The organism is Ruegeria sp. CJ6 (assembly GCF_056536665.1).
The window spans coordinates 56,532-112,877 of the sequence record NZ_JBQFQB010000007.1; the positions used below are offsets into that span (position 1 = coordinate 56,532).

The following is a 56,346-nucleotide window of genomic DNA, read 5'->3' on the forward strand; positions in this document are numbered from 1 at the left end:
ATCGGTGCCGCCTGCCAGAAACCGAGTGATGCCCGTTGCATTTGCGGCCAGAGCCGACGCCTCGGCAAAGCTGGCGGGGCTGTGATAATCCATGAAAGTACCTCGCACCTGTTGATCAGGATAGACTGGGGTTCGCCGGGGACGTTAGTGCAGCAAGTCGGCGGCGTCCATGGCTGGAACGACCAATTTTTGGGATTCAAAATGTCGTTTTATCGAGAGCAATCACAGATCGATCTCGATCACCCCGTCTGGCTGGGCTGCCCGGCTCTGGCACAGAATGATCGCACCTTCGCGCTGTTTGTTGGACAGAACGAAATCGCGATGCTCGATCTCCCCCGATATCACGCCGCATTTGCAGACCCCGCAAATCCCATCAGCGCATTTCACATCCACGTGAAAGCCCGCCTCATTAAGTACCTGCGCCGCATCTTTGTCAGCGGGAACAGTCAACTCCCGACCCGATTTCGCCAATTTCAGAGTGAACGGATGGTTCTCATATTCGGGCTGTTCCGGGACCGAAAAATACTCCAGATGCCGTGCTTCTTCGGGGAAACCCTGCCGTTCGGCGGCCTGTATGACGCCATCCATATAGCGGTCGGGGCCGCAGGTATAAACGTGCCATCCGTCCTGATATCCTTCCAGAACAGCCTCCAGATCGGCCCGCGTGCTCTCGTCCGAGAAATGATAGTGCACGTGATCGGCCCATGGCACAGCCGCCAGATCGTCCAGATATCCGGCACCTGCTCGTGTACTGGCGGAATAGTGTAACTCGAACGGTTTGCCCATCGCATGTAGTCGGTGGGCAAAAGCAATCATCGGCGTGATGCCAATACCACCGCCCATCAGGAAGGTTTTGGTTGCAGTCTCGACCAGCTCAAAATGGTTTATCGGCTTTGAGATGAAGACCTTGCGCCCTTCGTTGAAGATGCGATGCAGCAAGGCCGAGCCGCCGCGCCCCTCATCCTCGCGCAGCACGCCGATCTGATAAGTGTTGCGGTCGGAGGGATCGCCCGACATCGAGTACTGCCGCAGGAATTCGGGCGAAACCAGCACGTCCAGATGCGCGCCCGCCGTCCATTTCGGTAAGGGCGCACCGTCGAGGGTTGAGAACTCGTACTTGGTGACATCCGAGGTCATCTTGTCGACCTTGGTTAGTTCCACCCGCATCACCGGCGCGTCCCCTGCGACCTGATAACGGTGGATCACAGACATATCGCCTGCCGTTTTGCGCGCTTTGTAGTCTTCAGCTGTGACCATCGCCTCATAGGCGGCAATTCCGGCTTCCCGGTCCATGTTGGAGGGATAGGGCCAAGGGTGCGGAGCGAGCGGAGCGGGGTAGACGGCAAGCGTCTGATCCTCGTACTTCAAATCGAGGTCTTTTTGTAGGTCCCGCCGGTTCAATGGATGCTGCGACGGGCGATAGGCTCCGTCGGCTTCCAATTCGATATCCCACCACCATTTCTTGATGTTATTCAGACCACCATTGCCGACCGCATCATCCAGTTTGGCCAATGCAGGCGCGGCCTGCGGAATATTCATCGCGGCCCATCGGAACGGGCGTTCCTTGAATATACCTTCGAGATTCCACGGGCAGGTCTTCATGCATCGTCCGCACATCGCCCCCCCGGGCGTGGTGATACGGTAAGTGGCGCATTTCTGGCTGTCGGATTTCCAGATTTCATAGCCGTTGAACATCAGCTTTGGCCCGGCAGTGATCGCGCCCGAAGGGCATTCCCGAGCGCATTTGTTGCAGCTTTCGCAAAACGTCTGAAGGCCGAAATCGATGGGTTTGTCATGCGTCATCGGCATGTCGGTTGTCACGACACCGGATTTCAGGCGCGGGCCAAGATAGGGGTTCAGGATCACCTCACCGATCCGGCTGACCTCCCCCAACCCCGACAACAGCAGCAGCGGCGGTTGCAGCACCTCGCCATCCATCACCGTATGCGCCTTGGCCTTGTAGCCGAGATTTCGGATTTGCTGCGCGATCACGCCCCCCAGCAGTGAAAACCGCAGGTAGGCGCGCATGGATTGGGCCACGCTGATCCAGTCATCCCCGCTGGCGCCTTCCATCGTCTCATAGCCCTGGTCGATGATCATGCTGATCGCCTGATCATGGGGCGGAACGATTTCTTCTCCGGTGGCGTCATGGGAATACCAGCTCCACTCGGGGCACCGGCTGAGCCCGACCGCATCGACCCCAAGGAAATAGGTTGCAGCCTTGATATTCGCGGCATTTCTTTCGGTATCTGTGGGCTGTACAGCCTCGGCGCTGTCACCGTCTTGCAGCAAAACAAATGCACCCAATGCGCGGCGTTGGGCAAAGCTGGGGGCGGATTTGCGCACGTAATGCCCGCCCTTGGTCGCGTCTTGCAGCGACTTACCCATGTCGCCGAACTGAGCCCGCGCAAACATGTCTGCGCGTTTGGGCACCCGGGCTACGTTTTGCTCGTCGATATAGGTGGTTGGTGTGTCGACTCGTTTGAGGTTTTCAAAGGGATGTGCCCCGTCCACATAGCGCCGCTTGGCATAGGCATCCCGGTTCAGAGCGTTCTTGGCGAAGCCTGCACCCAGCCACCATGCAGGTCCTTGCGTGCGGAACCACGGTTGTTCGGCCAGCGGTCGCAAGGGTCGGTCATGCGCGATCTCCATTTCGGTGGTCACAGCGGCCAATCCGAACCGCTTACCCAACCAAGGCACCACAACCGCACCATCCTCAACCGAGGCCAGACCCGCAGCAACTGCCAGCTTGCCCAGATCAACCTCAGAGGACATCGCCGTATGCGCCCGCGCATCGAAACCAAGGAGGCGGATGTAGTTGGCAATGACCACTGCATTCTCGGTGGCAAGCAAACAGGCGCGGTGATCCTGCGCATCCATGATCCAATCGGACCCGGGCTCCGAGGGGTCCGGATCGCGGTTGAACTCATAGAGAAACACGAGCGTATGGCGATGACAGTCCATCGGGCGTGGCGCGGCCTCCATGCTTTCTTTTAGATCCGCCATGATCAGATCGATGCCCGAGGCCAGCGTTTTGGTTTGCCGCGTCCTAAGCGCATGAGCCAGCCGGTCGATATCCGGGTTGCGCCGAGGCTCAGCCAGCATCGCCTCCGCGGGTAGCGGCCCGCAGCCCATCATCGACGCATCGTTGAAATAGCCAAACGCTTTCAGATGATTGGCACGATCTGCTGGGTTGGCAGGAATTTCCGATGCGACGGGGTTCACAAATCCATCCCGGATTGCGTCCATCATCGCCTGAAACTCGCCCATCGCATTCACGATGCTTTCGGGCTGCTCGGGCCTGCGAAAGCTAAGCGCACACATCGGTTCGACCTGCGCCAGATCAGGCATCCGATCCAGCCGCGCCAGCCGTTCCAGCGGGAACGGACCCATGTGAACAGGTCTGTTCTTGTCCGAGAAAAAGCGGATCCCCATCGCGCGCCTCCAGTTAGCTGCCCTTTCCCCTACCCCGGCATGGACACCAAATCCATTCATGAATAATCATAAATGGTATGAGCAGAATTGATTTCACAGATCTGGACGGCAAGGTCCTACGGGTGTTCCTGACGATACTCGAAGAAAGCTCGGTGTCGAAAGCTGCCGACCGGTTAGGGGTGACGCAATCGGCCATCAGCCATACGCTGGGCAAGTTGCGGCAAGTGCTGGGCGATCCACTATTTGTCCGATCCGGTCAGGGGTTGACCCCGACCGAACGCGCTTTGTCGTTGAAAGAGCCGGTGCAACAGGTGCTGGACAACATGCGCGCCCTGACAGAAGGTCGCCCGTTTGATCCGCTGTCCGAACAGATGGACATTCAGATCGCCACCAACGACATGCCGCGTGAGTTGATCTTTCCCGAACTTCTGCGGGCGACACGCGCCGAAGGCGTCAGGTTGCGGCTGGAGTTCATCCCGTCGGGTGTTCCCGACCCGGACTTGCTGCGCAGCGACCGGTGTCAATTGATGCTCACCCCGCTGCCACCGGATGGGCCGGATATCTTTCAGAAGCGGCTGATCACCAGCCCGTTGTTGGTATTCTATGATGCCGCTCACCGTGATCCGCCTGAGGATTGGCAATCCTATTGCAATAGCGATCATGTTGAGGTGCGATTTGCCGACGGGCGCAACGCCCGTGCCGTGATGCGTGGCGTGGATCAAAGCCAGATCAGACCGCCCGTCGTAACCCTGCCGCATTTCAACGCGATCCCGCCATTCGTGAAAGGCAGCGACCTGATCTCGACCGATACGGAGTTGATGAAATGCGGGCCGCTTGCCACGCTGGACAGTGCGCCACTGCCGTTCAAATGCGAAGCAGTGTCAATCTATATGGTCTGGCACCAACGCTCGGCCAACGACCCGGCACATCGTTGGTTACGCGACCGGATCGACGCGATTGCGGCCTCGCTTCAGACCTGAGATAGCAACCAGTCGCGCATCTGTTTCACCAGCTCCGGTTGGCGCGGTTTCTGCGGGGTGACGATGAAAAAGCTCAAATCGTCAACCAGCACCTCAGAGAGCGGCTGCACCAACCGACCCGAAGCCAGTTCCGCAGACACAAGTGGCGCATTGGCCAGCGCAAAGCCTTGCCCCGAGACAGCGGCGTCTATCGCCAGACTTGTCTGGCTGAAACTCATCATCCGCGGCTTCCCCTCGACCCCGGCGCGTTCAAGAAACAACGGCCACAGCCCATGGGAATCGCTGAGCAATACGTGTTGCATCAGGTCGTCTGGACCTGAAATTTGCGATGCGAGGTCCGGACTGCCCACGACAACGAATTCGGTCGAGAACAAAGGTGTTGCTTGCAGATCTCGAGCAACCGGTGAACGGCTCTGGCGTACTGCAATATCGATTCCATCAGACTGGAAATCCGCCAACCGCTCGCACGCGTCAACCTGCACCGAGATATCGGGATGGCGGGTCACAAAATCATTCAGACGCGGCACCAGCCATTTTGAGGCAAAGCTGGGCGTGACCGAGATCGTGATCTGCCGCTGATCAGCCAGCTCATCGACAGCCTCTTCAATCAGCCGAAACGCCCGACGCAGCGGCGCGTGGAACCGACGCCCCGCTTCGGTCAAGCGCAACCCACGTGGTAGTCGTTCAAAGAGTGCAGTGCCCAGCCGCGCCTCCAAGCCCCGCACCTGCTGCGCAATGGCCCCTTGAGTCACCCCAATTTCTTCCGCAGCCAAGCGAAAGTTCAAGTGGCGTGCCGAGGCCTCAAAGGCGCGCATCGCATTGAGAGGTGGAAGAGCGGGCATAACTAGACTGTAGATTTTCTACAGCCTATGCGCAATAGAACTGATTGGTCAAAGTGAACGCTGCCAGCCATCTTTATACCAAACATCGCAAAGGAGCGTGAAGATGGTAAAAGTAGCTTTGATCACGGCAGGCGGCAGCGGTATGGGCGCGGATTCCGCGCGCAGATTGGCGGCGGATGGTTTCAAAGTCGGCATCCTGTCCTCGTCAGGCAAGGGTGAGGCGCTGGCGCATGAGTTGGGTGGCGTGGGCATCACGGGCTCGAACCAGTCGAATGATGACCTGCAGAAACTGGTCGATGCTGCAATGTCCCATTGGGGGCGGATCGATGTGCTGGTGAACTCAGCCGGGCACGGACCCCGCGCAGCGGTGCTGGAGCTGACCGATGAGGACTGGCACACCGGCATGGATGTCTATTTCATGAATGCCGTAAGACCTACGCGGTTGGCGACCCCTATCATGCAAGCGCAGGGCGGTGGATCGATCATCAACATCTCAACCTTTGCTGCGTTTGAACCGGACCCGGTTTTTCCTACCTCGGGCGTATTCCGCGCCGGGCTGGCGGCGTTTACCAAGCTGTTCTCGGACAAATACGCCGCCGACAACATCCGCATGAACAACGTCTTGCCCGGGTTCATCGACAGCCTTCCGGAAAAAGAAGAGTTCCGCACACGCATCCCGATGGGCCGCTACGGGCGCAGCTATGATGAGATCGCCTCGGTCGTGGCTATGCTCGCCTCCGAAGGCGGAGGCTACATAACCGGGCAGAACATCCGCGTCGATGGCGGCATCACCCGGTCTGTCTGAATTCAGAACCGCGCCTTAACAAAATGCGTCAGCGCCGCGCCGGTTTCGAAGAAGGCGCGGCGCAGGCCAGTCAAGTTTTCGCTATACTCAGCCACCGACGGAACCGGCAGCAGGGACGGATCGTCGGTCAGCAGGCTTTCAGCCATCAAGCGCCCGAACACAGTGCCCGGCCCGATCCCGCGCCCCGAAAACCCGTGCGCGGCTAACGCATTTGGCCCGATCTGAGTGATTTTGGGAATGTGATCCGAAGTCATCGCAATTCGCCCATGCCAGCCCTCGATCAACGGCTGATCCGCCAGTTGCGGATACAGCGCCGCCAGTTTTCGCCTGATCCAGGATTTGTGGGCAAATCCTCCGGCGCTGCTTAGATCCCCCATGCCGCCAATGACGAACCGCCCCGTCTGATCCAAACGGAAGGATGTCATGATGAGGCCGGTATCCCAGCATCCTTCTGCCTTCGGCAATATGCTGGCCCGCAGGTTATGGGACAGCGGCGCGGTGGCGTATTGGAAGTAATAGACCGGCACATAGTCGGGCGCCGTATCGGCGATGCCCTGATGATAAGCGTTGGTCGCCTGAATGACCGATCTGGCGCGTACGGTTCCACCATCCCCCTGCAGCACCCAAACCCCGCCTTCCTGCCGCAAAGATCGAATCGGGCTTTGCGTATATATCTGCGCCCCCGCATTCTGTGCGGCGCGGGCCAGTCCCACCGCATAGCCCAGCGGCTGAATTGTACCCGCGCGGGGGTCAAACAATGCGCCGTGGACTACCGGGCTGCCCGTCCGCTGGCGCGACGCGTCAGGATCGAGCAATTCGACCGGCGCACCAGAAGCGCTCAGCTGTGCGTGGCGGGTACGCAGATCACCAAAGCCCGAGGCCGAATGAGCACAATGCAACGTGCCTTGCCGCTCAGGCTCGCAGTCAATCCCGTGCGCTTCAATCAACTCGAACACGTCTGACGGCGCGTTAGCCAGCAGATCGATCAACCGATCCCCCGCCATTTGCCCCAGATGCGACCGAATTTGATCGGGTGGCAGCCAAAGCCCTGCGTTGACGAGACCGACATTCCGCCCCGATCCACCATGGCCGATCTGATGCGCTTCGAGCAGGCACACCGAAGCCCCCGCTTTTGCTGCGGTCAAGGCCGCAGAACACCCGGTGTAACCACCGCCGATCACGGCAAGATCAACGCTTACGTCATCAGACAGCTTTTGCGTGTCGATACGCTCGCGACAGGTCTGCCGCCATAACGATTGATCATAGTCGCGCATGCCCGGGCCTCGCCAAAGTTTCGCCGATCATCAGGCTGGTCTCAGTTGGTTGCAAGGGCGCGCTGGTCAGCCCGCCCCATGGCGATGAGGAACGGATCAGCCTCCTGATGCGACTGGAATGACGCCTTGTCGGTCATGCCCCGCCAGCGCCCCAGTGTTAGTGACTGCGCCACCGCGCCGCTCAGCGTTGCACCGGGGCCGGTGACGATGAACAGATCGGGCGCGAACTCGCGTGCGGCGGTCTGGATCGCATGGGTGAAGTCATAGGTCTCGGTCACCTGATGGCCCAGCGTGTAGTCCCACAACTCACTCGTGTCAGTTGCGCCGGGCCACCAGATTTTGCCACGCCCGTCAATCATCGGGAACTTGGGCTGAGCAAAAAGATCAGAACTCAATTGCGCCCGACCTTCCGCCGCCACCGGGGCCTGCAGCGCCGTATGAAAGGCGGCGTGATTGGCCAGCCGCAATGGGAACCGATCCTGCACGGTGAGGTGTGCCGCCTCAAACGCCGTCAGACCCGCCTCATTGCCTGCCAATACCAGCATCCCGCCCAGATCGATGGAAAGCGCCAGAGTGTGATCGTGCAACGCATTGATCCTCGCCACCTCATCCAGCAATGCGGCTTTGCGGGCAGGATCATTCGCCCATGTCTCATCGACGAATGGGTAAACCAGTTGACCGCCGATCAGGTGCTTCTGCATCAGCGTGCCCATCGTATTGACCACGCGAAACCCGTTCCCAGGGGTCAATGCCCCTGCGGTGGCCAGCGCAATATACCAGCCCATCGAGTTACCAGTGACGGCGACGACTTCAATATCGTTGGCCAATGCCTGCGCATCGGCCAACGCGGCAGCATAGATCAGGGGTGAGGCCACATCGCCGCGCGAGTACTTCCCGACGCTAAAGCGATCAGCCCCATCCAAGGCAGTAATCGCATCCTGTCCGGTTCCGGCGCGAATGGCGTCGAAGCTGCGGAACAAGTCCATACGATCCGAATGATGTTGGTGCAGATAGCCCAGCTCAGGCTTGTTATAAGTGCCCCGACCCGGGCAGATCACAACGGCGGTGCGGGTCATGAGGCTACTCCTGTCAAAGCCAGCGCTGCGGCAAAGATACCGTCTTTCGAAGGAAGAGGCGCGGCATAGGCCGGGCCGGTTGCGATAAAGCAATCCTCGGCCACAACGCGGGCGGTTGGGGTGGAGGGACTTTCTTCGGCGAAGAAAGTCATCAGCGCCTCGGACTGGCTGCCGGTCTTGCGGCATTCGTCGACGATCAAAACATGCGCGCATGTTTTGGTGGCTTCGCGCAAAGCCTCAACCGGCAGAGGAGCTAGCCAACGCATATCGATAATCCGGGTTTTCAGACCCGCCGCCTCAATTTCGGGCAGGGCCTGTTGCGACAGGTAATGCCCGTTGCCATAGGTCACGATGGCGAGATCGGTGCCGTCCCCGTGTACTCCCACCTCGCCCAGCGCAATTTTCTGATCCCGCGCAGGATAGGTGGTCATCCACCCGCCATCCTGCGCCGCATGCAGATCGCGCATCGGGTAGAGTGCGATCGGTTCAAGAAACACCACGACCCGCTGCTCTTCGCGCGCCAACCGCACGCATTCGCGCAGCATCAGTGCTGCATCGGCCCCGGTCGACGGGCAGGCGATGATGACACCAGGGATATCCCGCAAAACGGCCAGAGAGTTGTCGTTATGGAAATGCCCGCCAAAGCCCTTCTGATATCCCAGCCCCGCAATCCGCAGCACCATAGGGTTGGTGAACTGCCCGTTCGAGAAGAACGGCAGGGTTGCCGCCTCCCCCCTGATCTGATCCTCGGCATTGTGCAGATAGGCCAGAAACTGGATCTCGGGGATCGGGATGAAACCGTTATGGCCCATACCGATCGCGAGACCCAGAATGGATTGTTCATCCAGCAGCGTATCAATTACGCGGTCCGGACCAAAGCGTTGCTGCAGCTTTTGTGTGACGCCATAGACGCCACCTTTGCGGCCCACATCTTCACCCATGCAAACGATCTCGGCATGTTCCAACATCAGATCGGTCAGCGCCCAGTTGATCAGGCGGCTGAGCGGCTGCGGATCAGCCATCGCGCGCAAGTCACCACCAAAGGCTTTAGCCCGCGCCTCAGCGCTCGGGCCGTTGGTCGGTATGCAAGAGCGCTTAGGCGGGATCAGGCTTGCCATCACCTCGGTCGCATTGGCAAGATGGGGACGGCTGGCAGCCTCTGTAGCCACACGATCCGTTCGGGTGCAGGTATCGCTGTAGATTTTCAACGCCTGATCCGGCGACAATGCACCCGCCTGATCCAGCAGTCGTACGGTGTGCAAAAGCGGATCATTGGCCTCATCCGCCTCAACCTCAGTTTTCGGCAGATAGGTCGTGGGCACATCCGCCCCGGCATGGCCATAAAGCCGCACGGTTCTGAGATGCAGGAAGGCCGGTTTCCTGCGCTTGCGGACATAATCTGCAGCCTCTTTCGCGACCGCATGGGTTTCATAAATGTCCAACCCATTGGCCTGAAAATACTTGATCCCCGGACGATGCTCCATCGACGCCTGAATCCAGCCCTTGGGCGTTTTGACCGAAATCCCGATACCGTTGTCTTCACACACGAACAGCAGCGGCAGCGGCGTCGATTGCACACTGGTCCAGCCTGCCGCGTTGATCGCCCCCTGCGCGGTTGAGTGATTGGCCGAGGCATCCCCAAATGAACACATCGCAATCCCGTCTTCCGGCAACACGCGATGTTCGGGCGCATGTCGCCGGGCTGCCCCCAGCGCATAAGCCGCACCAACGGCTTTGGGCAAATGGCTGGCGATGGTCGAGGTCTGCGGCGGGATCATCAGCGCCCTTGATCCCAACACCTTGTGCCGCCCGCCCGAGGTCGGGTCCTCTTTCGAGCACGCAAAGCTTAGCAGCATATCCCACGCGATCTGCTGACCGGGCACCTGTTCGGCACGCGCGATCTGAAACGCAGCATCCCGGTAATGCAGAAAGGCAATATCGCTTGGGCGCAATGCGTGCGCGACGGCGGCCATCCCTTCGTGGCCAGATGAGCCGATGGTGTAGAACCCCTGCCCCGCCTTCTGCATCGCCCGGCTGGTCCGATCCAGCGCGCGACTGAGAACTTGCGACCGGAAAAGCGAAACGGCTTCAGCATCGCCCAGACCGACGCGCGGCGGGGCTCCGTCGGGAAAATCACGATTTGCGACACGGGTCAGGAAATTCTCATGTACGATCTGGGCGCGGTCCATGTCTCTCGCTTTTGTCTTGTTGGTGTCATCGGCCTTGGGGAACCTCTGCGCGGGAGCGACCCGCTTGCTGATTTGTCCCGCGCTCCGACGTGAATTTCAAGATCGCGGATGGTACGGCACCCGCTCGACCACAAAAGTGATGTGGCGCACCAGTCATCGCTCTGGCGGCAGGAAAAAACCAGTGCTATTGCGTTCAATAGGTATGAGGATTTGTCATATGATTGCACCCCGCCGTTTCTTGCCTTCAATCTCGTCCTTGCTTGCACTTGAAGCCGTAGATCGGCTGGGCAGCGCATCTGCTGCTGCGGCTGAGCTGTCCTTGACACAAAGCGCGATCAGCCGGCAATTGAAGACGATGGAGGATCAGCTGGGAGTCCAGTTGATTGAGCGCAGCCAGATGCGATTGCACTTGACGCCAGCAGCCAAAGACTATGTGCAAACCGCAAGGTCTGCTGTTCAGGATCTGGCGCAGGCCGCACTGAAACTCAAAGCCAATCCGGCGGGTGGGTCACTTGATCTATCGATCCTGCCCGCGTTCGGCATGCATTGGCTGGCACCCCGCCTTCAGGATTTTGCGCGACGGCACCCTGAGGTCACCGTCAATCTGGGGACCCGCCTCAAACCGTTTGATTTCATGTCTGAACCATTTGATGCCGCGATCCATTTCGGTCAGCAAGACTGGGCGGGCGTTCAGTATCTGCCGATCATGCGGGAAGAAGTCCTGCCGGTCTGCGCCCCTGCCCTTACCGCCGTCAATTTCAATAGCTTGGATGCTCTCCGCGCCGCGCCACTGCTGCATCTGGAGTCGCGTCCGGATGCCTGGGAGCGCTGGTTTGAGATACAGGGCCAGCCCGTCACCGGCCTACGGGGAATGCTGTTCGATCAGTTTTCGACCATGATTCAGGCCACGATTCATGGGTTGGGCGTGGCTCTGTTGCCGTCATATCTGGTGCAAGATGATTTGCGCACCGGGCGGCTTGTCCAGGCATGGGACGGGCCGCGCGTGAGCCTTGGCAGCTATTATCTGGTCTGGCCGAATGACCGCTCGATGCCCGAGCCTCTACGGTCTTTCCAAGCCTGGATCAGTGAACAGATTGGGGCAGACGCCCACGCCTAACGCGGCCTTAGAACTTGCCGTTGTCATTTTTCCATTCGCTGCGTGGTGCAATGGACTCAACCGTATCCCAGTGTTCGACGATCTTGCCATCTGCAACGCGGTACAGATCATAAAATGCGCTGTGTTTGCCCTGAAGCGCACCTTCGCACACGGTCAGAACAAAATCTCCTTCTGCCAACACACGATGCAGGTGCTGATAATCTAGGGCGTTACTGTCAGCCAATGCGGTTCTCAAGGCAGTCAAGTCATCCGAGAGCTGCGGGCTGTGTTCTACGTAAGCGGAAGTATTGATACAGGCCTCTATCTGGTCGAGATCCCCGGCAATCAACGCGGTTTCGACGAAGGCGCGAACAAAGGCCCGGTTTTCCTCGGTTTTCTCGACATCCCGAACTTCGGTCGGACCATCCACCATACTGTGATCCGAGCCGTTTGGCCCCATCCGTTTCTGGATATTGTCCCAGTGCTCTACCGCTTGCCCGTCTTCGAACCGGAACACTTCGAAGCCGATATTCCGCCGTGAGAAATCATATTCCGTATGCGCGAAGACAAAATCGCCGTCTTCAAAGGCGCGTACGATATTCACGCGCGGTGAGGTCTGGGACAGCCGTTTGAATAGGGATGCAAGCCCTTCGCTGCCTTCATGGGTTTGCGGATTGTGCTGGATATATCGTGCTTCATTTACCACCGAAACCGGACCCGGATCGCCCGTTTCGATGCTTTTGAGCAGGGCAGATATGCGATCTTTGTTGGACTTCTCCATACCGGGTTCCCTTCAGGTCTGACTACTCCGTGATCACAATGGCAGGCGACGTGTCAGGCATCAACGCCAGCAACAGCCAAACCCTGCGCGGCCTTCGGCCTTGCGTCTTGCGGACGGCAGGGGGCCAGGCAGGCGCGGGCTGCGTCCGCGCCTGCCTGGCCCAACGGGAGGAGACGTTCCGTAAGGAATGTGGACGACGGGCGGGAGTGTTTTGGTTCAGACGTCCAGCGAACGGGCGATGAGCTCTTTCATGACTTCATTCGTCCCTCCATAGATCATTTGGACCCGCGCATCCGCATAGAGCCGCGCGATTGGGTATTCCATCATGAACCCATAGCCGCCGAACAGTTGCAGGCATTCGTGCATGACTTCGTTCTGCACCTCAGAGCCCCAGTATTTCACCATCGAGGCCGTCGCGGCATCCAATTCACCGGCCTCCAGTTTTCCAATGCAGTCATTGACGAAACTGCGCAGCACCTCGGCCTTGGTTTTACACTCGGCCAACTTGAAACGTGTGTTCTGGAAGTCCATCACCCGTTGTCCGAACGCCTTGCGCTCCTGCACGTAGTCCACCGTCTGCGATATGGCGAAATCGATCGCGCCCAGCGCCATGATCCCGATGGTCAGCCGCTCCCACGGCAACTGCTTCATCAGTTGATAGAACCCCTGCCCCTCTTCCGGGCCCAGCAGGTTGGTCATTGGCACCTTAACGTCTTCAAAGAACAGCTCAGCCGTATCGTTGCCCTTCATTCCCAGTTTCTTGAGGTTCCGCCCCCTCCGGAATCCGTCAGCCCCGTCGGTTTCGACCACAATCAGAGAGACACCCTTCGCCCCTAACGACTTGTCAGTTTTGGCAGCCACAATAACCAGATCAGCCGATTGCCCGTTGGTGATAAATATCTTGGACCCGTTGAGCCGATAAGAATTGCCATCCTTCTCAGCGGTCGTCTTCACCGCTTGCACATCCGATCCCGTGCCCGGCTCGGTCATGGCCAGCGCGCCGATCATCTCACCCGAGGCCAGTTTCGGCAGCCACTTCTGTTTCTGATCCTCACTGCCATAAGCGGTGATGTAGTGGGTCACGATAGACTGGATGCCATATCCCCATCCTGCGTCCCCGCGCGCAGTCTGCTCATACAAAGTAACGGAATCGAAACCCATCCCGCCGCCGACGCCACCATATTCCTCAGCAATCGAACCGGCCATCAGACCCGTCTCTCCCGCCTGCAACCAAAAGGTACGATCAACCGCCCCGTTCTCGGCCCATTTCTCGGTATTGGGTACCAAGGCATCATCCATGAACCGGCCCGCCATTTCAGCAAACATTCGGTGTTCGTCAGTAACCCAGGCGGCGGTGCTGGTAAAAAGCGACATCAAATAGCTCTCCAGATCAGGTGTTTGCCCAAAACTAGCCGGGTGTGTGATTCCTTCCAATCCATGTGACGTGGCGTCCAGGACAGATACTACGCAACGTCCTTGGCACCGTTGCCGAATTTGGGGCCAAACGTTCACATCTGTGTTCCCACGCCTGACAGAGCAGGCCATCATCGACCATATTGCACATACGCCCCGGACGACCCAGGAGACAGCATAATGCCCCGCGCCTTTTCTGAACTGACCTTCACACCTGCCGTTCGCGCCCATCAAGAGCGGATGGGATCCGCCGCGACCTATGCGAAATTCCTGAGCCGAGGACCAAAACAGGGCCATCAAATCGGACCGACCGAAGAGGCGTTCATTCGCGCCCGCGACGGGTTCTATCAGGCCACCGTCTCAGAAACCGGCTGGCCTTATGTGCAGTTTCGCGGTGGGCCGATAGGGTTTCTGAAAGTGCTGGACCCGCACACCATCGGCTATGCGGACCTGTCTGGTAACAAACAATATATCTCGCGCGGCAACCTGGATGGGAATGACCGCGTGGCACTGATATTAATGGACTACGCGAGCCAGCGCCGCCTCAAGATACTTGGGCGGATGACATTCAAGGAAGGTGCCGCGGCAGCAACTGATCTTTACATCAAAGGCTCCGAGACCGAGGCAGAACGGGCCGCGATCATCAAAGTTGAAGCGTTTGACTGGAATTGCCCCCGCCACATCACGCCGCGCTTTACCGAGGCCGAGCTTCGGCCACATCTGAATGATCTGGGTCAGCAACTGGCTGTTCTGCAAGCAGAAAACCAGCGTTTGCTGCGGGAATTGGCTGAGCTCAAAGCTGCTGGCGATATACGAAGCTGAAATCCGCGCCAGTTCAGATGTGAAACGAATGGCGCGCGATCCCTATGGATCTGGGCAGCAAATTGTGACGCAGGGTTGCCCTTTGGCCCAAGCTTTGCTTTGTCCTTTCTAAACATCACGACCTGCCGTCCGCTCGAGGCAGGAGCGGATAACAGAGAGGATCATCACATGGCAAAAGTTGCGTTCCTTGGCCTAGGCGTCATGGGCTACCCGATGGCCGGGCATCTTCAGGCTGCCGGCCACGAAGTCACCGTCTACAACCGCACCGCATCCAAGGCCGAGGCTTGGGTCGCCCAGCATGGCGGCGCGATGGCCCTGACACCGCGGCAAGCCGCAGAAGGGGCCGAATTCGTGATGGCCTGCGTTGGCAATGACGACGATCTGCGTATGGTTTGCACAGGTGAAGATGGCGCCTTTCACGGAATGGCCAAGGGTGCGGTATTTGTTGATCACACCACCGTCTCGGCCAAGGTCACGCGCGAGTTGTACGAGGCTGGCAAGACACAGGGGGTTGCTTTTTTGGACGCCCCGATCTCGGGCGGTCAGGCGGGAGCCGAAAATGGTGTGCTATCGATCATGTGCGGCGGTGACATGGACGCTTATCGTGCTGCTGAGCCGGTGATGCAGGTCTATTCCAAAATCTGCCGCCGCATTGGAGACAGCGGCGCGGGTCAAATGACCAAAATGTGCAACCAGATCGCGATTGCCGGGCTGGTGCAGGGCCTGAGCGAAGCATTACATTTTGCCGAGAAGGCCGGGCTGGATGGCCGAGCTGTGGTCGAAGTGATCAGTCAGGGCGCGGCTGGCAGCTGGCAGATGGCCAACCGGTATGAAACCATGCTAGATGACCATTTTGAGCATGGCTTTGCAGTCGACTGGATGCGCAAGGATCTGGGAATCTGTCTGGATACCGCCAATGAGACCGGGGCTTCACTGCCAGTGACGGCGCTCGTCGACCAGTTCTACAAAGACGTGCAGAAACTTGGCGGGGGCCGGTGGGATACGTCCTCGTTGTTCAAAAGGTTGCGAGCACTGGACTGAGCAAAGGGGGGCTGTCTGCCCCATCGCGCCAGGGCGCGACTCCGCCCGAAGACATTTTTGGCCAGATGAAGAGGATCACCGTGGCAGTTGCAAGAGATAGCGCATGAGCGACTTGAACACTTTCTGTGCTGGTCGCCTGCGTGAACACTGGGGTCTGGACGCCCGTCTGACGCGTCTGGATGGGGAGTACGACCTCAACTTTGTGGTCAAAGCCACCAACGGGCAGGATTATGTGCTCAAGGTGATGCGCGCGGGGTGCGATGCAGCATTGGTCGATCTGCAGATCAAGGCGCTGGAACATCTCAGCGCAGCAGCGCCCGGATTGCCCTTTCCTGCTGTTTATCCCGATTTGAACGGGATGATGTTGCCCGAGATTGCCGACGCACATGGGCAACCGCGACTGGTCTGGCTGCAGGAACGACTGCCGGGGGCATGCTATGCAAGCAGCGCGCCCAAGACCGAAGACCTGATACTAAAACTGGGCCGTGTTCTGGGCGCAACCGACAGGGCGCTGGAGGGGTTCACCCACGAGGGCTTGCATCGCGCCGATTTCAAATGGGATTTGACGCGGGCGAGTTGGATCGTCGACCAACTAGAGGCCATCTCTGATCCGGCACGACGCGCGCGCGTTCAACAAATCGCTGCGGATTTTGAGGCGATCTCTGATCAACTGGGTGCATTGCCAAAGCAGGCGATTCACAATGATGCCAATGATTACAATATCCTTGTCGAAGGCAATCTGGGCGAACGACGCAGCATCTCGGGTCTGATCGATCTTGGCGACATGTGCACAGCGCCGCGCGTTTGCGATCTGGCTATTGCCGGGGCCTATGTCGTTCTGGACCACCCTAAACCCGAGCGCGCATTGGCTGCGCTGGTACGCGGGTATCACGCTGCCAATCGGTTACGCCCGGATGAGATCGACCTGATCTGGCCTTTGTTGCAAGCACGGTTGGCGGTGTCCGTGGTGAATTCGACGCTGATGGCGATTGAGAACCCGGATGATCCGTATGTCACGATCAGCCAGGCCCCGGCGTGGCGGTTGATCGAAAATGGGGCAATCAATGGCGCACTCATGCCCGCACGATTGCGCGCAGCGTGTGGCTTGCCCGTTGTGGACGGGGCCGAGCGCATCCATGCCTATCTGTCCAACCATCGTGGACATTTCGCGCAGATGTTCGGGCAGGATCTGAGCGACACGCCAATGGGCTCACTGTCGGTGGAGAACTCGACCTGGCCGCAAAACCCGTTCCACATGCCGCTGGACGAGGCAGCGCGGGTCGGCGAAGAATTTGGGGATGGTCCCTGGCTTGGGTATTACAGCGAGCCACGCCTGATCTATGCTGAGCCGGGGTTTCGCAAGGGACCGTGGAAAGCGTCGGATCGGCGCACAGTGCATCTGGCCGTGGATGTGTTTGCACCCGCCGGAACAGTGCTGCATGCACCTCTCAGCGGTCGGGTCGAAGCGGTTGAAAACAGGGACGCGCATCTCGACTATGGCGGGGTTGTGATCCTGCACCACGAAACGCCCGAAGGGGATGCATTCTACACGCTTTATGGCCATCTGGACCCTGAGGTGAGCGAGCGTTTGAAACCAGGTGACCCGGTGGCTCAGGGTGCAGCTTTTGCCCGTCTGGGCGATGCCAGTCAGAATGGCGGATGGGCCCCGCATGTGCATTTCCAACTGGCGCTGACGACCGACGGTATGCAGGCCGACTGGCCGGGCGTAGCGGATCCTGATGAGCTCGAGCTTTGGCACGCGGTCTGCCCCAACCCCGCAGCACTGTTGAACTTGCCTGATGAAAAGGTTTTCTATCGACCAACCGACAAGCAGGCGATCCTACAGGACAGGCGCGAACACTTCGGCGGCAATCTCAGCCTGACATACGACGACCCGGTCATGCTGGTGCGTGGCTGGAGGCATCACCTGTTCGATGAATGGGGGCGACCCTATCTGGATGCCTACAACAACGTTCCGCATGTAGGCCATGCGCATCCGCGTATTCAGGCGGTTGCAGCGGATCAGCTGAAGCGCATGAATTCGAACACACGCTATCTGCACCCGGCGCAAACCGCTTTTGCCGACAAGGTATTGTCGAAACTGCCGGATCACCTTGAAGTCTGTTTCTTCGTCAACTCAGGGACAGAGGCCAACGAATTGGCTCTGCGTCTGGCGCGCGCGCACACCGGGGCAAAAGGGATCGTGACGCCCGATCACGGCTATCACGGCAACACAAACGCTGCGGTGGCGATCTCGGCCTACAAATTCAACAAACCTGGCGGTATTGGGCGGGCAGATTGGGTGGAACTGGTTGAGGTCGCGGATGACTATCGCGGTTCGTTCCGGCGTGATGACCCCGAGCGTGCCCGGAAGTTTGCTGACCTGATTGATCCGGCGATTTCGGCATTGCAGGCAAAAGGGCAAGGCCTAGCCGGGTTCATCGCTGAAACATTCCCCTCGGTCGGGGGACAGATCATTCCACCAAAAGGCTATCTGTCTGCGATATATGAAAAAATCCGTGCCGCCGGAGGGGTCTGCATTGCCGATGAAGTCCAGACTGGCCTCGGGCGCCTGGGCGACTATTACTTCGGCTTTGAACATCAGGGCGCGCTGCCTGACATAGTGGTAATGGGGAAGCCCATCGGCAACGGCCACCCGCTGGGTGTGCTGGTCACTACCAAAGAGATCGCCGAAAGCTTCGACAACGGGATCGAGTTTTTCTCGACCTTCGGCGGCTCAACCCTGTCTTGCCGGATCGGAAAAGAGGTGCTGGACATCGTCGACGATGAAGGCCTTCAAGAGAACGCCCGTGTGATGGGGGCTCGTCTGATGGACGGCCTCCGAAAGATCGAAGCGGACTTTGCCTGCGTTGGCGATGTACGCGGCATGGGTCTGTTTTTAGGGGTGGAACTGGTCAATCCTGACGGTTCGGAAAGCGGTGAGATTTGCAGCTACGTCAAGAATCGGATGCGCGATCATCGCATTCTGATCGGTAGCGAGGGACCCAAGGACAATATCCTGAAAATCCGGCCACCGCTAACCATCGAAGCAGAGGACGTCGACATGATTCTTTGGGCGCTGCGGGAGGTTCTTGGCGAAGTGGGTGACTACAGCCCTGCCCCCATGTGCGATCACGATCATCATCATGCGGGCTGCGGCTGCTGCTAAGAAACACAAAACCCCAGCGAAATTGCTGGGGTTTTGTCGCCGTCGATCAGTGGAGCACTGAATGTGGGGGGTGGTGCCCGGTCGTCGGCAAAGGGATCGAAACGGTCATCCGGCGTAACGCCAAGCCCAGTTCCTCGGACAATGAGGCCAGTGCCGGGGCGAAATCGGGCCGTACGATCAGCGAGGCCATCATCATTGCATCTTCACGCGCCCCTTCAGAGGCGGCACCGATCATCTGGGCAAAACAATTCTCATCAGCGCCCAGACATGCACATCCCAGCCCATGACGCACCAGCGGACGGCGACCGTGATGTGCACAAAGTGAACACAGCCGGTCCAGCGTCAGCATCGTGGCGCGTCCCTGATCTGCACCCAGCGCGATGTCAAAATCGCTTGCGGCATTTGCCCGGCCTTCGACCCCATCACCCCAAAGCCGCAGGTACATGACGGCTCCGGCCTCAATGGGGTTCAGGTCAGCCAGACGGCCAACAGCCGCCCCGCCACGCGAAGAAGGTGCGCTCATTTTGTCAGGATCAGCTTGCCTGCGCGGGTGATACGCAGCGTATAAAGCTGATCGCCCAGCTCGATATGGGCCAAATTGCCGCCATTGGTGAGGTCTTCCGCCTTGTGGGCCGGAAGCATCGAAACAGCGTAGCTAAGGGTCGAGGTAGGGGTTTGCGCGTTCATTGGGGCATCTCCAGAGCATCTGTGGCACTTGGCCTTGTCTGTCTTCGTTTCGCTTGATCTGGCTGACCCTGTTTTGGGCTGGCTATCTGTTCGTGTGATTAATCTGATAAAAATAGTAAGGTTTGTCAAGCTGCTGTTTTTTCAATCGCTCCCACGGGTCTCTATTGCGCCGTCGCACAGCACGACCTAGGCATTGGACATCAACAAACAAAGGCGGATTCGCAGATGGCAGCAGTTGTCGTATTTGATCTGGATGGCACCCTGATAGACAGCCTTGCCGACCTTGCAGCTGCAGTAAACCGAATGCTGCACGATCAGGGGCACCCCGCCTTGCCTCAGGATACGATCCGGGGATTCGTCGGGAACGGATTACCCAAGCTGGTCGAGCGGGCGATGACGCATTGCGGGCTGGAGCCAACGCTTCACAAGGACCTGACACAGCTTACTCTGACGCACTACAATGCAGGCGCCTGCGATCAGACCGTAGTTTATCCCGGCGTGATCCAGGCGCTGGATGAGCTTCGCGATATGGGCTGTGCGCTTGGGGTCTGCACCAACAAACCCGAAGCCCCTGCCCGGCATGTGCTGGGCGAACTTGGCCTGCTACCCTATTTCAACACGGTATTTGGTGGAGACACGCTGGATATACGCAAACCCGATCCAGAGCACTTGCACGCCTGTTTCAAGACCCTTCAAGCCGCAGGCCCACAGATCTTCGTTGGCGACAGTGAGGTTGATGCCGAAACCGCGCAACGGGCTCAGGTTCCGTTTTTGCTGTTTGAACAGGGATATCGAAAGTCGCCGGTTTCGGACATGCCGCACACGCTCAGCTATGATAACAGTACCGCACTGCCTGCACTTGTTCGGAAAATCCTGACGCAGGCATAGACCCCAAAAAAGGTCGAGGGGCCGGCCAAGGGGGTAAGAAGCCAGCCCCTCATCGGGGGAAATTAGTGAAAGTGGATTGGGCGCACTGGCCCGGTAGTTAATGAAAAGTTAACGCACCTGCGCGGATCGCGAAATTGGGGGATTCCCGTAGTGCTGCGATTTTTTTCCCAATCCCCCAAATTATTTTGCGCGCAGAAGCCTAAAAACTGGGATTTATGCGGCTTTCTCAGCCGCGGCACGCGCGATCACCAGTTCCTCGTTCGTCGGAATGACCATCAGTTTCACACGTGACAGGTCGGTCGAGATGACGCGCAAATTGTCCGCGTTTGCATCGTGGTCCAGTTCAAGACCCAACCACCCCATGTCAGTGCAGATACGGTCGCGGATATAGGTCGAGTTCTCACCGATCCCGCCGGTAAACACGACGGCGTCCAGACCTCCCAACACGGCGGCCAAAGCGCCCAGCTCGCGGCGTATCCGGAACGTGTAGTAGTTGATGGCATTGCGTGCACCCGGCGTATTCGACGCCTCAAGCGTACGCATATCATTGGTCATTCCGGAAAGGCCAAGCAACCCGGATTTACGATACAGAAGATCCGAAATCTCATCCGCATTCATGCCTTGCTGATCCATCAGATACAGCACAACGCCTGGATCCAGCTGGCCACAACGCGTTCCCATCGGCAAACCATCCATGGCCGAGAACCCCATGCTTGAACCGACCGAGCGACCTCCGATCATAGCGCACATCGAGGCACCGTTGCCAAGATGCGCCACAACTACCCGACCGCCATGGATCAGCGGTGCAGTTTTGTCCAGATGGTCCGAGATGTAATCATAGCTCAGACCGTGGAAGCCATAGCGCCGAACGCCCATATCGTAATACTCGGTCGGCAATGCGAAGGTGTCATTGACCCAAGGGTGGTGGCGGTGAAAAGCGGTATCGAAACAGGCAACCTGCTTGGCATTGGGGAACCTGTCCATCGCAGTACGTGCGCCCTGCAGATTGTAAGGTTGGTGCAGGGGCGCAAAAGGCTCGAGTTTTTCCAGCATCTGCAAGCTTTCGGGGGTCAGCAGAATGGGCCTGTCATTATCCGGGCCGCCATGCACGATGCGGTGTCCAACTGCGGTCACGCCCGCCGACGGGAACTGCCGTTCCAGCAAATCCAGAATATAGTCCAAGGCGCTGGCCTGATCGCACAGCGCTTCAGAAGCGGTATCGGCAAGCACACGGCCATCCGTGGTCTCTGCTTTGATGCGCGCCGCAGGGCTGCCGATGCGTTCCACTTCTCCCGAACAGACAAGGATCGGATCTGCTTCGCCCGCGGAGAACAGCCCAAACTTCAGCGAGGACGAGCCTGAATTCAGTGTGATGATATGGTCCATCAGATCTTACCCGACATCCGCGCCGCATGCAGGGCCGCGACGGCACAGGAAACCAGCCGCGCCTTTTCGCCATCTGCGCGACTGGTCAGGATAATCGGTACGCGCGCGCCCAGCACCACCCCGGCAGCCTCGGCGTGCGCGATATACGTCAGTTGCTTGGCTAGCATGTTGCCTGCGTCCAGATTGGGTACGACAAGAATGTCTGCCCGTCCGGCCACCTCGGACACGATCCCTTTGGTGCGCGCCGCGGCCAGGCTGACCGCGTTGTCCATGGCAAGCGGCCCATCGACCAAGCCACCCCTGATCTGCCCCCGCTCGGCCATCTTCGACAGCAATGCGGCATCAATCGACGACCGGATAGCCGGATTCACCGTCTCGACCGCCGACAGAACACCCACTTTCGGAGCGCCAATTCCGATTGAGATTGCCAGATCGATCGCGTTCTGCGTGATGTCGATCTTGGTTTCCAGATCCGGCTCGATATTGATGGCCGCATCGGTCACAAGCAAGGGATGCGGCTGGCCGGGTATATCCATGACGAAGACATGCGTAAATCGGCGCCCTGCGCGAAGTCCACGATCCCGCCGCAACGCCGCCCGTAGCAGTTCGTCCGTATGAAGATGCCCCTTCATCAATGCTTCAGCATGTCCTTCGACAACCAGATCAACCGCTTTGTTGGCGGCGTCCAGATGGCCCTTAACAGGAACGATCTCAACGTCACCCAAGGGCAACTCAATCTCACGCGCTGCTGCAGCAATCTTGTCGGGGTCACCTATCAGGACCGGCTTGATGATGGTTTCACGCGCCGCCAATAAGGCCCCCCCAAGCGAGTTGGGCTCTTCTGGGGCGACAACTGCCGTGGGGATCGGAGGCAGCGGGCGCGAGCGATCGAGCAGTGCATCAAAATGCCGGTGCCGCTCGACGACCAGACCAGGCACTTCAATCTCATTGAATGACAGTTCTTTCTCTGGGGCGATCACGACCGCGATGCCGGAGACGATCAGCGCCTCATCACTAGGGCGCATCACCTGAGTTTTCAGAACTACCTCGCGGTTATCGCGTTTTTCGATAACCGTAACTCCGGCCAGCAGTTCTTCACCCGCATATGCCCGGGCGCTAAAATCCAAGCTTTGCGACTTATACAGCGTACCCGCGCCCGGCAGGATATTCCCCAAAACGGCCGAGATCAGAGCCCCAAGAAACATCTCGGGCGCGATCGCCTCGTTTACGTTATCACCGTCCCCATCTTCGTCGGCCAGGTTCAAAGGGTTATGGTTGCCGGAATTCGATGCGAAAACATAAAAATCATCCTCTGTGCAGAACCGAGTCAGCTCGGCGGTGTCACCGATCTGAAGCTGATCAAAGGGCTTGTTGTGATACTGCATTGAAACTCTCGGCGGCTGTTTTGCACCGATCATTATGAGATTTCAGGTAAATTTCCAATGACGTTTGGTGGGTTTCTAGGGCTCAAACCCATCTGGCACACCGAACAGTGGCGCATCCAGTGTGGTCCCGGTCAATGCACCCATGAACGCCACCAGATCTGCGATCTGGGCATCGGTCAGTTCCAGCGGTTCGATGTCAATTTTCTGACGATGACGCTCCATCTCGAACCGGTCCTGCCAGACGATGAAATCCACATTCTCAAGCCACGGCACGTTGGGCAGCCCGGCCAAATCAGGGGTCCAGGCAGCGAGGCTCTGAGATGGGTTCAAGTGGTGGCGAATAATGCCTTCCAGATCGGGAAAGGCACCGTTGTGACCATAAGGCGCTGTCTCTGTCACATTGCGCAGCATCGGTGTGCGAAAGCGATAGGCGTCCTCAAAACGGTTGCTTTCACCCATATGACCCACGTCGCGGGCATAGGGGTCCCATTGGCGGGTCTTGCCCGGTCCAAATGGCGGCAGGCCGAGCGCGTGGAATTTTTGATCCGATAGCAACGGGCCGGAATGGCAGTTTGCGCAACCTGCCTCACCATAGAACAAGGTCATACCATCGTATTGCTCGGGCGTCAGAGCGGCATGGTCTCCGGCCAGATATTGGTCGAACGGACTGTCGGTGCTGCGCCATTCCAGCGCCATGAACGCGGCCAGCGCGTTGGTGATCTGAGTTATCGTGATGTCCTCGGTCGTGTCGATGTCATCGAACGCCTTGACCATGGCGGGCCCATAGCGCGGATCAGTGCGTACCCGTTTGGCGAGGATCGGCCAGCCCTTGTCGATGCGGTCATGCACCGCGCCGGTGACTTGATTTTCGGCCACATTTCCGGCCATCTCGAATTGCGAGGTCAGCGGGAAAAGTGCCTGCGCGGCCAGCAGTGAATTCAACCCCTCCGGCAGCCATTCCTGCGCGGGCGAATTGAAGCCGTTACCGTAGACGTCAGAGATACTTAGGCGACCGTCATGGAAGACCGTGTGAAGGTCCTTTGCCCCAAGGTTCCAAAGCCCCGGCGAATTGCGGGGAATACGCTTGCGGATTTTGTCCGCTCCGGTGCCCGGCGTGCGATCTGGGCCAAGCCCCTGCCCGCCCTCGCCAATGCCCAGCGACAACCCGTCCGAGGTGCCAAAATCCGGGTGGTGGCAGTGGGCACAGCTGATGTTCTGGTTGCCCGACAAGATCGGATCGTAAAACAGTTGATGACCGATGGCGGCCTGTTCCATATCAAAGGGGATGAAATCGTCATCCGTCAGCGGGCGCGGCAATTCCTGAGCTGCCGCAGCCCCTGCCAAGAGGAAAGCAACCCCATGCGCCAGTTTGTATTTGCCCTGTGCCTTCTCGCGACCCCAGCGCTGGCTGAACTGGAACAAGCACGCGATCTGATGGAGGCCGGAGAGTTTGAAGCCGCGCGTGAGGAATTGCTGCCCGCCGCGCGCTCCGGCAATGCCGAAGCCGAGGAGCTGATCGGTGTGATGTACGGGTTGGGCCTTGGAGTCGAACAGGATTATGAGCGGGCGTTTGAATGGTACCTGCGCGCCTCGATGAAAGGACATCCCGGGGCGCAGTCCGGTATCGGCTGGTACTACGAGTTGGGTCTGGGCATGCCCGCGCCTGATTTGGTGCGGGCCTACATGTGGTACACGCTCAGCGCCATTGGCGGCGACCCCGATGCGGCGATCAGCCTTGAAGAAGTGGTCAAAAAAATGTCGCCGGAGCAGATCGAGAAGGCGCATGTTCTGGTCAACGACTACAAAGGGTGGATGTACCCGTTTCGGTGAGGGCCGGACCCCAGGGCCCGGCCCAGCAATTCAGTTCAGATCCGCATCACGTGAGGCATTAACATCCGCCTCGGCTGCTGCCACAGCGTCAGTCAACGCTACAAAGATCTCATCGCCACGTGCCACATTGGACTGGAACCAGTCATAGACCGGGGTTGCGGCTTCTTTGAAAGCAGCTTTCTGGTCGGGTGTAAGGACATAAAGGTCACCACCGCCGGCAACGAAATCCTCATACGCCTGGATCGACTTGCGCTTGGGTGAGGCAAAGGTCGCTTGCTGCAGCGCATAAAACCCGTCGACTACCACGCGGCGCATATCTTCTGGCATCTCCTGGAACTTGGCGTTGTTCATCCACCACAGCGCACCCATGTAGGCATGCCCATCCAGCGTGACATATTGCAGGCCTGCATCAGGGAACTTCATACCCATGATGTCAGTGATGCCGTTTTTCGAGCCCTCAACCACGCCGGTCTGGAAGCTGGTGAACAGTTCTGGCCACGGGATCGGGGTCGGTGATGCACCCAGTGCTTTGACCAGCTCCTGCGGCAGGTCGGCAACCACGGTGCGGATTTTCAGACCTTCCATGTCAGCCGGCTCAGCAACACGGCGTTGTGTATTGGCGAAGTTGCGCCAGCCACCTGTATTGCCGATTGTCATCAGACGGATCGCACCGCCGGAATCCTCCAGCGCCATGTCGCGCATCTGCCGGGTGAAATCACCAGATAGGACATGTTCGGCAATGCGGTCATCGGCCATCAGGTAAGGCAGGTCCAGAACCTGCACGTAAGGGAAGATGCCCGAGGCCCCTCCAGAGGTTGAGATGTAGATGTCGATCGTACCGTCTGCCACACCCTGCAGGCACTCGGCACCGTTCGAGCAGAGCTGCGTACCTATGAACAGCTCAACCTCAATGGCTCCGTTCGAGGCCGCCTCAACGTAGTTCTTGAAAACGACCAGACCGTCATAGTCTTCGTCGTTTTCATTCGAGTTTGCTGTGGCGCGTAGCGTGTAGTCGGCGGCTGCCGCGGCAATCGCAGACGCGGCCACTAGCGACGTGGCCACCGCTGCGGTTTTGATAAATCTTCTGAGCATGCGTTTCCTCCCTGTGATACTCAGTTCAGTTTGCAAATCCCGTTATCCTCGGGATCGTCATGGATAGTGCGGGGATGTATGTGATCAAGAAGATCACGATGATTTCGACCGCCAGAAACGGCAGGATTGCCTTGGCGATGGTTTCAACCCGTTCCCGAGACACGGCGGCGGCTACGAACAGCACCAGCCCCATGGGCGGGGTGGCCAGACCGACGGTCAGGTTGACGCTCATGATAATGGCAAAATGGATCGGATCTACACCGAGGCTGGTGAAGATCGGACCGAGGATCGGGCCAAGGATGATAATAGCGGGGCCTGCATCCAGGAACATTCCAACGATGAACAGCAGCAGGTTGATCAGGAACAGCAGGATCAGCGGGTTTTCCGACAGGCTGAGGATTAGCGAGGCCAGCTGCTCCGGCGCATGGCTAAGACTAACGACCGTCTTGAACGCCATTGCCGCCCCGACCAACAACAGGACGACAGCTGAGGTCATACCTGCATTGCTGAGCACCTCGGGGACTTCTTTCCACGTCAATGTGCGCAGGACGAAGAAACCGATGATGAAGGCATACCCTACTGCGACTGCGGCGGCCTCGGTTGGGGTAAAGATGCCACCCAGTATTCCGCCCAGGATGATCACAGGGGTCATCAGTGGGAAGAACGCTTTTAGGCTGGCCTGACGGCGTTCCGGCCAAGTGTATTTACGGCTGGCGACCGGGAAGTCGTAGCGATCCGCCATCAGCTTGATCATGAGCATCAAACCGACACCGACCATGACCCCAGGCACGATGCCAGCGAGAAAGAGCGCAGCCACACTTTCACCCATGACATAGGCATAGATGATCATGATGCCCGAGGGCGGGATGATCGGCCCGATCACCGAACTGGCTGCCGTGATCGCGGCGGCAAATTTGCGGGTATAGCCTTGCTTCTCCATCGCCGGGATCAGCATTGACCCAAGCGCCGAAGTATCGGCGACAGCGGACCCTGAAAGGCCCGCGAACAGGATCGAGCTGAGGACGTTCACATGCGCAAGGCCGCCCCGCAGGTGGCCCATCAGGGCCTGGCTGAACTCGACGAGGCGGATGGTGATGCCGCCCCGGTTCATCAGTTCTCCGGCCAGCATGAAGAAAGGGATCGCCATCAGCGGGAAGCTATCCATACCGTTATAGACATTGCGATAGAGCAGCGTAATGTCGTTGGTCTGACCGCTGAGCCATAGCAGAATGCCGGGCGCTGCCAGCAGTGCGAAAAAGACCGGCAGGCCGATCAGCAGGAAAATCAGGAAGGTGGGCAGGAACCAAATCAGCATTTATTCAGCCCCCACCGCAGCTTCGGGAATTTCAGGCAAAAGATGTGCTCCGCCCAACATGGTTACTATCGACCGCAAGATCAGTTCGATATTGACCGAGATCAGCAAGATGATCCCAACCAGCAGCGAGGCCATCATCCAACTGCGCGGAATACGGTACCATTCATCGAACCCGAAAGAGGTAGGCAGGTACAACGCCGCAGTGGCGAACCGGCCACCAAAGCCCGTAACCTCAGACCAGCCGATATTGACCGCAACAAGCAGCACGGCCAGCGAGATCAGCAGCAGGAACAAATTGAGCGATTGACCAAGCACGCGCGGCAGGAAGCGCGCAAGCATATCGATGGCGACGAACCCTCCGCGACGGAAAGCTGTGGGGGCCATCAGGCCCGTCATCCAGAGCATGCAGAACCGGGCAGCCTCATCCGGCCATGGCAGTGCGTTACCCAAGACATATCGGAAGAACACCTGAATCAGGATCGCGATAACCATAACTGCAATCGCAACAACACCGACCGCGCGGCCCAGACGCAGCACGGTTTCGTTCACGAATGCAATCGGCGTCAACGCCGATGCCAGTCCGCCCATGCGGATCCTCCCACTGTCAGCTGCGGGTTTGACCCGCAGTCGTCATATCGCGCTTAGCTCTGCGCGAATTGGCCGAGTTTTCCGGCAAAGAACGTCAGCGCGTCTCCATCCGCCATGCTGACTTTCAGAACTTTGCCCACCACGATCACATGATCGCCTGCATCGTGATAAGCGTGCTGCTCGCATTCGAACCGGGCAAGACTGCCCGGCAACAACGGGGTGCCGTTTTCACAACGGTCATGTTCGATATCACGCAGCGCATGGGCGTCTTTTGAACAGCCAAAGCACAGCTCGGCCTGTTCAGCAGACAGAACATGCACACTGAAGTGACGCGCCGCGTGAAAATAGCGGAACCGGCGCGAATTGCGGTCGCCCGCCCACATCACCAGCGGCGGATCCAGCGACAGGGACGAAAAGCTGTTGGCGGTAATGCAGATTGGCCCATCCTCACTGTCGCAGGTCACGACAGTAACTCCGGTGGCAAAACGGCCAAAAGCATCGCGCAGGGTTCGCGTGTCGTCCTTATGCGGGACGAATGTATGGTTCATATCGCGCGAGATTGCGTTCATCATGGCACCTCATGTCCCAGCGCCGCCTCATACAGGCGGTACCAGCTTTCACGATCCAGCTTGACCTTCAACGCATCCGAGGCGCGTTTGATACGGCCCAAATTATTTGTGCCCAAAACCGGCAGGATGTTCGCCGGATGCGCGAGCAGGAAGGCAACCGCAACGGCGGCGCGGTCCACCCCGAATTCCTCGGCTATCTCATCCGCAACAACACCAACCGGAGGGTTCCCGGCCATCAAAAGGCCCCCGCCAAGTGGGGACCACGCCATCAGCGGATGACCATGCTGCTGATGGAACGCCAGATCGCCGTTAGTGAACGGGCTGATCTCGCCCAGAGATATCTCGATCTGATTGGTGACCAACTTGGTTTTCATCGCCGACTGCAGCAAAGACCAGTCCCAAGGGCGGAAGTTGGACACACCAACCGCGCCGACCTTGCCACTGGCAACCACCTCATCCAGCGCTGCACCGGTTTCATGGTGATCCATCATTGGATCCGGGCGGTGGATCAGTAGCAAGTCGATGTGGTCGATCGCCATTTCCGACAGAGATGTATCGACCGACTTCAGAATATGCGCACGCGACGTGTCGTAATATTTGACCTTGGCCTCGGCATAACGCCCCATCGGCGCGACGATGTCACATTTGGTGACGATCTCCATTTTCTGGCGAAGGCTGGGATTGGTGCGCAAGGCATTGCCCAGAACGGCTTCGGCCGCGTATCCGCCATAAATGTCGGCCTGATCGAAGGTGGTGATGCCCTGATCCAGACAGGCCTGAATCTTGGCCTCAACATGCGCAGTCGAGGTGTCACTGTCATCACCCAAGCGCCACATGCCATAGACAAGACGGCTCATTTCCAGCGTGTCAGATAGTTTCACACGTTGCATCAGCGACGAACTCCGTTGCCCAGCGGGGTTGCCGGGGTGGTTGCTGGCACGCGCCCGTAGGCTTCGGGAAGCGAGCAGGTTTTCAGGTTGGGCATCACGCGGGAGCCAAAATGCTTGGCCTCGTCCATGTGCGGATAGCCCGAAAAGATGAAGGCGCGAATGCCCATCTTCTGATACTCTTCGATTTTAGACATAACTTGATCGGTCGAACCGACCAGCGCAGCACCACAGCCCGACCGTGCGCGTCCGACGCCGGTCCAAAGGCCGGGTTCGACATAGCCATACTCATCCGCCAGATCGCGGTTCTTGGATTGATGCGCCACACCCAATGATGTCGCGTCCAACGCCCGCTCGCGGATCGCGCGACCGTATTCGTCATCCAGTTTCGAGACGATGTAGTCGGCGTATTCCTGTGCCTCAGCCTCGGTATCCCGCACGATCATGTGGACGCGCAGGCCGTAGTCCAGAGTACGATTGTAATTCTCGGCAACTGCATGAACGGCTTTCATCCGCTCGGCCAACTGATCCTTTGTTTCCGGCCACATCAGGTAGACATCGCAATGCTCGCCGCACAGGTCCAAAGCAGACGGCGAGTAGCCGCCGAAATACAGCAGTGGGCCACCGGTCTGGTAAGGCCGAGCCGGGTCGGTGGTCAGGCCTGAAAAGTTATAGACCTCGCCCGCATGGTTGATTTCGTCCTGCGTCCAGGCCTGTTTCAGGATCTCGACCACTTCGCGCGAGCGTTGATATCGGAAAGCGCTATCGGCTTTTTCACCGGGAAAATCGGACGAGATGATATTGACCGTCAACCGCCCCTTAAGCATGTGGTCCAGCGTCGCGATGGTACGGGCCAGCATGATGGGCTGCATTTCGCCACAGCGCACGGCGGCCAGCAGGTTGATGTTTTCGGTAATCGGCGCGCAACCTGCAACAAAGCTCAGGGTGTCCTGTCCGACCTGATAAGACGATGGGCACAGGATGTTGCGAAAGCCTTGCGCCTCGGCCTCTTTCACGATGCCTGAACAATGCTCCCAACTGGATCGCAGTTCACCATCGGGCACGCCCAGAAACTGGTAATCATCCGAGCAAAGCGCTGCAAACCACGAAACCTCGGCCGCATCCAGGTCGGGGGATGTGATGGGGACGATGGTCATTTGATTCACGCTCCGTACATCTTTGACTTTCCTCTTGCGTAGCAAGCGCATTGATGTAGATCAATAGTGTATCAATTTTTCCTGCGACCGAGTGAAGCGCCCTCAATGTCCGCCAACAGCCGCAATCCAAATGCCCTGCCGATCTATGTCCAGATCTCAGAGCTTCTGATCCGCGATATTGCTGCGGGCCGTCTGATTGATGGTGAGCGTCTTCCACCTGAACGGGACATGGCTTCGAACCTAAATGTCTCGGTCGGGACCTTGCGAAAATCCCTCGCCGAGCTTGAGAAAAAAGGCATGTTGGAGCGTATTCAGGGTTCGGGCAACTACATCCGCGAGACCGGAACGCAGAACAGCGTCTATGCTATGTTCCGGCTGGAACTGCCCGAAGGCGGCGGGTTGCCGCGTGCCGATATTCTGTCAGTTGATCATCTCAAGAAGCCTGCGAAGCTGCCGGAATTCGGCCTGTCTGATAGCGGTTCGCGCGTACGCCGGATGCGTTATCTGAATGACACAATCATCGCGGTCGAAGAAATCTGGCTGGACGAATCAGCCGGGACCATCGACCAGAACCTGCTGTCCGACTCGCTTTATCGCTATTACCAGCAACAACTTGGCTTCTGGATCACACGGGCAGAGGATCGCGTTTCTGTCAGTGCCCTGCCCGACTGGACTCCTGAAGGCTTCACCAAACCTGCGGGCCAAGCCGCAGGGTATATCGAACGGTTCAGTTGGTCTGAGAAAGCTGAACCTATCGAGTTTTCAAAAACATGGTTTGATCCAGATCGAGCCACATACGTTCAACGCCTGAAATAAAAGGAACTGCGCATGACCCGGACCACCAACTATGGGCTGATCGGATGCGGTATGATGGGGCAGGAACACCTGCACAACATTGCTCTGCTTGAGGGCACACGAGTCGCCGCCATTTTCGAGCCCGACCCGGAGATGGCGTATAAGGCGCAGGCGATTGCATCCGACGCGCAGATGGTGTCTTCCCTTCAGGACCTTCTGACGGTCAATGATCTGGACTGTCTGGTCATCGCCAGCCCCAACCACCTGCATGTTGATCAACTGGCCGAGATTGCGGAAACTCGCCCACTGCCACTGTTGATCGAGAAACCGTTGTTCACTGATCCCACCGATCTTGCACGGCTTGAGGAGTTGGAACGCAGTTTTCCGCACCCGATCTGGGTCGCGATGGAATATCGCTATATGCCCCCGATCACGGCGCTGATCGATGAAGCAGCGACCGCCGGTGGTGGGATCAAGATGCTCACGATCCGCGAACACCGTTTTCCGTTCCTCGAAAAGGTCGGCAATTGGAACCGGTTCAACCGTAACACTGGCGGTACATTCGTCGAAAAATGTTGCCACTTCTTCGACCTCATGCGCCTGATCCTGCAATCAGACCCGGTTCGCGTTTCCGCAAGCGGTGGCCAAGCCGTCAATCATTTGGACGAAGTTTATGACGGCGATACTCCAGATATTCTGGACCACGGCTATGTCATTGTCGATTTTGCTTCGGGCGCGCGCGCGCTGCTCGAGCTTTGCATGTTTGCCGAGGGTTCGCGGTATCAAGAAGAAATCTCGGCCATTGGGCGCGATGCCAAGATCGAAGCGCTTGTGCCCGGCCCGGGCCGCTTCTGGCCCGAACATCTGGGCGACGCGCCTGTACCACAGCTGATCATCAGCCCTCGCGCACCGAAAGGCCCAATCCAGCGCGACATCCCCGTTGATCCCGAGTTGCTGGCGGCTGGCGACCACAATGGCTCGACTTATTATCAGCACAAAGGCTTTCTGGAGCTGGTCAGGGGCGAGCGTGCCAAACCCGAGGTCTCACTGCGTGATGGGATTTGGGCCGTGCGTATCGGCCTTGCAGCACAACAGGCGTCAGAGCAGGGCCAAACGATCAGCCTAGCTGGGTGATTAACAGGGTCAGAAAATCACATTCAGCATCAACAGTGAGACGATCAAGAAAATGATCGTCATGATCCCGCCCGAACGGACGAAATCGGTCACTTTGTACCCAGCTGGCCCCATGATCAGCGCATTCACCTGATGGGTCGGGATAATGAAACTGTTCGAGGTCGAAATCGCGACGGTTAATGCAAAGACCGCCGGGTTGGCACCCGCCGCAACCGCAATTGAAACCGCAAGGGGCACCAACAGAACCGTCGCGCCGACGTTTGACATGACCAGAGAAAATGCCGTCGCCAGAATGGCGACGCCCGCCTGTAGCGCCCAATTCGGCCATCCATCCAAGATGATCATGATCTGTTGCGCAATCCAGGCCGCAGTCCCGGTATTCTGCACCGCCTGACCCAACGGGATCAGACACGCCAGCAGAAAGACCGTGTTCCATCCAACTGCTCGATACGCCTCGTCAACACTGAGCACCCGGGTCAACATCATTCCTGCGGCTCCGGTCAGCAAACAGAGCGACAACCGCACATCCGTGAACAGGATCAGTGACAATGAGATCAAGAAGAACAAGAGCGCCCAGCCTACCTTTTGCGGGCGCAATTCATCCTGCGGGAAGTCCGAGGTGACCACAACAAAATCCGGATCACGCTTTATCCGCATTAGGTTGTCCCAACGGGTATGAGCAACCAACATGTCGCCAGCCTTGAACTTCTCAAGCCCGATCTGGGTGGATTCATGCGTCTCAGTCTCGACATGACTCAGCGTCTCTTCACCCCGGTGGATGGCGAGCAAAGACATTCCGTAGGTTTTACGGAACAGCAATTCGCGAGGGCATTTGCCGATCAGCTTGCTGTCAGGCGTCACGACCACCTCTGCGACCCCAGCATTCGTGGGTGCGAACTCTTCGACAAACACATCCAGATCAGGCAGCACCGTCAGCCCGTACTTTTCGGCAAACTCTTCGACAACCCAGCGCCGACCCACAATCGCTAAACGACAAGGCGCAGCAATCTCGGCTGTTAACACCTGAACCATCGAGGTCTTGCCACGGTAAAAGGTCGAGATGATATAGAGATGATTTTCAAAGTTGATGTCGGCCAGTATCTGCCCGACCAGCGGGCTGTCGGCCGGAACCACGACCTCGAACACATCGGCCTTCAGCCCGTAGACCCGCTGAAGATATTCCTGAGTCCCGCGCCCGGTACCCGTACTCTCCGACCCTGAATCGCCCGGCAGCACCCAACGCCCCAGCAGCAGGAAATATGCGATCCCCGTCAAGATCAGCACCGCACCGATGGGGGTAACGGAAAACAATCCAAAGGGTTCCATCTTCTGAGCTTCGGGCAGTCCTTCGTTTGCAGTTTGGATCAGGTCATTCAACAGAATAAGCGGCGAGGACCCGACCATCGTCATTGTCCCCCCCAGAATGGCACAAAACCCCATGGGCATAAGCAAACGTGACAACGGAATACCCGATCGCGATGAGATACGGCTAACCACCGGTAGGAACAACGCCGCCGCCCCGACATTTTGCATGAATGATGAGATAACACCGACTGTGCCCGAAACGATCGGCAGCACTCGGTTTTCAGACTTACCACCATATTTCAAAATGACGGACGCGACCTTGTTCATCAGCCCCGTTTTATCCAAACCAGCCCCTACGATCATGACCGCAATGATCGAAATCACGGCATTGGACGCAAACCCGTCAAACAGATGAGGAACATTTGCCAGATTTTCGAGACCCGGTGCATAACTCAACAGACCCACAATGACCAACACCAGGATGGCCGAAAGATCGATCCTGACAATCTCGGACACAAACAAGAACACCGTGAAGGCCAAAAGCGCCGAGACCACACCCATTTCGTATGTAAACGCCAATTGCTCCACTGGGATCACCTGGTTCCAAAAGCAAATCTAATAGGCATTTCTAGGCAATCAGCGCGGGCCTGTCATGGACTTTGTCTGTTTGGTCGAAATCCACCGTGACAAAACTACCGGCGTCGTAAGAAGCCGTCCGGTGCCACCGAAATTTGCAGCTTGTGATCGATACTCTTGTCGATCTCGAAATCAGGATTGACTTTCAACCAATCATGAACTGCAGTCTTTGGGTTATCTCCAGGTCCCCATGGACGATCAGTGAACTTAATGGGAGGTATATCCTCAACGATTGTATCGAACACAATGCAATAGCTACCCGAAGGAACAAGCGGGGCATACGCATATAACTCAGCAAGCACATGATCGGGTGTATGATTGCTGTCGAGACAAACAGGTACCTTATGGTAATCTTCAGCAGCAGTTCGATCCTGGTCCACAATGTCTTCGTCGATAGATGAGCCTTGAATCATCTCGATTTTGGAGGCCATCGGATGCTCTTCTATGGCTGCACGATTGTGGGCGAGAGTACCAATGTCAACGCCAAGCACCCTGCATTTGGAACGGGCGAGATCAAGCGTCGTGCTCGCATAAGCGGCGTGAACATGTCATGGACTTGGACCACACCCCACCGCGTGTGGTCAGGAAAACAGGCTGGAACCACTGCCTGAACTGCACGAAACCGTTATGGAGCTTGGTTGCAATAGGGATTCGCATCCGCGATAACTGAAGACACCGACCCGATTGCAAAGTCATTCACGATAGCCGTTGCCGCAGGAGATGGCAGAGTAACGGCACGCAGTTTCGCCAGCCGCGCAAGGCATTGGAGACCGTCGCTCGTAAATCCAACAGAGCAAACCTCGGCAGTGTCTCCTTGCTGCCTGCATCGGTGAAGCGCCTCGGGGGCATGAGTTCCGGGGCGTTTTTATTGAGCGAGTCAACACAGCAAGCCGCATTACTTGTATTGTGCTGGTTTGGGCAAACACACCACCCCGCAGGGCGGGCACCACCTACTCTAAGCTTTTGTATTTGCTTGGCTTAAGTGGTGAGCCGTGCAGGATTCGAACCTGCGACCCACTGATTAAAAGTCAGTTGCTCTACCAACTGAGCTAACGGCCCACTCTTTTTAGGATCTCTTCGATCCGCAGCACTCTGTAAGGTAAATACCCGACCGGGTTCAAGACCTTATTTCGTACTTCAGTTCGCCGTCATTCGTATGAGTTCGGCGCCCCGATAGGCGGCCTAATTAGGCAGGTGGAACTGGGGGGTCAACCCCTTTTTTCAGGAATCTACGCGACAGGGTGGATTCATGTCCGGACCGGCGTTATATGCCCGCCATGCAACAGATACTCGACACCGGTTTGGCCTTTATGAAGATGCACGGGTTGGGCAACGACTTTGTCGTTGTCGATGCGCGCGCGCATGCCGTGCCGGTCACCCCGGCCCTTGCCAGGGGAATCGGGCACCGGCAGTTCGGCGTGGGATTCGATCAGTTGGCGGTGATCGAACGCGGCGAAGCGGATGCGCATCTGGTGTTCTACAATGTCGACGGGTCGACTTCGGCTGCGTGTGGCAACGCCACGCGCTGTATCGCTCGGTTTCTGATGGACGAGACGGGCAAATCTGAACTCACGCTCACAACTGAACGCGGCACACTACAGGCCCGCGACGCTGGCGATGGACTGACGTCGGTGAATATGGGGCACCCCCAACTTCTTTGGAACGAGATTCCCCTGGCGGAAGAGATGGGCACGCTGGAACTGCCGATAGAAGGTGGACCAACGGCGACCGGCATGGGCAACCCGCACTGCACTTTCTTTGTCGACAACGCCGAGGCCATTCCGATGGAAGAGTTCGGCGCGCGTTACGAATACCATCCACTCTATCCCGAACGCACCAATGTTCAGGTCGCACAAATAGTCGCCCCCGACCACATCCGCATGCGGGTGTGGGAGCGAGGAGTGGGGATCACTCTGGCCTCGGGGTCATCATCTTGCGCCACCGCTGTTGCTGCCTCACGTCGAGGCCTCACTGGGCGTAAGGTGCAAGTGGATCTGGACGGCGGCACGATCTGGGTCGACTGGCGCGAGGATGGGGTCTGGATGAAGGGGCCCACAACCCATGTGTTTTCGGGCACGCTGACGCCTGAATACCTGAGGTCACTGGAATGAACCCGCCTAAGTTCAGCACTCTGGGCTGCCGCCTGAACGCCTATGAGACCGAAGCGATGAAAGAACTGTCGCAGCAGGCTGGCCTAACGGATGCTGTGATCGTCAACACCTGCGCGGTGACCGCCGAGGCCGTCCGCAAGGCGCGGCAGGAGATTCGCAAGCTGCGCCGCGAAAACCCCTCGGCACGTCTGATCGTCACCGGGTGCGCGGCGCAAACCGAGCCGCAGACCTTTGCTTCTATGGACGAAGTAGACGCAGTCATCGGCAACACCGAAAAGATGAAACCAGATACCTGGAAAGGCATGGCCGCCGATTTCATCGGTCAGACCGAGGCGGTTCAGGTTGACGACATCATGTCTGTCACGGAAACCGCCGGGCATCTGATTGATGGCTTCGGAACCCGCTCACGCGCCTATGTACAGGTTCAGAATGGCTGCGATCATCGCTGCACCTTCTGTATTATCCCTTACGGCCGGGGCAATTCTCGCAGCGTCCCTGCGGGCGTTGTGGTGGATCAGATCAAACGATTGGTCGATAGGGGCTACAACGAAGTTGTTCTGACCGGGGTCGATCTGACCTCATGGGGCGCGGATCTGCCCGCTCAGCCGAAACTGGGCGATCTGGTGATGCGCATCCTGAAGCTGGTGCCAGACCTGCTGCGCCTGCGGATCAGCTCGATCGATTCAATCGAGGTGGATGAGAACCTGATGCAGGCCATCGCGTCCGAGCCGCGCCTGATGCCGCATCTGCACCTGTCCCTGCAACACGGCGACGACCTGATCCTGAAACGGATGAAACGCCGCCACCTGCGCGACGACGCCATTCGTTTCACGGAAGAGGCCCGCAAACTGCGCCCCGACATGACCTTCGGCGCCGACATCATCGCAGGCTTCCCCACCGAGTCAGACGCCCATTTTGAGAACTCGCTCAAACTCGTCGCCGACTGCAATCTGACCTGGCTGCATGTCTTCCCTTATTCCAAGCGCACAGGTACTCCGGCGGCCCGTATCCCGCAGCAGGTGAACGGCACCATCATCAAGGAACGTGCCGCCCGCCTGCGCGCTGCCGGTGATGTTCAGATCCAAAATCACCTGACCGCACAGATCGGCAAAACCCATCATATCCTGATGGAAAACCCGCATATGGGCCGAACCGAACAATTCACCGAAGTCACCTTCGACGCCCCACAGCCGGTAGGCCAGATTGTAACCCGCAAGATCACCGGGCATAGCGGCCTGCAACTGCAAGCCTGATCCGCCCTTCATCTGGCCAAAAATACCTCGGGGATGAATTGGCCGCAGGCCAAGAAGGGGCTGGCCCCTTCCACACCATCGCAACAAAAAAACCCCCGTCACCGTGATGGCGCGGGGGTTTAGTTTTTAGTTATACGTCGACCTTAGTCCAGACGTTTGCCCTTTATCGGTGCCCACAGGCGCTTGTTCACAAGGTACAGCAGAACAGACAGAACTGTCAGGAACAGAACACCGACGAAACCGGCATTTTTGCGCTCCATCATTTTCGGCTCGGCGCTCCACATCAAGAAGGCTGCTATGTCTTCGGACATTGCCTCAACGGTTGCAGGATGTCCGTCGGCAAATTCAACCTGATCTTCTGCCAGCGGCGGAGCCATGGAAATCCAACCACCGGGGAAGGCCTTGTTCTCATAGAGAACAGTACCAGCTTCTTCCTTTTCTTCACCGGTATAACCATCCAGAAGCGAGGCAATATATTCCGCGCCCCCCATGCCTTTGACCAGCTGGTTGATGCCCAGACCGTAAGGACCATGGAAACCGGCACGGGCCTTCGCCATCAGGCTCAGGTCAGGCGCGCCGACACCGTTGTTGGCCGGGAAGTGGTCGGTCGGGATTGCCGGGCGGAAATCGTCCAGCTCGGGATCGAACACCTCGAAGTTGTCGGCCGCGTAGGTGATGACTTGCTCTTCCGAATACCCCAAATCTTCAAGGGTCCGAAGAGGTACATATTGCAGACCATGGCAGGCTGCGCAGACCTCGGTATAGATCTGTAGGCCGCGCTGAAGCTGGTTCTGATCCCAGGTTCCAAACGGTCCCTCGAACGAGAAGTCGAAATCTTCGATGTGCTGCTCACCGCCACCTGCCGCAAAAGTCGAGGCGGGCGCAAGGGCCAAAGCGAACGCGGCACCGATTGCAAGTTTCTTGAACATGTTTCCGGTCCCTCTTCTTACTCGGCCGGCGTGGCGTCGGCGTTTGCCTTGCCATAATGCGCGTTGAAGTCTTCTTCGATGGTTTCCGGCTGCGCCTCGGGTTTTTCGATGACACCCAGGATCGGCAGGATCACGAAGAAATAGGCGAACCAGTAAGCCGAAGCGATCAGCGAGAAGGTCGCATAGGGCTCTTCCGCGGGCATCGCACCCAGCCACATCAAAGCAAAGAAGTCGATGATCAAAAGGTAGAACCACCATTTGAACATCGGACGATACTTGCCCGAACGCACGGTCGAGGTGTCCAGCCAAGGGGCTAGGGCCATGGCCAGGATCGCACCAAACATCGCAATCACACCAAAGAACTTGGCGTCGATGATGCCGCCGGTGATGAAGCTGGCGAACTGAACGACCCAGACTTCGCCAGTGAACGCACGCAGGATCGCGTAGAATGGCAGGAAGTACCATTCAGGGACGATGTGCGCAGGAGTAACCAGCGGGTTGGCTTCGATGTAGTTATCCGGGTGACCCAAGTAGTTCGGCATGTAGCCCACGATGGCCCAGAACACGACCAGAATGACCGCCAGCGCGAACAGGTCCTTGATCACGAAATAGGGCCAGAACGGCAGCGTGTCTTTCTCTGCCTCGGCTTTCGAGCCACGGCGAACCTCAACACCTGTCGGGTTGTTGTTGCCTGTGGTGTGGAAGGCCCAGATATGCACGATCACAAGCGCCGCGATAACAAACGGCAGAAGGTAGTGCAGCGAGAAAAAGCGGTTCAGAGTGGCGTTGTCCACCGCAGGTCCGCCCAGCAACCAGGTCTGGATCGCATCACCAACAAACGGGATCGCACCAAACAGGCCGGTGATCACGGTCGCACCCCAGAAGGACATCTGCCCCCAGGGCAGAACGTAGCCCATGAACGCAGTGCCCATCATCATCAGGTAAATGAGCATCCCGATGATCCACGTAATCTCACGCGGGGCTTTGTATGAGCCGTAGAACAGGCCGCGGAAGATGTGGATGTAGACTGCTACAAAGAACAGCGATGCGCCGTTCATGTGCAGATAGCGCAGCATATAGCCGCCGTTCACGTTGCGCATGATGTGTTCGATGCTGGCAAAGGCCAGATCAACATGCGGGGTGTAGTGCATCACCAGAACGATACCGGTGACGATCTGCAACGCCAGGCAGAACGCCAGGACGATGCCCCAGATCCACCACCAGTTCAGGTTCTTGGGGGTTGGGATCATCAGGGTGTCGTAAAGCAGGCCGACGATGGGCAGACGGCTGTTCAGCCACTTCTCGCCATTTGTCTTCGGCTCGTAATGATCGTGGGGAATTCCGGACATAAGTTAGGTCTCCCTTAGCCAAGCTTGATGGTGGTGGCGTCCACCCATTCAACGGGCGGAATGGGCAGGTTTTCAGGCGCGGGGCCTTTGCGGATACGACCGGCAAGATCGTAGTGCGAGCCGTGGCAGGGGCAGAACCAACCGCCAAAATCGCCAGCATCGCCAAGCGGCACACAACCCAAGTGTGTACAAACACCCATCTGAACGATCCACGCCCCTTCTCCTTCGCCTTCGGGCGAAGGCATGACGCGATTGGCATCGGTCGCTGGTGCGTCGGCGTTCAAATTGAAGTTGCGAGCCAGCGGGTCAGGCAGCGCGTCGACACCTTCAGCGTCCTGCTCCTGAGCTTCCTGAATCTCGGCACCTGTGCGGTGACGGATGAAAACAGGCTTACCCAACCACTTTGCAGTCAGCTGCGTACCCGGCTCTACCCCGCTTACATCCACACGGATCGAGGACAGCGCCTGGACGTCTGCCGATGGGTTCATTTGATTTACCAGGGGCCAAACGGCAGCCCCGGTGGCAACGACACCTGCGCCGCCAGCGACGTAGTAGAGGAAATCTCTGCGGGTGCCTTCGTGGTCTTCAGCTTGGGACACGAGGTTATCTCCGATTATCTGGCGCCCGCGAACGGGCATAAAGCTCGCGCACCGCACAAGTGCGGCGTCTTAAACGGGGTATCTATCGGGGAGAATAGAGTTCGTCCAGCGCTCTTAAACGCGCAATACGCCGCATCTAAGCATTCATGTCACGGTGAAAGGGCAAAATTTCAATCTCAAATGCAGATTTTAACCCTCAGAGCGGCGAATTGGCGCCAGGCAGGCGGGACGTGATTCGGCATCGACCCGCGCTGGTAGATCCCCAAATTGAAATCTCCTCACCCTATGCGAACGCCGCCGATTTCACGTGCATCTCTACCTTAGGAACACTGTATTCCTTCTATTTTAGCGCGATACGATTCCTCTTAAATTATTAATATAAAATAGATATTTCAAACACGTGATTATCTACCAGAATTCGATTGCACTCTAAACGGGAATGCGTGAAAGGCCACAGGCGCAATATTCCCAGCCGGAGATGTTCAATGCTCAAGATAGCAGCAACCGTAGTTTTTGTTTCGTTTCTGACTTCAGTACAGGCGATCGCAGCCGGCGATCCGGCGAAAGGCGAACAGCTCTATAACAGATGCTCTTCGTGCCATGCGATCATCAAAAATGGCGAGGTTCTGGTCAAAGGCGGCATCACCGGGCCGAATCTCTTTGGCGTAGTTGGCCGCACCGCCGGAACTGAAAACGACTATCTTTATGGAAGTGAACGTTTGCCCATCGGGATGTTCACCGACGACATGATCCGCGCCGGGCAAGAAGGGCTTGTGTGGACTGAAGAAAACATCGCCGCCTATTCTCGGGATCCGATCGGGTTCATCAAGGAATATCTGGATGATGACACCGCCCGCCCGAACATGAGCGTCAAGCTGAAAAAAGGCGCAGATGACATCGCTGCTTATCTCGCCACATTCAGCGCTCAATGAATGGAAGGCGAGAACGCGTGCCTCAGGCCTTGCGCATCAACGAGGCCAAGCGCGCCACCTCGCTGCCAAGTCCTGCTGAGTGCACGTGATCAGCCGCGCGATGTCGCGCCTCATCGGGCTTGTTCTGATTCAGCTTCCAAGTGCCGTCGACATCCGAGATCATGAGTCGGCAGGGAACGATCATGCGCATCATTCTATCCAGCGCGTCTGGTGTCATCTTAGACGCCAACCATGGCGGCTTTGGCAGCAGGCGATTTTCAAAGTCTGCCGCCTGCCGGTCGAGCAGATTTCGCAGGTCGTCCGTTGGCCGCATCTCAAGCACACCAGTTAGATGCACCGCTACATAGTTCCAGGTCGGCACCTGATCATCGACTTCGTACCAGTCAGGCGAGATATACCCATCCGGCCCCAACACAGCGATCTTCGCAGGTTGCGGCTTTTTCAGCGCCCTAACAATCGGATTTGACCGGACCAGATGCAGGTCAGCCGATGAAGCATCCTCGTTCAGAAGAAAGGGAACGTGGCTTAACAACGGTGCATCCGATGTCGACACTGCCAGAACACCAAAGGCGCGGTCACGCGCAAACTCGATGTGACGCTCGCGCGTCTCGGCGCGAAAGGTGGGATTGGGATGCATATTCGTCCTCCTGCCAATTTCTCTTGCAGAAGCGATATCTCCTTGGCAAGGTCCCACTCGTTCTCAGGGCGGGGCGAAATTCCCCACCGGCGGTATGCGGGCATGACCCGTAAGCCCGCGAGCGGCCCCGGTCTCCGGGGTGTCAGCAGATCTGGTGAGAAGCCAGAGCCGACGGTTACAGTCCGGATGAAAGAGAACGTGCAGCACGCCGGTAATGCGGTGTGCCTGCTCGTGATCGCCTTGGGTGACGTGTCTGTTACGAAAGGAGATCATGATGACACACACCCGCTATGCTTTTGTCAAAGCCAACTGGCATTCAGATATCGTGGATCGCGCGCTGGATGGGTTTCTCGAACTAATTCCAGCCGATCAGGTTGATGTCTTCGACGTTCCGGGCGCTTTCGAGATGCCCCTGCTGGCCCGTGACCTGGCGCAAACGGGGCGCTACGCCGCCGTAGCCTGCGCTGCCTTTGTAGTGGATGGCGGCATCTACCGGCATGACTTCGTCGCACAAGCGGTTGTCGATGGCTTGATGCGGGCCGGGCTCGATTCAGGTGTTCCGGTCCTGTCGGTCTCGCTGACACCGCATCAGTATCAGGAAACGGATCACCACAACGCCATCTATCGCGCGCATTTCATCGAGAAAGGGCGCGAGGCGGCACTTGCAGCGCTTAAGATCAACGCAACCCGCGCCGCGGTGGCTCAAGCCGCCTGATTTATTCCAATCGCGCCGCCCACAGGGCGGCGCTTGCTTCTCTGCAAATGCAAATCCGCTTGAGGACCAAGGCACTCCCCGCTAATCACATCGCTCAAAGGAGCATGCCCCATGTCGATGAACAGTTTTGGCCACCTCTTCCGCGTTACCACCTGGGGTGAAAGCCACGGACCCGCTTTGGGTGCGACCATAGATGGCTGCCCTCCGGGCGTCACGATCGATGAAGGCATGATCCAGCATTGGCTGGACAAGCGCAAACCAGGTCAGAACAAATTCACCACACAGCGGCGCGAACCCGATCAGGTCAAAATCCTGTCTGGTGTTTTCGAAGGCCAGACCACAGGCACACCGGTGCAGTTGATGATCGAGAACACCGATCAGCGCTCGAAAGACTACGGCGACATCATGGACAAGTTTCGTCCGGGACACGCCGACATCACATACTGGCAGAAGTACGGGATCCGTGACTATCGCGGCGGCGGGCGCAGTTCGGCGAGGGAAACGGCATCACGTGTGGCGGCCGGAGGACTCGCGCGTGAGGCTATCAAACAGATCGCTCCGAATGTTCAAATCAACGGTTATATGACCCAGATCGGTCCGCACAAGATCGACCGTGCCAATTTCGACTGGTCGCAGATCGAACAGAATCCATTCTGGACGCCCGACGCCAAAGCAGCCGAAGATTGGGCCGCTTATCTGAACGACCTGCGCAAATCCGGCAACTCGGTCGGCGCAGTGGTCGAAGTGGTCGCGCGCGGCGTTCCAGCGGGGCTCGGCGCGCCGGTTTATGCCAAGTTAGACACTGATCTGGCTGCAGCCATGATGTCGATAAACGCAGTTAAAGGGGTTGAAATCGGTGAAGGCATGGGCGCCGCCGAACTGACTGGCGAGGCCAACGCCGACGAGATATTCATGGGACAGGACGGCCCTCAATACAGCTCGAACCACGCTGGCGGTATTCTGGGCGGCATTTCGACCGGCCAGGATCTTGTGGTGCGCTTTGCGGTCAAGCCGACCTCGTCCATTCTGACCACCCGCAAGACCATCACCAAATCCGGCGAAGAGACCGAGATCATTACCAAAGGCCGCCACGACCCCTGCGTCGGCATCCGCGCCGTTCCGGTAGGTGAGGCAATGGTGGCTTGCGTGATCCTTGATCACCTGCTCCTGCACCGTGGTCAAATCGGCGAGAACCGTGGACAGATTGGCTGATCTGCGCGCTTCGCTGCGCGCTGTCGTCAGGCAACGGATGCAGACGGATCCGGCGCATGATCTGGCGCACTTGGATCGGGTTTGGGTTAATGCGCAGGCGATTGCGGATGATGAAACCAACCCGCGTGTCTTGCTGGCGGCGTGTTATCTGCATGATCTGATCAACCTGTCAAAAGATGATCCGGATCGGCATCTGGCCTCGATGCGATCCGCCGCTGAATCAGAGCCTATTCTTGCAGACCTTGGCTATACAGCCATCGAAACGGAAGCTGTTCAGCACGCCATTGCCGCCCATAGCTTTTCGGCCAACATCCCGCCCGAAACACCCGAGGCGCGAATACTACGGGATGCCGATCGTCTGGATGCGTTGGGTGCTATCGGTATCGCCCGCAACTTTTCAGTATCGGGCGCCCTGGGACGCACCCTTTATGACCCGTCAGATCCGTTTGCCGAAAACCGTTTGCCGAATGACCTGATTTTTTCAATCGATCACTGGCAAATAAAACTGCTGCGCTTACCCAATGATATGCTGACCGAAAAAGGCAGGGCCATCGCGCAGGACCGAGCCGCGCGGATGATGAGGTTTCTAAAGGACCTGTCAGAGGAAATTGGAGCTCAGCTTCCACTAGACTGGTCCAATCTCTGATACGTCAACTTTGGCCAGTTGATCTTTCCGCCTCAAAGGCGCAGGTTCGCGACCATGGCGAAATCCTTAACATCACATCGTCCGGCATTGGCCGTGGCGCTCAAGCTCAGTGCGCTCGTGCTGTTCACGACGATGTCTGCATTGGTCAAGGCTTTGTCAGATGATTTCCCGCCGGGAGAGATGGTGTTTTTCCGCTCGCTTTTCGCGATTCCGGTTATCATCGCCTGGCTTGTCTGGCGAGGAGAGCTGGTGCACGGCTTTGTCGTCAAGAAGCCGATGGGCCATTTCTGGCGCGGGGTTCTGGGAACCTCGGCCATGGGGCTGACCTTTACTGGTCTTAGCCTGTTGCCGCTGCCCGAGGTAACCGCCATCGGATATGCAACCCCGATCTTCACGCTGATTCTGGCCGCAATCATGTTGGGCGAGCGGATACGAATGATTCGTATCGGGGCCGTCGCGCTTGGCCTTGTCGGCGTTCTGATCATGATCTGGCCCCGGCTGGGTTCAGGCACTGCCGAAACCGCCGCAACAATAGGTGCGCTTTGCGTGCTGGCTGCAACCGTTGCCCGTGCCTTTGTGCAGATACATATTCGCCAACTGGTACAGGTGGATCATCCCGCCGCAATCGTGTTCTATTTCTCTCTCACAGCGACCTTGCTTTCGGGTCTCACAGTGTTTTGGGGCTGGGTTATCCCGACATGGGAGCAAGCCGCATTGCTGGTGACAATCGGCCTGATCGGCGGAGTGGCGCAGATTCTGGTGACCTCGTCCTACAAGTTTGGACAAGCGTCAATGCTGGCACCTTATGACTACACCACAATGCTGTTCGCCATTGTCATTGGTTATTTCTGGTTCGATGAGTTGCCAACCCTGGTGATGCTGGGCGGCGCGGCGTTGGTGATTGCAGGCAACGTCGTGGTGATCCTGCGTGAACGACAACTTGGCCTTGATCGGACCAAAGCGCGATCAGCAACGGATCCCAAAGCCTGACTTTACCTTTCGCAATCTTTCCCTAGGTTGGGTCGCGATACACCTATGAGGTTTCCCGATGAGCGACGCACAGAACCACAAAGAAAAGATGCAAGAGGTGCAAGCCAAGCACCGCAAGAAAGTCTCGGAAGCGGTCGATCCCGGCCGGGGACTGGTGCTGATCAATACAGGTAAAGGCAAGGGAAAATCCTCGGCTGCGTTTGGCGTGGTGATCCGGGCATTGGGCTGGGGCCAGAAAGTGGCTGTGGTTCAGTTCATCAAGGGCAAGTGGAAAACCGGTGAGCGCAGGTTCTTTGAGGAACGCGACCTGGTCACCTGGCACACGATGGGCGAAGGGTTTACCTGGGATACGCAGGACCGCGAGCGCGACATCGCGGCTGCGACTTCGGCCTTCAACAAGGCCTGTGATCTGATGAGAAGCGGCGATTACGATCTGGTTGTCCTCGACGAGATCAATATCGCCCTGCGCTACGAATACCTTTCAGTAGACACTGTTATCGAAGGATTGAAAGATCGGTCTGACAAGACCAGCGTGTTCCTGACTGGCCGGGATGCCCCGCAAGCCCTAAGGGACTATGCGGATCTGGTGACTGAGATGACCGAAGAAAAACACCCGTTCCAAGCCGGCATCAAAGCCCAACGTGGTGTGGATTTCTAGGCCCGCGCACCACCCTCATTCAGCGCGCGCATCGAATCGCGCCTGACTGCGTACATCGTTGCGGCTGAGCGTTCTTCGAGCGCCCGGCAGCGCTCGGCGTTGCAGGTCTTGTGATCGAGATAGGCCGCGACTTCTGAGGTTAGCGCGTCGCAATCACACGATGCACAGCAGGGATCGGCCATCAGTTCTTCAAATCGATCACGCAATCGCGGGCTCCTTTGGTCGTTCCCGGGGCAATGGCAGGCCTTCACATCTGCTTTTGCTGAGCCCACAGATCGCCCCGGAACCAGTTGCTTGATGGTGTCATCTGGCGTTGCGCTATATCTGATGGTTTTTGTCGGAAAATTCAAGCCTGAAAATCTGATGCGACCGGGGCGGCCCATTGGGCAAATTTGGCCTTATTAGTGTCTAAAACAAAAATGGCCATCCGGATGCCCGCATGGCCCAGCTGATCGCTACGGTTCTGACTCACTTCAAGCAATAGCGCTCTGTTCGGGCGCGCTGAGCGAGATCACCACAACGACTGCGGCCCCGTTCACCCAGTAGAACAACGCATCAAGCCCAGAAAACCCAAACAGGCTGGGTGCCAAAAGGAACGTGACGCCGACTAGCAGATCAACAGCCAAGTGAAACTTGTATGGCAGAACCCGCCAAATCCCAAGGTGATGGTCTGTCAGAACGGTCAGTACGAATGCTGCAATGCCGGTCACAACGGACAGCCAGAGTGCCAGCGGGTTGGACTGGCCCAGCCCCAGTACAAAAGGCAAAACCATCAGCGCAATCGCAACCGGGTAGTCAAGATAGGCATGGACAGAGCGGGTGACAAAACGCAGGGACATGTGAACTTCCTTTCTTCAATCAGTGATGATCAAAGATTAGGGGCGCGCGATTGAACGCAACATCTCAGTTCGTTTTGCATTTATTGCAGATCGTTCAAATGATCTGTACGATTAGTGCATCGCACGGTACGCGGCGGGCGACAGTCCGACCTGCTTCTTGAACACGCGTGAAAACGCAGCCTCGGACGCGTATCCCACTTCTGCTGCGGCATCCGCAACGTTCCAGCGATTTTCGGTCAACCCATGGCACGCGATCTGCATCCGCCAGTCCGTCAGGTACTGCATCGGGGTAGTCCCCATCTTTTGTGAGAAAAGCTGCGCAAATGCAGTGCGTGACATTGCTGCTTCTCGCGCGAGCATCGCAACGCTCCACTCCTGCGCCGGAGACTGGTGAAATGCAGTCAGCGCCCGCGAGATGCGCGGATCGGCAAATCCGGCAAGCGCGGCATCATGAGGACTTTGATGTTCAAGGTATGCCCGGATCGCTTGCGCAAACAGCACTTCGGACAGTTTCAGCGCGATCAGGTCACCGCCGATACGAGCACCGGACACTTCAGATCCGATCATGCGCAATGTCGCCTCGATCCAGGCACCCGCTTCTTCACCGTAATTCTCGATCAGTATGAAAGGTGGCAACCGGTCGATCAGCATATGACCGGTTCCGTTTCGCCCGGCTGGCCCGGTGAATGAGAAATGTCCGCAAATCAGTTGCGTATCGCGCTCGGCTTCCTCACCGCCATAGACCAGGACACCATCGCCTTTGTAGCCTGACAGCTCTAACACCCGCTCAAGGGGCAAGGCATCATAGGGTTTGACTTCATTACACAGCAGCGCATGCGGCGCACCGTGGGGAATAAGAATCAGATCACCCTGCCTCAACCGCAAGGTCTCGCCGGTTGTTGGCAGGTGCACCTTCAATTCACCGCGTTGCACAAAGTGAAACCGGGCCACGTTCTCGAAGCCTGGCACCTGTATCCCAAACGGCGGAGTAAAGGATGTGCGGAAATAAAATGTGCCACGCAGAGAGAGGCGTGTAAGGATATCGCTGAGAAGATCTAACATGAGCCAACGATACGGCTTGGCCCGGCAGCGTCCATACCTTCGAACGATCTGCATGCATATTTGCATGATCTGCAATCAAAACCCCCGCCTGAGCGGGGGTTCAATACGGTGTTAACTTACGCGCGGACCAATTTCTCGTAATCTTCGGCGATTTCGCGGGTCAGATCGCCGACCTCGAAGGTATAATCGCCGATCTGCCCGACAGGTGTAACCTCGGCTGCAGTGCCAGTCAGCCAGCATTGCTCGAAATCGGCCATCTCCTCGGGACGGATCCGACGTTCATGAACAGTGATGCCCTTGTCTTTCAGCATCTGGATCACCGTCTGACGAGTGATGCCGTTGAGGAAGCAATCGGCCAGCGGGGTGTGCACTTCGCCATCCTTAACGAAGAAGACATTTGCCCCCGTCGCCTCGGCGACGTTGCCATTGTAATCCATGAACAAAGCGTCCGAGCAGCCTTTGGCCTCAGCTTTGTGTTTGGAAATGGTGCAGATCATGTAAAGACCTGCTGCCTTGGCATGGACTGGAATGGTTTCCGGACTGGGTCGTTTCCACTCGGCGATGTCCAACTTGGCGCCTTGCATCTTAGCGTCACCGTAATAGGCACCCCAAGGCCAAACAGCGATGGCCATCCGAACCGGATTCTTAGCGGACGCCACACCCATATCCTCGCCCGAACCGCGCCAGACCAGCGCACGTACATACGCATCTTGAAGACCACTGGCTTTGAGCGCTTCTTCCTTGGCGGCCTCGATCTCATCGACCGAGTATGGCATCGGCATATCCAGCGCCTCTGCCGACGCGATCAGGCGTTCGGAATGCTCGCGGCTTTTGAAGATCTTGCCGTTGTAAGCGCGCTCACCCTCGAACACCGAAGACGCATAATGCATCGCGTGGGACAGGATGTGCACATTGGCCTCACGCCAGGGCACCAATTCGCCATCCATCCAGATGACACCGTCGCGATCGTCATATCCAGCCATGCGAAACCTCCTGAACCGGTCGATATTTCCGAATGTTGCGCCGTTTAGGTCCGTATCGGACACAATGTTGCGCAAAAACTGCGATTCGATACCTGCGCGCTCTTGGAATGTCAATAAGGCTGACATAAAGTCAGGTTATATTGCGAATGAGGCCCAACATGACCGACATCCGTCCCGCCCCGGTCTTTGGCGGAGAAAGCCTGTTGTTTCTGACAGATGAACAACTGAGGCAGGGCATCGAGGCCATGTTTTTTGCCTATCGAGGTTTTACCGCTGATCCTGATCGCATCCTGACTGAATTGGCCTATGGTCGGGCGCATCACCGGGCCATCCACTTTATCAACCGAGCGCCGGGAACGACGGTGAACAATCTGCTGGCCATATTGGGTGTCACGAAGCAATCGCTGAATCGCGTCTTGCGCAGCCTGATTGAAGATGGGTTGGTCGAAAGCCGGGTCGGAACAGTGGACAAACGCGAACGCCACCTATTTCTGACGGATAAAGGAAAGGCACTCGAGGCCAAACTATCTGACGCCCAGCGCGCCCGGATGCGTGCGGCCTACAAAGATGCGGGCCCCGAAGCGGTAGCCGGGTTTCGCAAAGTGCTTGAAGCGATGATGGATGCTGATATGCGTCGTGCATATACGAAACTGCGGGATACGACTTCATGAGCGAAATGGACGCCCATCTTCTGATCGTCGACGATGACGAGCGTATTCGTGATTTGCTCAAGAAATTCCTGATGCGCAGCGGTTTTCTTGTAACCGCGGCGCGGGATGCAGCGCACGCACGGCGGGTTTTGTCGGGGCTCGATTTCGACTTGATTGTACTGGATGTGATGATGCCCGGCGAAGACGGCGTTAGCCTGACCCGATCCCTGCGCGACACCCATTCCACCCCGATCCTGCTTTTGACGGCCAAGGGCGAGACCGAGCATCGGATTGCCGGGCTTGAGGCGGGTGCGGATGACTATCTGGCCAAGCCATTCGAGCCGAAAGAGTTGCTGCTGAGGATCAACGCCATTCTGCGTCGGATGCCAGAGACACCTGCACAGGACACGGCGGCGAAGATTCTACATCTTGGGCCCATTCGCTATGATATCGAACGCGGTGAGATGTGGCAGGGCGAAGACCCGGTGCGCCTAACCGCGACCGAAAGCCAGTTGATGAAAATATTCTCGGCTCAACCCGGCGAACCGATCAGCCGGGCCAAGCTGGTCGAAGATCTGGGGCGTGACAAAGGTCAGGCACAGGAGCGCGCTGTGGACGTACAGATCACCCGCTTGCGTCGGAAGCTTGAGCAAGATCCGAAGCAACCCCGGTATCTGCAGACCGTACGGGGTGCAGGGTATATGTTGGCACCGGATTGATTTTGCCGCTGCGCGGCGATCTTAAGCCTTCGGCGAAGGTATTTTTAGCCAGATGAAGATGGGATCCTGATGAAAACCGCCCTATTGACCCATGCAGATTGTTTGCACCATGTGACACCTGAGGGACATCCGGAACGGGTTGCGCGGTTGGAGCATATCCTGCATGCGCTTGAGGGGCTGGATGTTCAGCGTGTGACGGCGCCGTTGGCGGCGGATGATGATCTGCTAAGGGTGCATCCGCAGAACCATATCAGCGATATTCTCGACCATAGGCCCCCGGATGGGTTCAAGCAGATTGATGGGGATACGTTCATGTCTCCGGGATCTGTTGATGCGGCCTATCGTGCGGCGGGCGCGGTGGTGCGGGCCGTTGATTTGGTACTGACCGGCGAAGCGCCGAACGCGTTTTGCGCTATTCGGCCTCCGGGGCATCATGCCGAGACCGAGACGGCAATGGGGTTCTGCCTGTTTGGGAATGCCGCGCTGGCTGCAAAGCACGCGTTGGATCATCACGGGTTGAACCGCGTGGCAGTGGTGGATTTCGACGTGCATCATGGCAATGGCACGCAAGACCTGCTTTGGGATGAGAAACGCGCTTTGGTGATTACCAGCCAGCAGATGCCCTTATGGCCGGGCTCGGGCCGCCCGGATGAGACCGGTGCTTATGAGACCGTTTTGAACATACCATTGGCTCCAGGCACGGGTGGGGCCGAGATGCGGGCAGCCTATGAGGCGCAAGCCTTTCCGCGTCTGCGGGCGTTCAGGCCGGAACTGATCATTATATCCGCTGGGTTTGATGCGCATCAGGATGATCCGTTGGCCAATCTCAATTGGTCCACGGGCGATTTCGCCTGGATCACGGCGGAGCTGTGCAAGATTGCCGATGAAGTGTGTGATGGCCGTATCGTCTCGACTCTGGAAGGCGGTTATGATCTGAACGCATTGGCCGAGGCGACACGCGCCCATGTGGAAGAACTGATAAAGGCAGCACGATGACCGATACCCCAGTTGAACAGATGACGTTCGAACAAGCGATGAAAGAGCTTGAGGCCGTGGTTGGCCAGTTGGAACGTGGTGATGTGGCGCTGGATCAATCGATTGCGCTGTACGAACGTGGCGCCGCATTGAAGAAGCGCTGCGAGGATGAGTTGAAGCGTGCTGAGGAAAAAGTGGCCGCGATCACTCTGGACGCAGATGGCCAGCCAACCGGGACGACGCCTGTCGAAGGTCAGTAAATGTTTCGTGAAAAGCTGGCACAGGATGCCACGCTGATTCAGAGCCATTTCGATCTGGTTCTGAGCGCGCTGGATGATCTGGATGTGACACGGGCCATGGCCTATGCCACCGAGGGCGGCAAGCGTCTGCGGGGGTTTCTGGTATTGGAAAGCGCGCGGTTGCTTGGCGTCGATACAGCTCGGGCAATCTGGCCAGCGACAGGTATCGAAGCGCTGCATGCATACTCTCTGGTCCATGACGACCTGCCTTGCATGGATGATGACGACCTGAGGCGTGGACGCCCGACGGTGCACGTGAAATGGGATGAGGGCACCGCCGTTCTGGCCGGGGATGCGCTGCAGACACTTGCGTTTGAGCTTTGCGCTCGGCCAGAGGTTGGAAACGCTGAAATACGCGCTGAATTGGCTCTAACACTGGCAAAAGCGAGCGGCGCACAGGGTATGGTTCTGGGTCAGGCGCTGGATATCGCCGCTGAGACGGCGGCGGAGCCGCTGACACTGGATGAGATTACACATCTGCAAGCGGGCAAGACCGGTGCGTTGATCGAATGGTCCGCCTGCGCGGGTGCGCGATTGGCGCAGGCCGATCCCACCCCCTTGCGCCAATATGCCCAGGCGCTTGGGCTTGCCTTTCAGATCGCGGATGACATTTTGGATGTCGAAGGAGATGCCGAAAAGGCCGGAAAGCGGCTGCAGAAAGACGCCGAGGCGGGCAAGGCGACCTTTGTCTCGCTACTGGGTCTGGACGCCGCCAGATCCCGTGCAATTGAGCTTGTGGAACAGGCTTGTGCTGCGCTGGACGAACATGGCTCCGCTGCAGAAACCTTGAAGCAGGCTGCCCGCTTCGTTATTGCCCGGGACAGCTAAGCCAGGAACGCCAAATGTCTGACCGCCCGAATACGCCCTTGTTGGACCTTGTGAGCCGCCCAGCGGATCTGAAGCAGTTTTCAGATGCGCAGTTGCATCAGGTCGCACATGAGTTGCGGGCCGAGACGATTTCAGCAGTGTCGGTGACCGGAGGGCATCTGGGCGCGGGTCTGGGTGTCGTCGAGCTGACCACGGCGTTGCACGCGGTATTCGACACGCCACGAGACAAGATCATCTGGGACGTAGGTCACCAGTGTTATCCGCACAAGATTCTGACAGAACGCCGGGACCGAATTCGCACCCTGCGCACAAAAGACGGCCTAAGCGGATTCACCAAGCGCAGTGAAAGCGCCTATGATCCATTCGGCGCTGCACATTCCAGTACCTCAATCAGTGCCGCGCTAGGCTTTGCTGTCGCGCGTGATCTAGGCGGCGTTACGCCTGAAGGGCTGGGCGATGCGATCGCTGTGATCGGCGATGGCTCTATGTCCGCCGGTATGGCCTTTGAGGCGATGAATAATGCAGGCCATCTGAAGAAACGCTTGATCGTAATTCTCAATGACAATGAGATGAGCATTGCACCACCAGTGGGCGCCTTGTCGAACTATCTATCGCGCATCTATGCCGAAGAACCATTTCACGATCTGAAAGCTGCTGCCAAAGGTGCGGTATCGTTGCTGCCGGAACCCTTCCGCGAAGGGGCAAAGCGCGCCAAGGATATGCTGAAAGGCATGGCTATGGGTGGGACGCTATTTGAAGAGCTCGGCTTTTCCTATCTCGGCCCCATCGACGGGCATGATCTGGACCAGTTGCTGCCGGTTCTGCGTGCGGTCAAGGCGAAGGCAAGCGGACCGATCCTGATCCATGTGTTGACCAAGAAAGGCAAGGGGTATGCCCCCGCCGAACAGGCCCGCGACAAGGGTCACGCGACCGCCAAGTTCGATGTGGTGACGGGCGAGCAGAAAAAGGCGCCTTCGAACGCGCCTTCCTATACCTCGGTCTTTGGCAAGACACTGGTCGATGAAGCAGCGCGGGATGACAAGATCGTCGCGGTTACAGCCGCGATGCCGGACGGGACCGGGCTGAACCTGTTTGCCGAGCGCTATCCGTCGCGCTGTTTCGACGTAGCGATTGCCGAACAGCATGGCGTGACCTTCTCGGCTGCGTTGGCCGCCGGGGGGATGAAGCCTTTCTGTGCGATGTATTCAACCTTCCTGCAGCGTGGCTATGATCAGGTTGTGCATGATGTGGCGATCCAACGCCTGCCGGTGCGATTTGCCATCGACCGTGCGGGTCTGGTTGGGGCAGACGGTGCGACCCATGCGGGGTCGTTTGATATTGCTTACATGGCCAACCTTCCGGGTATGGTTGTCATGGCGGCTGCAGATGAGGCCGAATTGATGCACATGGTCGCCACTGCGGCGGCACATGACGATGGCCCGATCGCTTTCCGGTATCCTCGCGGCGAAGGAGCGGGCGTTGATCTGCCCGAGCGCGGAGAAGTATTGGAGATCGGCAAGGGCCGATTGATCCAGAAAGGTGCCCGGGTGGCGCTGCTGTCTTTCGGTACGCGGCTGGCCGAAGTGCAGAAAGCAGCAGAGGCGCTGTCGGCGCGCGGGATCAAGCCCACCATCGCCGATGCACGCTTTGCCAAACCGCTGGATCGGGACCTGATCCTTGATCTGGCTGCCAATCACGAGGCACTGATCACCATCGAGGAAGGGGCCATCGGCGGCTTTGGCAGCCATGTTGCGCAATTGCTTGCGGATGAGGGCGTGTTTGACGAAGGGTTGAAGTATCGCTCGATGGTGCTGCCGGATATCTTCATCGATCAGGCGAGCCCGGCGGATATGTACGCCGTCGCAGGAATGAACGCAGAACAGATCGAGGCAAAGGTGCTTTCGGTTCTTGGCGTTGCTACAATCGGTGAGAAACGCGCCTGATATTCGGGTGTTGCCGCCCCTGGATGCTGAAAAAATAAGCAGTTCAAAAATGATCTAGGTCAATTCCTTACACGCTGTGCTACGCTAACACCCGAGTCAGGCAGGCCAACCCCTGTCGATCACTCAAAGGTCGCGAGCGAATGAACAAGCTAGCCAGCCGACGCGCATTCCTGAAAGGGAAAGTGCTGCGCGAGGATACATCAGCCATCCACCCACCGGGTGCGGTGACCGAGTTTCTTGAGCTTTGCACCCAATGCGACGAATGCCGCGAGGCCTGCCCTGAAGATATCATCCGTTTCGACGCGCAAGGCTGGCCTGTTGTGCAATTGGATGCAGGCCCCTGCACTTTTTGCGGTGATTGCGCCAACGCTTGCCCGACCGGGGCGCTGAATCCTGAACACGTGGCCGATTGGCCTTGGCGCGCTGCGGTGTCGGCCTCTTGCCTGTCGATGAATGGTGTCAGTTGTCGGGTCTGTCAGGATGTCTGCGACCACAATGCGATCCGCTTTCGGCTGCAAACCGGTGGTCGTGCTGAACCGCAACTTGACACCGATATTTGTACCGGCTGTGGCGCTTGTGCCAGCGCCTGTCCTGCCGGTTCTGTCAGCTTTGAACGCCACACCCCGCCCACTCAGGAGGTAGCCTTATGAATATCTGTGGATGCCTCGTCCATGTAACCCCCGAAACCACGCAGAGTGCACAGGCCGCGATTGCAGGTACAAACGGGGCAGAAGTTCACGCGGCATCCGAGGATGGCCGCATTGTTGTTGTGGTCGAGGATACGCCGGAAAAAATGGCGTCCGAGACGATCATGGATCTGCACCAGATCCCGGGTGTGATCTCTCTGACCCTGACCTACCACCATTTCGAAGACCTCGCGGAGACCCGTCCGCACCTTAACGCTTCTCGCCAGATCTAAAGCCGGAGACCCATGTCATGACCATCTCTGAATCCCGCCGGACCTTTTTGAAATCAACCGCCGCCGCTGCGACAGCATCAGCCGCAGGACTTCCCCTTGCGACCGGACAAGCCAGCGCTCAGGTCGGCAACCCTGATATCCGTTGGGACAAAGCCGCCTGCCGGTTCTGCGGTACCGGATGTTCGGTTCTGGTTGGCACCAAAGACGGGCGCGTAGTTGCCACGCAGGGCGACCCGGATGCGCCGGTGAACCGCGGTCTGAACTGTATCAAGGGCTATTTCCTGTCCAAGATCATGTACGGCAAAGACCGCCTGACCACGCCGATGCTGCGCAAAACCAACGGCGAATATGACAAGAACGGTGAGTTCGAACCCGTCAGCTGGGACGAAGCCTTCGACGTCATGGCTGCCAAGTGGAAAGAGGCATTGGCCAAGAAAGGCCCGACCAGTGTCGGCATGTTCGGCTCGGGCCAGTGGACCGTTTGGGAAGGCTACGCCGCTGCCAAACTGATGAAGGCTGGT

General features: G+C 57.8%; 55 protein-coding genes, 1 tRNA gene, 1 pseudogene and 1 riboswitch (2 of these 58 running past the window's edge). Of the genes and pseudogenes, 27 read left to right on the forward strand and 30 right to left on the reverse strand.

Features of this window, described 5'->3' with window-relative positions; all coding sequences use genetic code 11:
* Window positions 1-93, reverse strand: partial view of an FAD binding domain-containing protein gene (locus tag ACR0BT_RS18220; protein WP_480763775.1) — the 5' end (the start) only. Its footprint begins 774 nt before the window's first position; the window shows 93 of its 867 coding nt (coding positions 1-93); its start codon is at window positions 91-93; its stop codon lies beyond the left edge, outside the window.
* Between the two features lie 129 nt (window positions 94-222).
* Entirely contained in the window at window positions 223-3,435 is a 3,213-nt protein-coding gene (locus ACR0BT_RS18225; protein ID WP_480763777.1) for a reductive dehalogenase, read from the reverse strand.
* Window positions 3,436-3,512: 77 nt separating this feature from the next.
* Between ACR0BT_RS18225 and ACR0BT_RS18230 the strand changes: the two genes are divergently transcribed.
* Window positions 3,513-4,415, forward strand: coding sequence for a LysR family transcriptional regulator (locus tag ACR0BT_RS18230; protein ID WP_170398397.1), 903 nt, complete (start codon window positions 3,513-3,515; stop codon window positions 4,413-4,415).
* Here ACR0BT_RS18230 and ACR0BT_RS18235 read toward each other — a convergent pair.
* Complete coding sequence (locus ACR0BT_RS18235) at window positions 4,406-5,257, reverse strand: LysR substrate-binding domain-containing protein (protein WP_480763779.1); 852 nt, start codon at window positions 5,255-5,257, stop codon at window positions 4,406-4,408. The two genes, ACR0BT_RS18230 and ACR0BT_RS18235, sit on opposite strands and share 10 nt — an antisense overlap.
* A gap of 103 nt (window positions 5,258-5,360) precedes the next feature.
* On the opposite strand from ACR0BT_RS18235, the gene ACR0BT_RS18240 reads away from it, so the two are divergent.
* A complete protein-coding gene (locus tag ACR0BT_RS18240; RefSeq protein ID WP_480763781.1) occupies window positions 5,361-6,062 on the forward strand; it encodes an SDR family oxidoreductase in 702 nt (233 codons plus the stop codon).
* A gap of 2 nt (window positions 6,063-6,064) precedes the next feature.
* Here the strand turns inward: ACR0BT_RS18240 and ACR0BT_RS18245 are convergent, their stop codons facing one another.
* The 3 genes from ACR0BT_RS18245 to ACR0BT_RS18255 are packed head-to-tail and all read right to left on the reverse strand — an operon-like array spanning window position 6,065 to window position 10,601.
* Entirely contained in the window at window positions 6,065-7,336 is a 1,272-nt protein-coding gene (locus ACR0BT_RS18245) for an NAD(P)/FAD-dependent oxidoreductase (protein ID WP_480763782.1), read from the reverse strand.
* 41 nt (window positions 7,337-7,377) lie between these two features.
* Complete coding sequence (locus ACR0BT_RS18250; protein ID WP_223117391.1) at window positions 7,378-8,412, reverse strand: ACP S-malonyltransferase; 1,035 nt, start codon at window positions 8,410-8,412, stop codon at window positions 7,378-7,380.
* On the reverse strand, window positions 8,409-10,601 hold the full coding sequence (locus ACR0BT_RS18255) for a dehydrogenase E1 component subunit alpha/beta (protein WP_480763783.1): 2,193 nt from the start codon (window positions 10,599-10,601) through the stop codon (window positions 8,409-8,411). The genes ACR0BT_RS18250 and ACR0BT_RS18255 overlap by 4 nt, the downstream gene beginning before the upstream one ends.
* Before the next feature lie 217 nt (window positions 10,602-10,818).
* Between ACR0BT_RS18255 and ACR0BT_RS18260 the strand changes: the two genes are divergently transcribed.
* Window positions 10,819-11,718, forward strand: coding sequence for a LysR substrate-binding domain-containing protein (locus ACR0BT_RS18260; protein ID WP_480763784.1), 900 nt, complete (start codon window positions 10,819-10,821; stop codon window positions 11,716-11,718).
* 7 nt (window positions 11,719-11,725) lie between these two features.
* Here ACR0BT_RS18260 and ACR0BT_RS18265 read toward each other — a convergent pair whose 3' ends face one another.
* Window positions 11,726-12,478: a nuclear transport factor 2 family protein gene (locus tag ACR0BT_RS18265; protein ID WP_480763785.1), complete on the reverse strand. Its 753-nt coding sequence runs from the start codon at window positions 12,476-12,478 to the stop codon at window positions 11,726-11,728.
* Between the two features lie 216 nt (window positions 12,479-12,694).
* The gene (locus ACR0BT_RS18270; protein ID WP_170398374.1) at window positions 12,695-13,852 is read right to left on the reverse strand and encodes an acyl-CoA dehydrogenase family protein; all 1,158 of its coding nucleotides are present in this window, start codon (window positions 13,850-13,852) and stop codon (window positions 12,695-12,697) included.
* Window positions 13,853-14,071: 219 nt separating this feature from the next.
* Between ACR0BT_RS18270 and ACR0BT_RS18275 the strand changes: the two genes are divergently transcribed.
* From ACR0BT_RS18275 to ACR0BT_RS18285, 3 genes are all read left to right on the forward strand, one after another.
* A complete protein-coding gene (locus ACR0BT_RS18275) occupies window positions 14,072-14,713 on the forward strand; it encodes a pyridoxamine 5'-phosphate oxidase family protein (RefSeq protein ID WP_170733840.1) in 642 nt (213 codons plus the stop codon).
* 114 nt (window positions 14,714-14,827) lie between these two features.
* Complete coding sequence (locus ACR0BT_RS18280; RefSeq protein ID WP_480439555.1) at window positions 14,828-15,754, forward strand: NAD(P)-dependent oxidoreductase; 927 nt, start codon at window positions 14,828-14,830, stop codon at window positions 15,752-15,754.
* 103 nt (window positions 15,755-15,857) lie between these two features.
* Window positions 15,858-18,923: an aminotransferase class III-fold pyridoxal phosphate-dependent enzyme gene (locus tag ACR0BT_RS18285; protein ID WP_480763786.1), complete on the forward strand. Its 3,066-nt coding sequence runs from the start codon at window positions 15,858-15,860 to the stop codon at window positions 18,921-18,923.
* Between the two features lie 46 nt (window positions 18,924-18,969).
* On the opposite strand, the gene ACR0BT_RS18290 is transcribed toward ACR0BT_RS18285, so the two are convergent.
* Window positions 18,970-19,446, reverse strand: coding sequence for a hypothetical protein (locus ACR0BT_RS18290; protein WP_170408198.1), 477 nt, complete (start codon window positions 19,444-19,446; stop codon window positions 18,970-18,972).
* Window positions 19,443-19,610, reverse strand: coding sequence for a hemin uptake protein HemP (hemP, locus tag ACR0BT_RS18295; RefSeq protein ID WP_170398358.1), 168 nt, complete (start codon window positions 19,608-19,610; stop codon window positions 19,443-19,445). Before hemP ends, ACR0BT_RS18290 begins: the two co-directional genes overlap by 4 nt.
* Before the next feature lie 225 nt (window positions 19,611-19,835).
* On the opposite strand from hemP, the gene gph reads away from it, so the two are divergent.
* Window positions 19,836-20,498, forward strand: coding sequence for a phosphoglycolate phosphatase (gene gph / locus ACR0BT_RS18300; protein WP_480763787.1), 663 nt, complete (start codon window positions 19,836-19,838; stop codon window positions 20,496-20,498).
* A 213-nt stretch (window positions 20,499-20,711) separates the two neighbouring features.
* Here gph and ACR0BT_RS18305 read toward each other — a convergent pair whose 3' ends face one another.
* From ACR0BT_RS18305 to ACR0BT_RS18315, 3 genes are all read right to left on the reverse strand, one after another.
* Window positions 20,712-21,884: an acetate/propionate family kinase gene (locus ACR0BT_RS18305; protein ID WP_480763788.1), complete on the reverse strand. Its 1,173-nt coding sequence runs from the start codon at window positions 21,882-21,884 to the stop codon at window positions 20,712-20,714.
* A complete protein-coding gene (locus ACR0BT_RS18310; RefSeq protein ID WP_480763789.1) occupies window positions 21,884-23,269 on the reverse strand; it encodes a bifunctional enoyl-CoA hydratase/phosphate acetyltransferase in 1,386 nt (461 codons plus the stop codon). Before ACR0BT_RS18310 ends, ACR0BT_RS18305 begins: the two co-directional genes overlap by 1 nt.
* Window positions 23,270-23,344: 75 nt before the next feature.
* Window positions 23,345-24,613: a cytochrome-c peroxidase gene (locus ACR0BT_RS18315; RefSeq protein ID WP_480763790.1), complete on the reverse strand. Its 1,269-nt coding sequence runs from the start codon at window positions 24,611-24,613 to the stop codon at window positions 23,345-23,347.
* Between the two features lie 15 nt (window positions 24,614-24,628).
* Between ACR0BT_RS18315 and ACR0BT_RS18320 the strand changes: the two genes are divergently transcribed.
* A complete protein-coding gene (locus ACR0BT_RS18320) occupies window positions 24,629-25,099 on the forward strand; it encodes a tetratricopeptide repeat protein (protein ID WP_170408184.1) in 471 nt (156 codons plus the stop codon).
* A gap of 30 nt (window positions 25,100-25,129) precedes the next feature.
* Here the strand turns inward: ACR0BT_RS18320 and ACR0BT_RS18325 are convergent, their stop codons facing one another.
* The 6 genes from ACR0BT_RS18325 to ACR0BT_RS18350 are packed head-to-tail and all read right to left on the reverse strand — an operon-like array spanning window position 25,130 to window position 30,707.
* Complete coding sequence (locus tag ACR0BT_RS18325; RefSeq protein WP_170408182.1) at window positions 25,130-26,191, reverse strand: TRAP transporter substrate-binding protein; 1,062 nt, start codon at window positions 26,189-26,191, stop codon at window positions 25,130-25,132.
* Window positions 26,192-26,216: 25 nt separating this feature from the next.
* Window positions 26,217-27,506, reverse strand: coding sequence for a TRAP transporter large permease (locus ACR0BT_RS18330; protein ID WP_170398321.1), 1,290 nt, complete (start codon window positions 27,504-27,506; stop codon window positions 26,217-26,219).
* Window positions 27,507-28,094 carry a TRAP transporter small permease gene (locus ACR0BT_RS18335; protein WP_170398319.1) on the reverse strand — a complete coding sequence of 196 codons (588 nt, stop codon included), beginning with the start codon at window positions 28,092-28,094 and terminating at the stop codon, window positions 27,507-27,509. It abuts the gene before it with no gap.
* Between the two features lie 53 nt (window positions 28,095-28,147).
* A complete protein-coding gene (locus ACR0BT_RS18340) occupies window positions 28,148-28,663 on the reverse strand; it encodes a flavin reductase family protein (RefSeq protein ID WP_170408253.1) in 516 nt (171 codons plus the stop codon).
* Window positions 28,663-29,553: an aldo/keto reductase gene (locus tag ACR0BT_RS18345; protein WP_170408178.1), complete on the reverse strand. Its 891-nt coding sequence runs from the start codon at window positions 29,551-29,553 to the stop codon at window positions 28,663-28,665. The genes ACR0BT_RS18340 and ACR0BT_RS18345 overlap by 1 nt, the downstream gene beginning before the upstream one ends.
* On the reverse strand, window positions 29,553-30,707 hold the full coding sequence (locus ACR0BT_RS18350; protein ID WP_480763791.1) for an LLM class flavin-dependent oxidoreductase: 1,155 nt from the start codon (window positions 30,705-30,707) through the stop codon (window positions 29,553-29,555). The genes ACR0BT_RS18345 and ACR0BT_RS18350 overlap by 1 nt, the downstream gene beginning before the upstream one ends.
* 105 nt (window positions 30,708-30,812) lie before the next feature.
* On the opposite strand from ACR0BT_RS18350, the gene ACR0BT_RS18355 reads away from it, so the two are divergent.
* Both ACR0BT_RS18355 and ACR0BT_RS18360 read left to right on the forward strand, forming a co-directional pair.
* Complete coding sequence (locus ACR0BT_RS18355; RefSeq protein ID WP_170513702.1) at window positions 30,813-31,523, forward strand: GntR family transcriptional regulator; 711 nt, start codon at window positions 30,813-30,815, stop codon at window positions 31,521-31,523.
* 12 nt (window positions 31,524-31,535) lie between these two features.
* The gene (locus tag ACR0BT_RS18360; RefSeq protein WP_480763792.1) at window positions 31,536-32,636 is read left to right on the forward strand and encodes a Gfo/Idh/MocA family protein; all 1,101 of its coding nucleotides are present in this window, start codon (window positions 31,536-31,538) and stop codon (window positions 32,634-32,636) included.
* Between the two features lie 9 nt (window positions 32,637-32,645).
* Here the strand turns inward: ACR0BT_RS18360 and ACR0BT_RS18365 are convergent, their stop codons facing one another.
* From ACR0BT_RS18365 to ACR0BT_RS18375, 3 genes and pseudogenes are all read right to left on the reverse strand, one after another.
* Entirely contained in the window at window positions 32,646-34,502 is a 1,857-nt protein-coding gene (locus tag ACR0BT_RS18365; protein ID WP_170398548.1) for an SLC13 family permease, read from the reverse strand.
* A 131-nt stretch (window positions 34,503-34,633) separates the two neighbouring features.
* Window positions 34,634-35,101, reverse strand: a pseudogene (locus ACR0BT_RS18370) (CmcI family methyltransferase); the annotation flags it as partial.
* A gap of 459 nt (window positions 35,102-35,560) precedes the next feature.
* A tRNA-Lys gene (locus tag ACR0BT_RS18375) sits at window positions 35,561-35,636 on the reverse strand.
* Window positions 35,637-35,845: 209 nt separating this feature from the next.
* On the opposite strand from ACR0BT_RS18375, the gene dapF reads away from it, so the two are divergent.
* Both dapF and mtaB read left to right on the forward strand, forming a co-directional pair.
* Window positions 35,846-36,688 carry a diaminopimelate epimerase gene (gene dapF / locus ACR0BT_RS18380; protein ID WP_480763793.1) on the forward strand — a complete coding sequence of 281 codons (843 nt, stop codon included), beginning with the start codon at window positions 35,846-35,848 and terminating at the stop codon, window positions 36,686-36,688.
* Entirely contained in the window at window positions 36,685-37,941 is a 1,257-nt protein-coding gene (gene mtaB / locus ACR0BT_RS18385; protein WP_480763794.1) for a tRNA (N(6)-L-threonylcarbamoyladenosine(37)-C(2))-methylthiotransferase MtaB, read from the forward strand. The genes dapF and mtaB overlap by 4 nt, the downstream gene beginning before the upstream one ends.
* 143 nt (window positions 37,942-38,084) lie before the next feature.
* Here the strand turns inward: mtaB and ACR0BT_RS18390 are convergent, their stop codons facing one another.
* Genes ACR0BT_RS18390 through petA form a run of 3 tightly spaced genes read right to left on the reverse strand, consistent with a single transcriptional unit; the run spans window position 38,085 to window position 40,818 of the window.
* Complete coding sequence (locus tag ACR0BT_RS18390) at window positions 38,085-38,870, reverse strand: cytochrome c1 (RefSeq protein ID WP_170398299.1); 786 nt, start codon at window positions 38,868-38,870, stop codon at window positions 38,085-38,087.
* Window positions 38,871-38,887: 17 nt separating this feature from the next.
* On the reverse strand, window positions 38,888-40,219 hold the full coding sequence (gene petB, locus ACR0BT_RS18395) for a cytochrome b (RefSeq protein WP_170398296.1): 1,332 nt from the start codon (window positions 40,217-40,219) through the stop codon (window positions 38,888-38,890).
* 14 nt (window positions 40,220-40,233) lie between these two features.
* Window positions 40,234-40,818, reverse strand: coding sequence for a ubiquinol-cytochrome c reductase iron-sulfur subunit (gene petA, locus ACR0BT_RS18400; protein ID WP_170398293.1), 585 nt, complete (start codon window positions 40,816-40,818; stop codon window positions 40,234-40,236).
* A gap of 485 nt (window positions 40,819-41,303) precedes the next feature.
* Here petA and ACR0BT_RS18405 point away from each other — a divergent pair, with 485 nt between their 5' ends.
* Window positions 41,304-41,750, forward strand: a complete 447-nt coding sequence (locus ACR0BT_RS18405; RefSeq protein ID WP_170425585.1) for a c-type cytochrome — start codon at window positions 41,304-41,306, stop codon at window positions 41,748-41,750.
* 22 nt (window positions 41,751-41,772) lie between these two features.
* Here ACR0BT_RS18405 and ACR0BT_RS18410 read toward each other — a convergent pair whose 3' ends face one another.
* Window positions 41,773-42,387 (reverse strand): FMN-binding negative transcriptional regulator, encoded by a 615-nt coding sequence (locus tag ACR0BT_RS18410; RefSeq protein ID WP_480763795.1) that lies wholly within the window; start codon window positions 42,385-42,387, stop codon window positions 41,773-41,775.
* A gap of 55 nt (window positions 42,388-42,442) precedes the next feature.
* A riboswitch (FMN riboswitch) is annotated at window positions 42,443-42,589 on the forward strand.
* 72 nt (window positions 42,590-42,661) lie between these two features.
* On the opposite strand from ACR0BT_RS18410, the gene ACR0BT_RS18415 reads away from it, so the two are divergent.
* The 5 genes from ACR0BT_RS18415 to cobO all read left to right on the forward strand — a co-directional run bounded on the left by ACR0BT_RS18415 (window position 42,662) and on the right by cobO (window position 46,608).
* Window positions 42,662-43,102 (forward strand): 6,7-dimethyl-8-ribityllumazine synthase, encoded by a 441-nt coding sequence (locus ACR0BT_RS18415; protein WP_170613155.1) that lies wholly within the window; start codon window positions 42,662-42,664, stop codon window positions 43,100-43,102.
* A 111-nt stretch (window positions 43,103-43,213) separates the two neighbouring features.
* Window positions 43,214-44,314, forward strand: coding sequence for a chorismate synthase (aroC, locus tag ACR0BT_RS18420; protein ID WP_480763796.1), 1,101 nt, complete (start codon window positions 43,214-43,216; stop codon window positions 44,312-44,314).
* Window positions 44,298-44,960, forward strand: a complete 663-nt coding sequence (locus ACR0BT_RS18425; RefSeq protein WP_170466534.1) for an HD domain-containing protein — start codon at window positions 44,298-44,300, stop codon at window positions 44,958-44,960. The genes aroC and ACR0BT_RS18425 overlap by 17 nt, the downstream gene beginning before the upstream one ends.
* Window positions 44,961-45,014: 54 nt before the next feature.
* Window positions 45,015-45,950 (forward strand): DMT family transporter, encoded by a 936-nt coding sequence (locus ACR0BT_RS18430; protein WP_170398226.1) that lies wholly within the window; start codon window positions 45,015-45,017, stop codon window positions 45,948-45,950.
* Between the two features lie 58 nt (window positions 45,951-46,008).
* Window positions 46,009-46,608, forward strand: a complete 600-nt coding sequence (gene cobO / locus ACR0BT_RS18435; RefSeq protein ID WP_170636646.1) for a cob(I)yrinic acid a,c-diamide adenosyltransferase — start codon at window positions 46,009-46,011, stop codon at window positions 46,606-46,608.
* Here cobO and ACR0BT_RS18440 read toward each other — a convergent pair.
* The 4 genes from ACR0BT_RS18440 to ACR0BT_RS18455 form a co-directional block, all read right to left on the reverse strand.
* Entirely contained in the window at window positions 46,605-46,814 is a 210-nt protein-coding gene (locus tag ACR0BT_RS18440) for a hypothetical protein (protein ID WP_170398221.1), read from the reverse strand. The genes cobO and ACR0BT_RS18440 overlap by 4 nt on opposite strands.
* 267 nt (window positions 46,815-47,081) lie before the next feature.
* Window positions 47,082-47,447: an SPW repeat domain-containing protein gene (locus tag ACR0BT_RS18445; RefSeq protein ID WP_170408134.1), complete on the reverse strand. Its 366-nt coding sequence runs from the start codon at window positions 47,445-47,447 to the stop codon at window positions 47,082-47,084.
* 111 nt (window positions 47,448-47,558) lie between these two features.
* Complete coding sequence (locus ACR0BT_RS18450) at window positions 47,559-48,509, reverse strand: AraC family transcriptional regulator (protein WP_480763797.1); 951 nt, start codon at window positions 48,507-48,509, stop codon at window positions 47,559-47,561.
* A gap of 116 nt (window positions 48,510-48,625) precedes the next feature.
* Entirely contained in the window at window positions 48,626-49,492 is an 867-nt protein-coding gene (locus ACR0BT_RS18455; protein WP_170398212.1) for a branched-chain amino acid aminotransferase, read from the reverse strand.
* A gap of 158 nt (window positions 49,493-49,650) precedes the next feature.
* Between ACR0BT_RS18455 and ACR0BT_RS18460 the strand changes: the two genes are divergently transcribed.
* From ACR0BT_RS18460 to napA, 9 genes are all read left to right on the forward strand, one after another.
* Window positions 49,651-50,163 carry a MarR family winged helix-turn-helix transcriptional regulator gene (locus ACR0BT_RS18460; protein WP_170398209.1) on the forward strand — a complete coding sequence of 171 codons (513 nt, stop codon included), beginning with the start codon at window positions 49,651-49,653 and terminating at the stop codon, window positions 50,161-50,163.
* Window positions 50,160-50,861 (forward strand): response regulator, encoded by a 702-nt coding sequence (locus ACR0BT_RS18465; protein WP_170513633.1) that lies wholly within the window; start codon window positions 50,160-50,162, stop codon window positions 50,859-50,861. Before ACR0BT_RS18460 ends, ACR0BT_RS18465 begins: the two co-directional genes overlap by 4 nt.
* Before the next feature lie 69 nt (window positions 50,862-50,930).
* Window positions 50,931-51,857, forward strand: a complete 927-nt coding sequence (locus ACR0BT_RS18470) for a histone deacetylase family protein (RefSeq protein WP_480763798.1) — start codon at window positions 50,931-50,933, stop codon at window positions 51,855-51,857.
* Window positions 51,854-52,096 (forward strand): exodeoxyribonuclease VII small subunit, encoded by a 243-nt coding sequence (locus ACR0BT_RS18475; protein ID WP_010443127.1) that lies wholly within the window; start codon window positions 51,854-51,856, stop codon window positions 52,094-52,096. Before ACR0BT_RS18470 ends, ACR0BT_RS18475 begins: the two co-directional genes overlap by 4 nt.
* The gene (locus tag ACR0BT_RS18480) at window positions 52,097-52,963 is read left to right on the forward strand and encodes a polyprenyl synthetase family protein (protein ID WP_170776397.1); all 867 of its coding nucleotides are present in this window, start codon (window positions 52,097-52,099) and stop codon (window positions 52,961-52,963) included.
* Between the two features lie 14 nt (window positions 52,964-52,977).
* Entirely contained in the window at window positions 52,978-54,906 is a 1,929-nt protein-coding gene (dxs, locus tag ACR0BT_RS18485) for a 1-deoxy-D-xylulose-5-phosphate synthase (RefSeq protein ID WP_223117369.1), read from the forward strand.
* Window positions 54,907-55,046: 140 nt separating this feature from the next.
* Window positions 55,047-55,556: a ferredoxin-type protein NapF gene (gene napF / locus ACR0BT_RS18490; protein WP_170408124.1), complete on the forward strand. Its 510-nt coding sequence runs from the start codon at window positions 55,047-55,049 to the stop codon at window positions 55,554-55,556.
* Entirely contained in the window at window positions 55,553-55,825 is a 273-nt protein-coding gene (locus ACR0BT_RS18495) for a chaperone NapD (protein WP_170425561.1), read from the forward strand. Before napF ends, ACR0BT_RS18495 begins: the two co-directional genes overlap by 4 nt.
* Window positions 55,826-55,842: 17 nt before the next feature.
* On the forward strand, window positions 55,843-56,346 hold the 5' end (the start) of the coding sequence (napA, locus tag ACR0BT_RS18500; protein WP_480763799.1) for a nitrate reductase catalytic subunit NapA. 1,989 nt of this gene lie beyond the right edge of the window; the window shows 504 of its 2,493 coding nt (coding positions 1-504); its start codon is at window positions 55,843-55,845; its stop codon lies off the right edge, out of view.

Excerpts from the sequence above, each read along its gene's own strand:
- ACR0BT_RS18225 (WP_480763777.1), bottom strand. The coding sequence starts at position 3,435 with ATGGGGATCCGCTTTTTCTCGGACAAGAACAGACCTGTTCACATGGGT.
- ACR0BT_RS18230 (WP_170398397.1), top strand. The coding sequence starts at position 3,513 with ATGAGCAGAATTGATTTCACAGATCTGGACGGCAAGGTCCTACGGGTG.
- ACR0BT_RS18235 (WP_480763779.1), bottom strand. The coding sequence starts at position 5,257 with ATGCCCGCTCTTCCACCTCTCAATGCGATGCGCGCCTTTGAGGCCTCG.
- ACR0BT_RS18240 (WP_480763781.1), top strand. The coding sequence starts at position 5,361 with ATGGTAAAAGTAGCTTTGATCACGGCAGGCGGCAGCGGTATGGGCGCG.
- ACR0BT_RS18245 (WP_480763782.1), bottom strand. The coding sequence starts at position 7,336 with ATGCGCGACTATGATCAATCGTTATGGCGGCAGACCTGTCGCGAGCGT.
- ACR0BT_RS18250 (WP_223117391.1), bottom strand. The coding sequence starts at position 8,412 with ATGACCCGCACCGCCGTTGTGATCTGCCCGGGTCGGGGCACTTATAAC.
- ACR0BT_RS18255 (WP_480763783.1), bottom strand. The coding sequence starts at position 10,601 with ATGGACCGCGCCCAGATCGTACATGAGAATTTCCTGACCCGTGTCGCA.
- ACR0BT_RS18260 (WP_480763784.1), top strand. The coding sequence starts at position 10,819 with ATGATTGCACCCCGCCGTTTCTTGCCTTCAATCTCGTCCTTGCTTGCA.
- ACR0BT_RS18265 (WP_480763785.1), bottom strand. The coding sequence starts at position 12,478 with ATGGAGAAGTCCAACAAAGATCGCATATCTGCCCTGCTCAAAAGCATC.
- ACR0BT_RS18270 (WP_170398374.1), bottom strand. The coding sequence starts at position 13,852 with ATGTCGCTTTTTACCAGCACCGCCGCCTGGGTTACTGACGAACACCGA.
- ACR0BT_RS18275 (WP_170733840.1), top strand. The coding sequence starts at position 14,072 with ATGCCCCGCGCCTTTTCTGAACTGACCTTCACACCTGCCGTTCGCGCC.
- ACR0BT_RS18285 (WP_480763786.1), top strand. The coding sequence starts at position 15,858 with ATGAGCGACTTGAACACTTTCTGTGCTGGTCGCCTGCGTGAACACTGG.
- ACR0BT_RS18290 (WP_170408198.1), bottom strand. The coding sequence starts at position 19,446 with ATGAGCGCACCTTCTTCGCGTGGCGGGGCGGCTGTTGGCCGTCTGGCT.
- hemP (WP_170398358.1), bottom strand. The coding sequence starts at position 19,610 with ATGAACGCGCAAACCCCTACCTCGACCCTTAGCTACGCTGTTTCGATG.
- gph (WP_480763787.1), top strand. The coding sequence starts at position 19,836 with ATGGCAGCAGTTGTCGTATTTGATCTGGATGGCACCCTGATAGACAGC.
- ACR0BT_RS18305 (WP_480763788.1), bottom strand. The coding sequence starts at position 21,884 with ATGGACCATATCATCACACTGAATTCAGGCTCGTCCTCGCTGAAGTTT.
- ACR0BT_RS18310 (WP_480763789.1), bottom strand. The coding sequence starts at position 23,269 with ATGCAGTATCACAACAAGCCCTTTGATCAGCTTCAGATCGGTGACACC.
- ACR0BT_RS18320 (WP_170408184.1), top strand. The coding sequence starts at position 24,629 with ATGCGCCAGTTTGTATTTGCCCTGTGCCTTCTCGCGACCCCAGCGCTG.
- ACR0BT_RS18325 (WP_170408182.1), bottom strand. The coding sequence starts at position 26,191 with ATGCTCAGAAGATTTATCAAAACCGCAGCGGTGGCCACGTCGCTAGTG.
- ACR0BT_RS18330 (WP_170398321.1), bottom strand. The coding sequence starts at position 27,506 with ATGCTGATTTGGTTCCTGCCCACCTTCCTGATTTTCCTGCTGATCGGC.
- ACR0BT_RS18335 (WP_170398319.1), bottom strand. The coding sequence starts at position 28,094 with ATGGGCGGACTGGCATCGGCGTTGACGCCGATTGCATTCGTGAACGAA.
- ACR0BT_RS18340 (WP_170408253.1), bottom strand. The coding sequence starts at position 28,663 with ATGAACGCAATCTCGCGCGATATGAACCATACATTCGTCCCGCATAAG.
- ACR0BT_RS18345 (WP_170408178.1), bottom strand. The coding sequence starts at position 29,553 with ATGCAACGTGTGAAACTATCTGACACGCTGGAAATGAGCCGTCTTGTC.
- ACR0BT_RS18350 (WP_480763791.1), bottom strand. The coding sequence starts at position 30,707 with ATGACCATCGTCCCCATCACATCCCCCGACCTGGATGCGGCCGAGGTT.
- ACR0BT_RS18355 (WP_170513702.1), top strand. The coding sequence starts at position 30,813 with ATGTCCGCCAACAGCCGCAATCCAAATGCCCTGCCGATCTATGTCCAG.
- ACR0BT_RS18360 (WP_480763792.1), top strand. The coding sequence starts at position 31,536 with ATGACCCGGACCACCAACTATGGGCTGATCGGATGCGGTATGATGGGG.
- ACR0BT_RS18365 (WP_170398548.1), bottom strand. The coding sequence starts at position 34,502 with ATGGGTGTGGTCTCGGCGCTTTTGGCCTTCACGGTGTTCTTGTTTGTG.
- dapF (WP_480763793.1), top strand. The coding sequence starts at position 35,846 with ATGCCCGCCATGCAACAGATACTCGACACCGGTTTGGCCTTTATGAAG.
- mtaB (WP_480763794.1), top strand. The coding sequence starts at position 36,685 with ATGAACCCGCCTAAGTTCAGCACTCTGGGCTGCCGCCTGAACGCCTAT.
- ACR0BT_RS18390 (WP_170398299.1), bottom strand. The coding sequence starts at position 38,870 with ATGTTCAAGAAACTTGCAATCGGTGCCGCGTTCGCTTTGGCCCTTGCG.
- petB (WP_170398296.1), bottom strand. The coding sequence starts at position 40,219 with ATGTCCGGAATTCCCCACGATCATTACGAGCCGAAGACAAATGGCGAG.
- ACR0BT_RS18405 (WP_170425585.1), top strand. The coding sequence starts at position 41,304 with ATGCTCAAGATAGCAGCAACCGTAGTTTTTGTTTCGTTTCTGACTTCA.
- ACR0BT_RS18410 (WP_480763795.1), bottom strand. The coding sequence starts at position 42,387 with ATGCATCCCAATCCCACCTTTCGCGCCGAGACGCGCGAGCGTCACATC.
- ACR0BT_RS18415 (WP_170613155.1), top strand. The coding sequence starts at position 42,662 with ATGACACACACCCGCTATGCTTTTGTCAAAGCCAACTGGCATTCAGAT.
- aroC (WP_480763796.1), top strand. The coding sequence starts at position 43,214 with ATGTCGATGAACAGTTTTGGCCACCTCTTCCGCGTTACCACCTGGGGT.
- ACR0BT_RS18430 (WP_170398226.1), top strand. The coding sequence starts at position 45,015 with ATGGCGAAATCCTTAACATCACATCGTCCGGCATTGGCCGTGGCGCTC.
- cobO (WP_170636646.1), top strand. The coding sequence starts at position 46,009 with ATGAGCGACGCACAGAACCACAAAGAAAAGATGCAAGAGGTGCAAGCC.
- ACR0BT_RS18445 (WP_170408134.1), bottom strand. The coding sequence starts at position 47,447 with ATGTCCCTGCGTTTTGTCACCCGCTCTGTCCATGCCTATCTTGACTAC.
- ACR0BT_RS18450 (WP_480763797.1), bottom strand. The coding sequence starts at position 48,509 with ATGTTAGATCTTCTCAGCGATATCCTTACACGCCTCTCTCTGCGTGGC.
- ACR0BT_RS18455 (WP_170398212.1), bottom strand. The coding sequence starts at position 49,492 with ATGGCTGGATATGACGATCGCGACGGTGTCATCTGGATGGATGGCGAA.
- ACR0BT_RS18460 (WP_170398209.1), top strand. The coding sequence starts at position 49,651 with ATGACCGACATCCGTCCCGCCCCGGTCTTTGGCGGAGAAAGCCTGTTG.
- ACR0BT_RS18465 (WP_170513633.1), top strand. The coding sequence starts at position 50,160 with ATGAGCGAAATGGACGCCCATCTTCTGATCGTCGACGATGACGAGCGT.
- ACR0BT_RS18470 (WP_480763798.1), top strand. The coding sequence starts at position 50,931 with ATGAAAACCGCCCTATTGACCCATGCAGATTGTTTGCACCATGTGACA.
- ACR0BT_RS18475 (WP_010443127.1), top strand. The coding sequence starts at position 51,854 with ATGACCGATACCCCAGTTGAACAGATGACGTTCGAACAAGCGATGAAA.
- ACR0BT_RS18480 (WP_170776397.1), top strand. The coding sequence starts at position 52,097 with ATGTTTCGTGAAAAGCTGGCACAGGATGCCACGCTGATTCAGAGCCAT.
- dxs (WP_223117369.1), top strand. The coding sequence starts at position 52,978 with ATGTCTGACCGCCCGAATACGCCCTTGTTGGACCTTGTGAGCCGCCCA.
- napF (WP_170408124.1), top strand. The coding sequence starts at position 55,047 with ATGAACAAGCTAGCCAGCCGACGCGCATTCCTGAAAGGGAAAGTGCTG.
- ACR0BT_RS18495 (WP_170425561.1), top strand. The coding sequence starts at position 55,553 with ATGAATATCTGTGGATGCCTCGTCCATGTAACCCCCGAAACCACGCAG.